This window comes from Nocardia brasiliensis IFM 10847, assembly GCF_000710915.1.
Classification (GTDB): domain Bacteria; phylum Actinomycetota; class Actinomycetes; order Mycobacteriales; family Mycobacteriaceae; genus Nocardia; species Nocardia brasiliensis_A.
Window position 1 is genome coordinate 1 of sequence record NZ_BAUA01000060.1, and the last position, 57521, is coordinate 57521.

The window sequence follows — 57521 nt, forward strand, 5'->3', positions numbered from 1 at the left end:
ACGAGTATCGGCAGCTGCCGAGCTCCTGCAACTACTCCCCCGCCGAAAACCGCGCCGCCCAACGCGGTTCCCGCCGGTCCAGATACGCTCGCATCCCTTCGACGGCATCGGGCGAGCCCATCACCCGGTGGTGCAGTTCGGTTTCCAGTTCTGCCACCTGCTCCGGGCCGAACCCGTGCCGGGCGGTGTCCCAGAGCAGTCTCTTGCACAGGGCCGCGGAGGTCGGGGAGACGTTGGTGGCGATGTCGTGTGCCATCGCGAGCGCGGCGGGTAGCACCTCGGCGGACGGCAGGCATCGACTGGCCAGGCCGAGGCGCGCCATGTCGGCGCCGTCGAGCCTGCGGCCGGTGAGCAGGATTTCGGCGGCGACGGCGGTGCCGGCGATCTGTGGAATCGTCCAGTGCGCCAGGGCATCCGGCACCAGGCCGAAGCGGACCTGCGGCACGGCGTAGCTCGCGTCGGTGGCGGCGATGCGGATATCGGCCTGCATCGCGAGGGTGCAGCCGATGCCGATGGCGTGGCCGTTCATCGCCGCGATCACCGGCTTGCCGAGATCGAACGCGGGCGGCGTCACCGGCGACGCACTGAAACTCGGGTCGGCGCCGACGGCGAACGTGTCCTCACCACCGGACAGGTCCGCCCCGGCACAGAAGGCCGGTGGTGTGCCGGTGAGCACGACGACGCGCACCGCGTCATCGGCGTCGAGGGCACGGTAGTACTCGCCCAACGCGGTTCCCATCTGCTTCGTGAACGCGTTGCGCCGCTCGGGTCGATGCAGCGTGAGGATCGCGACGCCGTCTTCGACCCGTACCAGGACCTCGCTCACGCGACACCGCCCTGTAAAGCCCGAATCAGGTCCGCGACATGCGAATTCGAGACGGGATAACCGGGAAAATAGCAGCACACCCGCTCGGCGACCGCCCCGAATCGGTCCAGGATCGCGGCGGCGCAGTGCTCGGGCGTGCCGTGCACGGCGAGGGTGGTGAGCATCGTGTCATCGATCAGGCTCGCCATGGTGGCCCGATCACCTTGCTTGGACAGAAGATTCAGCTCGGGTTGCAGGTCCGCCCACCCCTCGACCTCCAGCACGGGCCGATAGGCGGGCGTGGAACCATAGAACGCCAGCAGTTCCCGCACGCCCGTCGCCGCGGCGGTCAGTTCCGCGTCGGTGCGGCCGACGCCGACGATGACCTGCGGGTAGATCCGCAGCTGCGCCGACGTCCGTCCGGCGCGCGCCAAACCGTCGGCGACCGCGGGCAGTGTCCGTTGCCGAAAGTGCTCGGCGCTGTTGAACGGCATGACCAGCAGGCCGTCGGCGACCTCCGCCGCGGCCCTGGTCATCCGCGGGCCGAGCGCGCCGAGACAGACTTCGGGCGGGCCGTACGGGTTCGGCCCGGGATCGAACATCGGCGGCATCAGCGTGTGCGTGCTGAACCGCCCACGAAAGCGTAACGCCGAACGCCCTTCCCAGGCGTCGAAGATCGCCTTGATCGCGAGCACGGTCTCGCGCATCCGCGCCACCGGCTCGGACCACTGTGCGCCGTAACGCTTCTCGATATGCGGACGCACCTGCGATCCGAGACCGAGGCGAAATCGCCCGCCGCTCAGGGTTTGCAGGTCGTAGGCGGTGTGCGCGAGATGAAGGGGGCTGCGCGGCAGCGCGATCGCGACATTGGACATCAGGTCGGCTCGCACGGTCGCGGCGGCCAGCGTCAGCGGCACGAAGATGTCGTTGGGACCTTCGAAGGTGAACAAACCGTCCGCACCGAGCCCTACGAGTTCCCGCGCACGGTCCGCGACCTGCGTCAATCCCGCGTCCAACCTCAGGTCGACCTTCACCGCATTTCCTCACCGTCGCGTCCTACGCACAATTACGTTAGAGCATGGCACGTAATTAAGCCCGTCCCGGATTCGGCATCGGACGCAAATGCATTGCGCGGCACCCGCCGGGTGGTCGACCATGCAGCGATGATCAACACGCGACGCCTCGTCGGCGACGACTGGCAGATCTTCCGGGACGTGCAGTTGGCCGGGTTGCTCGAGGCCCCCTACTCCGCGAACCTGACGCACGCACAGGCCGCCCAGCGCACCGAAACAGATTGGCGGCACAAGCTTTCCGAACGAACACTGTTCATCACGACGGTCGACGGCGAACCGGTCGGCCTCGCGGGCGGTGAACTCGGTGAGCATCCGGAAACGTCCATCCTGGTCTCGATGTGGGTCGCCCCGGCGGCGCGGGGCCTCGGCGTGGGCGACGCACTCGTGCGCACCGTGCTCGAGTGGGCCCGCGGCCAGGGGCATCGGCGGTCCCTGCTCTGGGTGCTCGACGGCAACGAACCGGCCGAGCGCCTCTATCTCCGGCACGGTTTCCAGCGGACCGGACGACGTCGGGCAATGCCTCGGGACAAGTCCATGATCGAGGTCGAGATGGCACTCGACCTGGCGCCCGTCCCATTCGCCGCCCGGTAGCCAATCTCACAAAGATCGAGGCAGCGCCGATTGCCGCTATACGGTAATTTACCTTTCCAAATGGCTGCGGGGATCCAAGGAGTCGGTATGCACTTCGGCGGGGTGGCGTTACTGGTGGACGACGTGGACGCGACGGTGGCGTTCTACGAGGCGGCCTTCGGTCTCGGACAGGTGTTCGCCGACGGCGACGGCACCTTCGTGGTGCTCGGCCGGCCCGGCTGGTCCGATGGGCCCTCCGCGCCCTATCTCAGCGTCGAACACCGGCGCAAGATCGAGGACTACGCCGAACCCCGGCCCACCGACGGTTTTCGCGTGCTGCTCGAAACCGACGACGTGGACGACGCTTATCGCCGCGCGGTCGAGGCCGGTGCGCGCAGCGCGTTGGTCCCGACCACGCGACCCTGGGGGCAGCGCGTCGCGGCGGTCATCGATCTGAACGACGCCATCGTGGAGATCAACGGGCCCGTCACGCCGGACTGACGGGCCGGAATCCGCACCCGCGCCTGCCGTTTCGTGACGCCGTCGGCCGTGCCGTCCTACCCTCGAGACAAGGGTTCCTCGACGCGCACGGGAGGACGCCGATGGTCGACACCGCAGTGCTCCTGATCGACTTGCAGAACACCTACATCGCCGACGACGGCGTCCGTGACGCGCTGGGCTGGCCACCCATCTGGCGCCTCGACGCGGTCGTCGGCGCATGCGCCGAGTTGGCCGAACAGGCGCGGCGCCAACATTTCCCGCTCATCTACTCCCGGATGATCGCCGGACAGTCCGGCTTGATCGGCACCGGCCCGCGACCGCGCAGACATCTGCAGCACCGTCGTCATCTGGTCCCGAAAGTGTCTGCCGAGCAACGCGAGTGGAAGACCCGCATCATGGACGACGTCGCACCGCGCCACGGCGACATGGTGCTCACCAAGACCCGGCACAGCTTCTTCGCCTACACCGAACTCGAGCCGCTGCTCCGCAATCTCGGCGCGCACCGCCTCGTCGTCGCCGGATTGCAGACCAATGTCTGCGTCGAGGCCACCGTGCGGGCCGCACTGGAACGCAATTTCGACGTCGCCGTGCCCGATGACGCGGTCAGCACGGACGGCCCCGCCCTGCACTTCGCCTCCCTGGACGCCATGCGGGTGCTGTACGTCGAGGTCGCGCCGTGGCGCGAGCTACTGGCGCCGGACGCGCCGTGGGATCGCGCGTACACCACGCCCGACTACGGCCGCGATCCCGAATATTGGCGCAGCCCAACGGCTTGACGCACCGGACGCACAACGAGGGGCCGCAGCCGACGGCTGAGGCCCCTCGTGGTTGTACCGACCGGTGTCCGAGCCACTTTCCTCTGGGCCCCGGCCTCGATACAAGACACTCTCACATTTCCGGGCGTTCGGCGCACCGAGCGCGAGTGCAACTGTGACCAGCAGCGCATGTGCATCTGTACAGTCGGCCCACACGGCTCTGACCTGGGAAAATAGATGAGAGCTATGCGAATGAATATAACGGAAACATAACGGCCCGGCGTGATCGTTTTCATATCGTGCCCTTCGAAACACGAGATCCGTTCTCTCGCAAACGCACTCGCGAAACGAGGGAGAACCGGCGGCGGTGACGGCGGCCCGCCCGCACTCGGCTAACCTGGCCCGATGTTCTTGGCCCAGATTGTCGCTGCCCGCGTGCCGAGCCGAATGCTGTCGGCGTTCGTGCGCAACGCGGAGCTGCTGAAGTTTCTGACCGTCGGAGCGATCGCCTTCGTCACCACCTCGGTGCTGTTCTTCGGGCTGAAATGGACCGTCCTGCACGGTAAGCCGGTGACCGCCAACATGGTCGCCGTGCTGATCGCGACGGTCGTGTCCTACGTCCTGAACCGCGAGTGGGCGTTCACCGCACGCGGCGGACACGAGCGGCGGCACGAGGCGGCACTGTTCTTCGTGGTGGCGGGCATCGGCATGGTGATCAACCAGCTGCCGCTCGCGGTGTCGAGCTATATCTTCCAGCTCCGCGCGCCGCACGTGTCGGTGGTCACCGAGAACATTGCCGACTTCATCAGCGCGACGATCATCGGCACCCTGCTCGCGACGGTGTTCCGCTGGTGGGCCATGCGCAAGTACGTCTTCCCGCACCAGGTCGAGCCCGACCTGGAACGCGACGGGGCGATTCCCGAGCTGCGTGCCTGACCTGCGCGTGGACCCGCACGCCCTGATCACCGTGCCCGCGGGCACGGTACAGCTGGCGGATCGGCGGACCCGACGCCAGTGGACCGTCGATATCGCAACATTCCGGATCGGCGCGGTCCCGATCACCCAGGGACGTTATGCCCAGGTCACCGGGGAACGGCCGAGCAGTGCGCCGGGCGAGCGCCGACCCGTGGACTGCGTCTCCTGGTGGGACGCGGTGCGCTGCTGCAATGCCCTGTCCGAACAGGAGGGCTTGCGTCCCGCATACCGCATCGCCGACGAAGACATCGAGTGGGACACCGCGGCGGACGGCTACCGGCTGCCGAGCGAGGCCGAATGGGAGTACGCGTGCCGTGCGGGCAGCACCGGCCCGCGTTACGGCCCGCTCGACGACATCGCCTGGTACCGCGGGAATTCCGGCGACCGGATGCACGAGGTCGGCGGTAAGCGGCCCAATGCGTTCGGCCTGTTCGACATGCTCGGCAACACCTGGGACTGGTGCTGGGACATCTACGACGCCGAGGTCTACGGCTCCTACCGGGTGCTGCGGGGCGGGGGCTGGTTCGACGAGCACTGGAGCTGCCGGGCCGGTGTGCGCCGGCGCAGTCACCCCAGTTTGCGCCTCGATGATGTCGGCTTCCGGGTCGCGCGCACCATAACGCCCTGATCGGACATTCCCGACAGGTTCCGCCCTACGCTCCACGAAATCGTCAGGGCCGCACATACTGTCCGGTACAAGCATGGCTATCTCCCAGACAACGCGCCCGTGACACCGCATCCGGTGCCACATCGACCCGAAGCGAGCGTATTCATGGTCATCATCGCTGTGCACGACGCCCTCCTCGCCCAAATCGGTAACCCGACACCGGAAGCGCCGCCGGTCTCGGACAAGATCCTGCAGATGGTCCGCTACCTCACCTGGCTGGTGCTGCTGTCCGGCGTTTGCGGAATCACCTTCGCCGGTGGACGATTCGCCTGGGAGAAGTGGCAGGGCGGCGCGCTGGAGTCGCCGAAGATGATCGCGGGCGCGATGATCGGCGGGGTGGTCGCCACGAGCGCGGGCACGATCATGAACGCGGTGGTCGGCAGCTGATCGCGGAAGGTACTTTTCCGCGATTGCTGCGATGATCGACCGATGTTGGAGACCTCCGCACGATTGCTCCGGCTGTTGTCGCTGCTACAGCTGCATCGGGACTGGACCGGTCCCGCGCTCGCCGCACGCCTCGAGGTGTCCACCCGCACCATCCGCACCGATATCGAGCGACTGCGGACCCTGGGCTATCCGGTGCACGCGACGCCCGGTGTCGCGGGCGGCTACCGGCTCGGCGCGGGCTCCGCGCTGCCGCCGCTGCTGCTCGACGACGACGAGGCCGTCGCGGTCGCGGTCGGGCTGGCCACCGCGGCGAACGGCGCGGTCACCGGGATCGAGGAAACCTCGGTCCGCGCGCTGGTGAAGTTGCAACAGGTGCTGCCCGCACGGCTGCGGCACCGGGTCGCCACGCTCACCTCGGCCACCGTGCACGCACCGGAATTCCAGCGCACCACCGTCGACGCCGCGGTGCTCACCGCCGTGGCGGGGGCGATCCGGGCGAGCGAGCAGTTGCGCTTCGACTACGAGACGCACGCCGGGACGCCGTCGCGGCGCGCGGTCGAACCGCACCGGATGGTGCATTTCCGCGGGCGGTGGTACCTGGTCGCCTGGGATCCGGGCCGCGCCGACTGGCGCACCTTCCGGGTGGACCGGATCGCGCCGAAGACGCCCAACGGTCCGCGGTTCACGCCGCGCGAGATGTCCGAAGCCGAGATCGCCGAACGGGTGCAGCGCGGCGTCGAGGCCGCGACCTGGCGCTACCGTGCGACAGTACGCATGGCCGCACCCGCGCAGGAGATCCGGGCGAAGTTGCCGCCCGCGGTGTCGGTCACCGCGGACGGACCGGATCACTGTGTGGTGCAGGCGGGTTCGGACAACCCGCGGATGCTCGCGCACTATCTCGGTTTGGCCGACGTCGATTTCGAGGTGCTCGACGGCCCGGAACTCGTCGAGCAGTTGCTGGCGACCGCCGAGCGATTCCGGCGCGCGGCCGGTGCCGAATAAAACATCGACGCAGCACAATTCGGTGAAATAGCGAAACCCGGCCGACTCGGCAAGGGCCGATCGCGACCGGGTTCGCTCGTCCCGCGATTACCCGCTAGGGCTGGTTGGCGCCCGCGATACCGCCGATGATGCCACCGATGATGCAGCCGGGGATGGCCCCGATAATCGCGAAGATCAGCCCGATCAGGAAGCCGATCGCGCATCCGATCAACACGCCCGCGACGGTGGTGCCGGCGTCACCGATGAATTGCGGTGCGCCCGGCTCCGGGACCGCGGCCCCGACCGGCTGCAGCGTCAAAGTGGTTGCGGCGGCGTCGACCTGCGGCGCCACCCGAACCTGCTGCCCCGACACCGACTGCATCGTGGTCGGCACGGTGGCGACCAGCGAGCCGTCCGGCGCCACGACGGAGATGCCCTGATCGGGCGTGAGCACGAACTTGCCGGAGGCGAGCGTGACGGTCGCGCTCGAGTGGTCCGGCGCGACGGTGGCGGTGTAGGCCACCCCCTGATCGACGCCGTTGATCGCGTCGGCCACCTGCACCTCACCGTGCGCGGTGGCGGCGGCGATACCGGTCGCGGCAATGGTGAGAGCTGCGGTCGCTACGAATTTCCTGATATTCATAAGGCTTTCCAATCATCTAGCCGATTCGATTGGTGTTTCCTCGGCAAACAGCCGTGGAAACACCATCGATCATGCGCTCTCGGCAATGATGTTGTCGAGCGGATTCGGCAGATCGAATTGCCCTGCAAGATCAGCGATTTCGAAATTCCCCCGATAATTGGGGGGTTGCTTTTCCGGACTACTCCAATTCGCCCTCGGTCTCCAAATAGACCTGCCGCAACCGGTCCAGTGTCGCCTGCTCCGGGCGCTCCCACAAGTCCCGCTCGGCCGCCTCCAGCAGCCGCTCGGCAATGCCGTGCAGGGCCCACGGGTTGGACTGCTCCATGAACTTGCGGTTCACGTCGTCGAAAACGTAACTCTCCGCGAGCTTCTCGTACATCCAGTCGGCGACCACATTGGTGGTGGCGTCGTAGCCGAACAGGTAGTCGACGGTGGCGGCCATCTCGAACGCACCCTTGTAGCCGTGCCTGCGCATCGCCTCCAACCAGCGCGGGTTGACCACCCGGGCGCGGAACACCCGCGAGGTCTCCTCGGACAGCGTCCGGGTGCGCACCGCGTCGGGGCGGGTGCTGTCGCCGATGTAGGCCTCGGGGTTCTTACCGGTCAGCGCGCGAACCGTGGCGACCATGCCGCCGTGGAACTGGAAATAGTCGTCGGAGTCGGCGATATCGTGCTCGCGGGTGTCGGTGTTCTTGGCCGCCACCGCGATTCGGCGATACGCGGTGCGCATGTCGTCGGCCGCGGGCGCGCCGTCGAGATCACGGCCGTAGGCGTAGCCGCCCCAGGTGGTGTAGACCTGCGCGAGATCGTCGTCGGTGCGCCAGCTCTTGGCATCGATCAGCTGCAGCAGGCCCGCGCCGTAGGTGCCCGGCTTGGAACCGAAGATGCGGGTGGTGGCGCGGCGGGCGTCGCCGTGCTCGGCCAGATCCGCGGCGGCATGGGCGCGCACGTAATTGGACTCGGCGGGCTCGTCGAGCTCTGCGACCAACCGGACCGCGTCGTCCAGCAGCGCCAGCACGTGCGGGAACGCGTCGCGGAAGAAGCCGCTGATACGCACCGTGACATCGACACGGGGACGGGCCAATTCGTCGAGGGAGATCACCTCGAGCGTGGTGACCCGGCGGCTCGCCTCGTCCCAGACCGGCCGGACGCCCAGCAGGGCAAGGACTTCGGCGATATCGTCGCCGGAGGTGCGCATCGCCGAGGTGCCCCACACCGACAGTCCCACCGAGCGCGGGTACTCGCCGTGATCGGCGAGGTAGCGGGCCAGCAGCGAATCCGCCATGGCCTGACCGGTTTCCCAGGCCAGCCGCGAGGGGACGGCCTTCGGGTCGACCGAGTAGAAATTGCGGCCCGTGGGCAGCACATTGATCAGGCCGCGCAGCGGCGAGCCGCTGGGACCCGCGGGAATGAACCCGCCGTTCAACGCGTGCAGGACGCGCTCCACCTCGACCCCGGTCTGCCGCAGGCGCGGCACGACTTCGGCGGCGGCGAAACGCAATACCGCGCGCACCGCCGTCAGCTCGCGGTCGGCGGTCGCGCCCACCGCCGCGAACTCGTCGACGATCCGGTCGACCGCGTCCACGGACCAGTCGGCGGCCTGCAACGCGGCGACCAGGCCGCGGGCCTGCTCCTCCACCACATCGACCCGGCCACGGGCTTCGGTACCGGACTCGTCCAGCCCCAACGCTTCCCGCAGACCGGGCACGTTGCGTTCACCGCCCCACAGCTGGCGGGCGCGCAGCATGGCCAGCACCAGGTCCAGCTCGCTCTCCCCCGCCGGCGCCTGGCCGAGGATGTGCAGTCCGTCGCGGATCTGCACGTCCTTGATCTCACACAGCCAGCCGTCGACGTGCAGCAGCATGTCGTCGAAGACGTCTTCGTCCGGGCGTTCGGCCAGGCCCAGATCGTGGTCCATCTTCGCCGCACGCATCAACGTCCAGATCTGCTGCCGGATGGCGGGCAGCTTGGCCGGATCGAGGGTGGAGATGTTGGCGTGCTCGTCGAGCAGCTGCTCCAAACGCGAGATATCGCCGTAGCTTTCGGCTCGCGCCATCGGCGGGATCAGGTGGTCGACCAGCGTCGCGTGCGCCCGGCGCTTGGCCTGGGTGCCCTCGCCGGGATCATTCACCAGGAACGGGTAGATCAGCGGCAGGTCGCCGAGCGCGGCGTCGGTGCCACAGGACGCGGACATGCCGAGCGTCTTACCGGGCAGCCACTCCAGGTTGCCGTGCTTGCCGAGGTGCACCATCGCATCGGCGGCGAAACCCTCAGTCGCGCGCAACCATTGGTATGCAGCGAGATAGTGGTGGCTCGGCGGCAGGTCGGGGTCGTGATAGATGGCGACGGGATTCTCGCCGAAACCGCGCGGCGGCTGCACCATCAGCGCCACGTTGCCGAAGCGCAGTGCGGCGATGACGATCTCACCGTTCGGATCGGCCGAACGGTCCACGTACAGCTCGCCCGGCGGCGGGCCCCACGCCTCGATCACGGCCTCGCGCAGGTCGTCCGGCAGGGTGTCGAACCAGGCCGCGTAGGTGGCGGCGCCGATCCGGATCGGGTTACCCTCCAGCTGTTCCGCCGTCAGCCAGTCCGGATCCTGGCCGCCCGCCGCGATCAACGCGTGGATCAGCGCGTCGCCGTCCTGCTCGTCGAGGCCGGGGATCTCGCCGGGCGCGCCGAGATCGTAACCGGCCTTGCGCATTTCGGTGAGCAGACGGATCGCGCTGGCCGGCGTGTCCAAGCCGACCGCGTTGCCGATGCGGGCATGTTTGGTCGGGTACGCGGACAGCATCAGGGCGATGCGCTTACGCGCGGCCGGGATGTGGCGCAACCGCGCGTAACGCACCGCGATACCGGCGACGCGCGCCGCGCGCTCGGCATCGGGGACGTAGGTCGACAGTCCGTCGGCGTCGAACTCCTTGAACGAGAACGGAACAGTGATGATCCGACCGTCGAACTCGGGCACCGCGACCTGGGTGGCCACATCCAGCGGAGACAGCCCGTCGTCGTTGGCCGCCCACTGTTCGCGTCCGCTGGTGAGGCACAGGCCTTGGAGGATGGGCACATCCAGGTCGGCGAGCGCGCCCACGTCCCACGCCTCGTCCTCGCCGCCGGCCGAGGCGGTGGCGGGCTTGGTGCCGCCCGCCGCCAGCACCGTCACCACCAGCGCGTCGGCCTGCCGCAGGGTCGCGAGCAGCTCCGGTTCGGCGGTGCGCAGCGACGCGCAGTACAGCGGGAGCGGGCGGGCTCCGGTGTTCTCGATCGCCTGGCAGAGGGCGTCGATGTAGCCGGTGTTACCGGCCAGATGCTGTGCGCGGTAATAGATCACCGCGACCTTCGGCGCGTCCGCCGGTACCGCCACCCCCGGAGTCCGTTCCAGCACACCCCAACTCGGCAACTGCACCGGCGGCTCGAAGCCGTGGCCGGTCAGCAGCACCGTATCAGACAGGAAGTTGTGCAACTGGCGCAGATTCGCGGCGCCGCCGGCCGCGAGGTAGTTGTGCGCGTCCGCGGCGACACCGCCGGGCACCGTCGAACATTCCATCAGCTCCGCGTCCGGCGCGATCTCACCGCCGAGCGCCACCAGCGGCACCCCGCTGTCGCGGAGCGTCGCGAGCCCGTCCTCCCACGCACGCTTGCCGCCGAGGATGCGCACGATCACCAGATCGGCGCCGTCGAGCAGCGCCGGCAGATCGTCCACCAGCAGCCGGGCGGGGTTACCCCACCGATAGTCGGCGCCGCTGGCACGGGCGCTGAGCAAATCGGTATCGGACGTGGACAGCAGCAGGATCACAGGTGGCAGCCTTCCTCGGGTGACGCGCCCATCGGGTGTTCGCTGCTCGCTGCCGGGGGTCGGCAGCCAGCGGAGCCGGCGGAGTGGGCAAGCCCAGAGGGTCTGGCTTTCACAGTGGCGCGACCGCACCGGATTTACACCGGTTTCCTCGTCACCCGCCGAGCCTTGGGATGCTACCCCGCGCGTCGCGGTGCGACGCACCGAGGTTGGCCGTGTTCACCGAGCGAATAGTTCGAAGCCGCGCCCGTCAGCACCCGATTGCGAATCCGCAGATTTGTGAGCTGTCACCCAGAAATGTGCAACCGCTATGAATCAGCTACGAGCCGACCGCGCCGGCCGGTGCCGCCGCGCCGCGCCGGGGCGGTTTCGTAGGCTGGGGAGACTATGACGCGACGGGTTCCGGATTCTTGCCCTGGGGTGCTGCGGCTGCACGAGGCGGCGGATGGGCCGCTGGCCCGCATCCGGGTGCCCGGCGGGCGGATCGAACCGGCGCAGCTGCAAGTGCTGGCGGAAGCGGCACGCGACCTCGGAGACGGGAATCTCGAACTCACCTCGCGCGGGAATCTGCAGGTGCGGCAGGTGCGGGACGCGGCCGCGCTGACCGAGCGGCTCGACGCGGCCGGACTGCTGCCGAGCCGGACGCACGAGCGGGTACGCAATATCGTCGCCTCCCCGCTGTCGGGCCGCATCGGCGGAACCTCCGACGTGCACCGGTTCGTGCCGGTGCTCGACGCGGGACTGCGCGCGGCACCCCGCCTCGCCGAACTCCCGGGGCGGGTGCTGTTCACGCTCGACGACGGGCGCGGCGACGTCAGCGGGTTGAGCGGCGATATCGGCGTACACGCCACGGGCCCAGACGAATTCGCGCTGGTACTGGCCGGAGCGGACACCGGCATCCGGGTCTGCGCGGCCGACGCGGTGCACGTCGTGCTCGCCGCGGCACACGGCTTCCTGGACCTGCGCGACGACGAGGGCGGCCAGTGGCGGCTGCACGACATCGCCGACGGCGCCGAGCGGGTGGCCGAGCGCCTGGGGCTCGACCGCAGCGCCGATCGGCTGGAATTCGTTGCTGACCAAGATATTCCGATCGGCTGGCTCGATCAGGACAACGGATCGGTCAGCCTCGGCGCCGGCGTGCGGTTGGGTTCACTGCCCGCGCGCACCGCCGAATTCATCGCCGCGACAGAACGTCCCGTGTTCCTCACCCCGTGGCGCAGCCTCGTCATCGCCGACCTCGACGAATGGGCGGCCGAACAGGTCGTCCGAGTACTCGCCCCCATGGGCCTCATCTTCGACGCCAACTCCCCCTGGCTCCAGGTCAGCGCCTGCGCCGGCCGCCCCGGTTGCGCCAAGGCACTGACCGACGTCCGCGCCGACGTCACCGACGCAGTCGAATCCGGCCGAGTACTCCCACCCGCGAACGCCCCTTCGGCCCAAGCCGATTCCCCCGCGCACCAGCCCCCTGCCCTGAACGCCGCCGACGTGACCGTCGCAGGCCGCCAACACTGGTCCGGCTGCGAACGCCGCTGCGGCCGCCCCCGCGGCGAAGTCACCGACATCATCGCCACGGAACCCGGCTACCGCATCGACTGAACCACCGCCCGCGAAGCGCCTCCCGGCACGGCGACGGCCCGAGGGCTGCGGTGGCGGCGGCAGCCCTCGGGCCGTGCTATTCCGGTGGTGCTAGTGGATTTCGAGGGTGCAGCATTTGACGCTGCCGCCGGCTTTGAGCAGTTCGGACATGTCGATGCCGATCGGGTTGAAGCCGCGCTCGCGCAGGGATTCGCTGAGGGTGACGGCCTTGTCGCTGAGGAAGACGTTGAAACCGTCGGAGACACCGTTCAATCCGAGCACTTCGGCGTCGGCGTCGATGGCGACGATGGCGTCGGGGAAGAGCTCGGCGAGCACCGCCTGGCTCGCGGCGCTGAAGGCGGGCGGGAAGTAGGCGATGGTGGTGGCGTCGAGCGGCAGCAGCACGGTGTCGAGGTGGTAGAAGCGTGGGTCGACCAGTTCGAGCGAGATCACCTCGCGGGAAAAGTGCTGCGCCACTTCCTGATGCGCCGCCGGCGAGCTGCGGAAGCCCATCCCGGCGAGCAACCGCTCGCCGACCAGGAGGAAATCGCCCTCGCCCTCGTTCACCTCTTGGGCGTCGATCAGCCCGGCCAGACCGTGCTGGGCGAACCAGCGGTGGTAGGCGGGACCTTCGGCGGCCCGCTCGGCGTGGGTGAACTTGGCCGACATCGCGCGGTCGCCGATCACCAGGCCGCCGTTGGCGGCGAACACCATGTCGGGCAGGCCGGGCACGCCGGGCACGACATCGACCTTGTGCCCGTGCTCCTGGTAGGTGGCGCGCAGCCGCTCCCACTGGTCCAGGGCGAGCGCACGGTCGACGGGCGCGTCCGGATCCATCCACGGATTGATGCAGTAGGTGACCTCGAAGTGGTCCGGGCGGCACATGACGAACCGTTTCGGCAACGGCTGACGTGCGGTGGACTCGGCGCGGAGGGTGGCTACAGAAGTCAACGTGTCTCCCGGTAAGTCGGCGCGATCTTGCGGCTTACACGACAGTAATTCGCTTACTATTGCGTCAGAAACAGCGATTCGTTGCGCATATCTGCCCTAGAACATCGAATTATTGTGCGACGAGGAAAGGGTTGTGACGTGGACGACATCGACCGGCGGATCCTCGAGCACCTGCTCAGACAGGCCCGCGCCTCGTTCCAGGAGATCGGCAGCGCGGTGGGGCTGACCGCGCCCGCGGTGAAGCGTCGCGTCGACAAGATGGTGGCGAGCAAACAGATCATCGGCTTCACCGCCCTGGTGAACCCCGCCGCGCTCGGCTGGAAAACCGAGGCCTACGTCGAGGTCTACTACCGCGACAACATCTCCCCAGCCGAACTGCGCCGCAGCCTGGAACCGATTCCACAGGTGGTCGGCGTGTGGACGATCGCGGGCGAAGCCGACGCACTGGTGCACGTGATGGCCACGGACATGGCCGAAATCGAGGTCACCGTCGAACGCATCCGGGAGAACGCGCGGGTCGGGCGGACCCGCAGTTCCATCGTCATGTCCCGCATCCTCGAACGTCCCCGCACCTGACCTCCGGCTACCCGCGCCGAACTGGGCGGGCGCGCACGTCCTAGGGTGATGCGCATGTCCGACGTGCGTGCCAGCTACCTCACCGACGGGGCCGAGATCTATCGGCGCTCGTTCGCGATGATCCGCGACGAGGCGGACCTGCGCGGGTTCCCGCCGGACGTGGCGCAGGTGGTGGTGCGGATGATCCACGGCTGCGGACAGGTGGATCTGGCCGCGGACGTGGCGTTTTCGCCGGGCGTGGTGGCCGCGGCGCGCACGGCGCTGCGGGCCGGCGCGCCGATTCTGTGCGACGCGAACATGGTCGCCTCGGGCGTGACGCGCAAGCGACTGCCCGCGGACAACGAGGTGATCTGCACCTTGACCGACCCGCGGGTGCCGGAACTGGCTGCCGCCATGGGCAATACGCGCTCGGCCGCCGCCCTGGAACTGTGGCGGGACCGGCTCGACGGCGCGGTGGTCGCCATCGGGAACGCGCCGACGGCGCTGTTCCATCTGCTGGACATGCTGGACGCGGGTGCGCCGCGGCCCGCCGCCGTCCTCGGCATCCCGGTCGGCTTCATCGGCGCCGCCGAATCCAAGGACGCCCTGGCCGCTTTCGGCGAGGTCGAGTTCCTCACCGTCCGGGGCAGGCGCGGCGGCAGCGCCATCACCGCTTCGGCGTTGAATGCGATTGCGAGCGAACAGGAATGACCGAGACGACGACTACGCCCGGCAAACTGTGGGGTGTCGGACTCGGTCCCGGCGATCCGGAACTGGTCACGGTGAAGGCGGCGCGGGTGATCACCGCCGCCGACGTGATCGCGTTCCACAGCGCGCGGCACGGGCGCAGCATCTCACGCGCCATCGCCGCGCCCTATATGCGCGCCGACCAGCTCGAGGAGCATCTCGTCTACCCGGTGACGACCGAGACCACCGACCATCCCGGCGGTTATCAGGGCGCCATCGACGAGTTCTACGAGCAGGCCGCGCAACGCTTGGCCACCCACCTGGCGGCGGGCCGGTCGGTGGCGTTGCTCGCCGCGGGCGATCCGCTCTTCTACAGCTCCTACATGCATATGCACCGGCGGCTGGCCGATCGCTTCGAAGCCGAGATCGTTCCGGGCATCACCTCGGTGAGCGCGGCGTCGGCCGCGCTCGGCACCCCGCTGGTCGAGGGCGAGCAGGTGCTGACCGTGCTGCCCGGGACCATGGGAGTGGACGAACTCACCCGGCGGTTGCGCGATACCGAGGCCGCCGCCATCATGAAACTCGGCCGCACCTACCCCGGTGTGCGCCAAGCGCTTTCCGACTCCGGGCGACTCGCCGACGCGTACTACGTCGAGCGGGCGAGCAGCACCCGGCAACGGGTACTGCGCGCGGCCGACGTCGACGACGCGGACGTACCGTACTTCGCGATCACCGTGGTCCCCGGCCCCGCCCCGACCACCACCCCCGCTCTGACGGCGAATCCCGCTGCCGCTCAACAGATATCCCGGGATACCCGGAGTCGCCCTACTGACACCGGCCATACGGAGAACAGCTCCCCGACAACGCCGTCCGGCGCGCCAGAGCCCAGACCTGTTGCCGCGCAACTCGAGGAGCAGGACACCGCCCAGCCGATCTCTGCGGCGCGGGCCGCTCACGCCACATTCAGCGACCACGAACCGAGCCTCCGAGCCAGTGCCGCCGAGGAGTCCGCCGTCGGCACAGCGGATGCGGCCGCGGGCGGGCACGTCACCGTCGTCGGCCTCGGCCCCGGCGCGGCGGCCTGGACGACCAGTGAGGTGCTCGAAGCACTCTCGGATGCAACGGATCTCGTCGGTTACACCACCTACCTGAACCGGGTGCCCGTCCGCCCGGGACAGCGACGGCACGCCAGCGACAACCGGGTCGAATCCGAACGCGCCGCGATGGCACTGGATCTGGCGCGGCGCGGCGCGCGGGTCGTGGTGGTGTCGTCGGGTGATCCGGGAGTGTTCGCGATGGCGGCGGCCGTGCTGGAGGAGGCGGACGATCCCCAGTGGGCCGGCGTGCCGGTGCGCGTGCTGCCCGGCCTCACCGCGGCGAACGCGGTCGCCAGCCGGGTCGGCGCGCCGCTCGGGCACGACTACGCGATGATCTCGCTCTCCGACCGGCTCAAGCCGTGGGAGGTTGTCGCGCAACGACTTTCCGCGGTGGCCGCCGCCGATATGGCGATCGCCGTCTACAACCCCGCCTCGTCGCAGCGCACCTGGCAGGTCGGCGCCATGCGTGAGCTGCTGCTGGAGCATCGCAAGCCGGACACGCCGGTGGTGCTCGGCCGCGATGTCGGCGGCCCGACCGAGTCGGTGCGGGTGGTCGCGCTCGGCGAGCTCGACCCGGCGGACGTCGACATGCGCACCCTGTTGATCATCGGCGCGTCGACCACCGTGGCCACCGAAACCGACCATGGGGTCCGCGTCTACACCTCCCGCCGCTACGCCGGGGCGGGCGACGCGAGGTCGTCGAACGCGTAGGATCTCCTGACGCACCGACGATTGGAGGGATCTTGGCCGCGACACTGTCGGAGCTGACGCTGCGCGCCCGAGCCCTGGAGGCCCGAGCCACCGCGAGCGAACAGGCACTCGACGAACAGGGGGACGTTCTCAACGAACTCGCGGCACTCACCAGGAAGGCGCTCGACGGCATCCACCGGATCGACGAGCGCGCCGAACGGATCGAGGAAGATCTCGTCGAATTGCGCCGCAGCCAGATCCGTTTAGAGGCGGGCATGGCCCAGGTGCTGGCCCGGCTCGAGCTGCTGACCGGCGACAACTAGTGCACTGCCGAAGAACCTGACACGCGTTTCGTATAACATTCCACTATGGAATGTTGAGAGCGAAGGGAGCAGTCGGTTGACGAACACCGCGACCAGCCGCAAGCCGTTGAACTCCACGGCGGCGTCGCTGCTCGGATTTCTGCACGAGGGCCCGATGTCGGGCTGGGATCTGGTGGCCAAGGCCCAGGACCGGATCGGCGACTTCTGGACGATCACCCAGAGCCAGGTCTACCGGGAACTCGCCACGATGGACGCGGCGGGACTGGTGGAGAAAGGCGTCCCAGGGGCGCGCGAGCGCACGCCTTATCTGATCACCGACGCTGGGCGAGAAGCGTTCTCGGAGTGGATCGCCCGCGATCCGGGCGGCGAGAACATCCGCTTCCCGCTGTTGCTCACGCTCTCCTTCGGGGACCATCTCGATCGCGCCCACCTCGATCGCATCATCGCCGCCAACCGGGAGATCCATCAGGGCAGGCTGAGCAGGTATCTGGACGAGGACCCCACCGACCTACCGCCCTACGCCCGCGCCACGCTGGATTTCGGCATCGGCTACGAACGCGCCGTGCTCGACTGGTTCGATCGCCTACCCGAACTGCTCGGCCGCTGATCGCCGCGCCCGCAGCCATTCCCACACCTGCGCAACGGTTTCCATCGGCACGGCCCCGTCCGGCAGCGGCGGGCGCTCGATCACGACCACCGGTACTCCCGCCGCCCGGGCCGCGGCCAGCTTGGCCTCGGTCCGCTCGCCGCCGCTGTCCTTGGTGACCAGCAGATCGATGCGCCGGTCCGCGAGCAGGCGAGCTTCCTCGGCGAGCGTGAAAGGCCCACGTGCCAGCAGCAATTCGTGCCGCGGCGGCAGTGCGTCGGCGGGCGGGTCGATGGCGCGGATCAGGAACCACGGCCGGGTCAAGCCGGCGAACGCGGCGACGCCCTGTCGGCCGATGGTCAGGAAGACGCGTTCGCCTTGCTCGGCAACGGTTTTCGCGGCCGCGACCAGATCGGGTACGCGAATCCACCGATCGCCGGGGCCGGCGGTCCAGCCCGGCCGCCGCAGCTGCACCAGGGGCAGGCCGAGCGATTTCGTGGCGGCGGCCGCATGGACGCTGATCACCCCCGCGAACGGATGGGTGGCGTCGACCACGGCCTCGATCCCGTTGGCCGCCAACCATTCCGACAAACCCGCGACCCCGCCGAAACCGCCGACGCGCACCGCGCCGACCGGCAGCACCGGGTCGCGAACACGACCGGCGAGCGAGGAGACGATGTCGAATCCCGGCTCGCCGGTCGCGATGCGGGCGAGTTCCCGGGCTTCCCCGGTGCCGCCCAGAATCAGGGTTTTCAGGGCTGGCCGCTGAAGTAGGCGATACCCGCGTTCAGCAGCGACGGACCGCCCGCGACCGCGAGGCCGATGAGCGCGCCGAGCACGGCGCCGGGCACGATGCCGACCGCGAAGAACAGGAACCCGACCGCGGCCCCGATCAAGCCGCCCACCAGCGCACCGAGCGAAGCCCGCTGCAATTCCGCGAAGAACCACTCCTGCGCACCGATGAACTCGGCGGCGACCGGCGCGTTCGCGGACGGCTGCACCTTCGGGGTGAGCGTCAGCTGCCTGGCGTCGTCGGCGATGGCCGCGGCGATCTCCACCTGCTGCCCCTTGGCCGTCGCGGTGAGCGGGATGCTGGTGACGGTCTCCCCCGCCGCGTTCTGCAGCGTGACCGACTGCTTGTCGGCGGCCAGGGTGAACGCGCCGCCGGTGACGGTGGTGACGAGGGACTTGCCCGCGTCGGCCAGGGTCAGGGCGTAGTCGACGCCCTGGTCCTTACCGGTGACGGTGGGTGCGGTGGTTGCTTGGTCCTGCGTCGCAGGCGGAACGGGCGAGGGTGCGGCGTACCCGGTGCCCCCGCTGACGCCGGTAGCGGTGATGGCCAGAAATGCGGTTGCGGCGAACTTTTTGTATTTCATCTATCTCCCCATCAGGAACCGGATTTCCGATCATGATCGGATCTCGGCCACCGACCCTACCCGCCGCGGGTGCACGATTTTTATTCGCGGACCTCATTTCGCGGCCCCGCACTGTGCACTTTCACTACCGACCATTGCGTGACCGGCAACTGCGGACGCCAGGTCGTGAACGATCCCAACGGCTCCGCGCGATAGATCTGGAACTTACCCAACGCCCCGCCGTGCGCCGCCGCCCAGCTGAGCAGCAACGATTCGGATTCGGCCGTCACCGCGTTCGCGACGAGCCGACCGCCCTGGCGCAGCTGCGCCCAGCATGTCTCGAACAGGCCAGGCTGGGTGAGCCCGCCGCCGAGGAAAACCGCATCCGGCGCACCGGATTCGTGCATCAGCTCTGCGGGGGCGGCACCGCGCACCGCCACCTGTGGGACCCCGAGCGCCGCCGCGTTGTCGGCGATCTGCTGCCTGCGCTCGGCCGAACGTTCGAAAGAGACTGCGCGACAGCCGGGATGCGTGCGGCACCATTCGATCGCGATACTGCCCGAGCCGCCGCCGACATCCCAGAGCAGCTCGCCGGGCGCGGGGGCGAGCGCGGCGAGGGTGAGGGCGCGCACCTCGTGTTTGGTCAACTGACCGTCGCCGCCGAACAACTCGTCCGGCAGGCCCGGCACCCGCGTCGTCCGCGGCCTTGCCGGATCGGCCACACAGTCGATCGCCACGATGTTCAACGGATCGCCCGGCGGATACCGCCAGCGCTTCGCCGTATCGGTCACCAGCCGCTCGCCCGGGCCGCCGAGCTGTTCGAGCACGGTCAGCCCGGAATCACCGAAACCGTTGCGGGCCAGGAGTTCCGCGAGTGCGGCCGGAGTGTCGTGGTCGGCACTCAACACCAGGACGCGCCTGCCGTGCACCAGGTCCGGGAGTACGGTCGCCAGCGCTCGCCCGACCACGCTCACCACGGATATCTCGGCCAGCGGCCAGCCCAGGCGCGCGCAGGCCAGCGATGCCGAGGACGGCTGCGGCAGTACGCGCAACGCCGCCGGGCCCAGCAGTCGAGCCAAGGTCACGCCGATCCCGTAGAACATCGGATCTCCGCTGGCGAGTACGCACACCCGTGCCCCGTTGTGGCGCTCGAACAGCTCCGGCAAGGCGGGCACCAGGGGCGAGGGCCACGGCACCCGTTGCGAATCCCCTTCCGGCACAAGCGAAAGCTGACGCGCCGACCCGAAGACTACCTCCGCGCCCAGTACCGCGTCCCGTGCCGCGGCACTCAACCCGACCCATCCGTCGGCGCCGATACCGACGACCGCCACCGGCGGTCCCGCCCACGCCTGGGTCATCGCGCCCTTCCCGGCAGCGGATCGAAGACCACCGGCCGCGCGGCTCCTGCCCGCGGCGCACCGATCCACAAATCCATCACTCGCGACGACTCCTCCGGAAGAGCGAGGTGCCGTACCGCGTCCGCCCCGCCGCGGCAGCCGGGCCGGACAGCGGCCGCGTCCCTGCGGCGATCCGCGATCTCCGCTCCGCTCACCGGGGCATCCGACGCCAGATCGATTGGGGCAGTAGGCGCATGGCGAAGAAGATCGGTTGCAGGATGCGGGGGTACCAGACCAGCCTGGTGCGCTTGTGCAGACCCTTGACCACGGCGTCGGCCACCCGGGACGGCGTGCTGGAGAAGGGCGCCGGCTCCATGCCCTCGGTCATCCGGCCGATCACGAAGCCGGTGCGCACGAGGAGCAGGTGAACTCCCGTGTCGTGCAACGCATCCGAGAGACCGCTGGCGAAACCGTCCAGCCCCGCTTTCGCCGAGCCGTACACGTAGTTGGCCCGCCGGACCCGCATGCCCGCCACCGAACTGAACACGACGAGCTGCCCGTCCCCCTGTGCGCGCAGCATATTCGCGAGCGTGGTGAGCGCGCTGACCTGGGCGACGTAGTCGGTGTGCACCACGGCGAGCGCGTGCGCCGGATCCTGTTCGGCCCTGGCCTGATCGCCGAGCACACCGAACGCGAGGATGGCGACGCCGATCTGGCCGTGCTCGGCCGCCAGCTTCTCGAAAAGCGCGGGGTGCGCGGCCGTGTCGTCCGCGTCGAACTCCACGCAGTGCACGACTTCCGCACCGGCGGCCATGATCTCGGCGACCTGTTCGGACAGCTCACCGCTGCGGCGCGCCGCGAGGATCACCGTCTGTCCCGGTGCCAGCCGCCGCGCCACCTCCAGTCCGATCTCACTGCGCCCACCGAGCAACAACACCGTCCCGTCCGCAATCCCACGCGATCCCATGCGCCCAGTCTTACAGCACCATCGCGCGCGACCCGACATCGCCGAGCCATTTGGCGCGTACTGCCCCGCGCGCCCCGTGCTCGACGCGTGTCCGCACGTCCCGCCCGGTGTCGGCCAGCGGAAACCAGACGGTTCACAGCGCCCGTGCGCCGGGGATCTGAGCACGACCGCTACCGTCATGGCATGCCGACCCCCAGCACCGAGCTGTCCCCCGCCGCGCTCGAGTTCGTCACCGAACGGCACCTCGCGACCCTCAGCACGGTGCGGGCGAACGGGACACCACACGTCACCGCGGTCGGCTTCACCTGGGATCCCGAGGCAGGGCTCGTCCGGGTGATCACCGACGGCGGGTCGGCCAAGGTGCGCAACGTCCGGCGTGGCGGTTACGCGGCGGTGAGCCAGGTCGAAGGGCCGCGGTGGCTCACGCTGGAGGGTCCGGCGACGGTCCTCGACGCACCCGAGGACGTCGCCGAAGCCGAACGGCGCTATGCCGGGCGCTACCGCGTCCCCCGCGAGAACCCCACCCGCGTGGTCATCGCCATCGATGTCCGCCGCGTCCTGTCCAGTCGCACCCTGCTCGCCCCGGCCCTGGAGCCGTAGGCATCGTTGCTCGGCAGAAGTTCTCCCCGACGGCGGCCGTGCGGCGTCGAATGTGCTTGCCGCCGAGCCACTTCGGTATGCGCACCGGCCCCGTCCCTGAAGCGGGTGCGCATCCGTCGACTACAGGATGGTCAGGCCGTGGGGGCGCTGGTTCATCGACTCGCAGCCGTCCTCGGTGACCACGACGATGTCTTCGATGCGGGCGCCCCATGCGCCCCGGAAGTAGATGCCGGGTTCGATGCTGAACGCCATGCCCGTCTGCAGGATGAGATCGTTGCCCTCGATGATGTAGGGCTCCTCGTGCACCGAGAGGCCGATGCCGTGACCGGTACGGTGCACGAAGTTCGGACCGAAACCGGCTTCCACCAACAGATCTCGGCCCGCGGCGTCGACGGAGGCGGCGGTGACGCCGGGCCGGACGGCGGCGACGGACGCGGCTTGGGCGCGCTCGAGGACGGCGATCCGGGCGGCGATCTCGGGATTGGGTGCACCCATCGCGTAGGTGCGGGTGGAGTCGGAGTAGTAGCCGGGCTCGACGGGGCCGCCGATATCGATGACCACCACGTCACCGGCTTCGATGCGGCGCTCGGAGACGCCGTGGTGCGGGTCGGCGCCGTGCGGTCCGCTGCCGACGATGACGAACGCGGCGGCGGTATGGCCCTCCTCGCGGATGGCGGCCGAGATATCGGCGCCGACCTCCGCTTCGGTGCGGCCGATCTGGAGGAACTCGCCCATTCGCGCGTGCACCCGGTCGATCGCTGCGCCGGCCCGGCACAGCGCGTCGATCTCCGCGGCATCCTTGATCATGCGCATCTCCCGCAGCACCGGCGTGGCCGAGGAGGGCAGGCCGGTGAACGACTGGGCCAGCGGGATGAGGTGCAGCGCGGGCATCGCCTCGGCGACCGCGACCCGGGAGCCGACGTGCAGCGCGGACTTCACCAGTCCATACGGATCGACGCCGTCGACCCAATCGAGCACCTGCAGGTTGAGCTCGGCCGCCGCGGAACCTTCCAGCGCGGCCAGTTCCATCTTCGGGATCACCACCGACGGCGTCGCCCCGTCGGCGGGGATGACCAAGCAGGTCAGCCGCTCGAACGAATCTGCCGCCGAACCGATCAGGTACCGCAGATCCGGCCCCGGGGTGATCAACAAAGCGTCCAGGTGAGCGGCGCGCATCAGCGCCACCGCCCGCTCCAACCGTTCACCGTAGACATCCGCCGCGAACCTGGCATCCGTATGCGAGCTCATTCGTCCGACGTTACCCGCCCGGCCCGTCCCGGCGAACCCGAACTCCCGCCCCCGGAGATCAGTTTGCGGGCGGTGAATCGGACCGTTTCGTCCCAGTCGTGCGGGTGCAGGTAACGACGCACGCTGGTGAAGTGGTCGGCCAGGCCGGTGATGACCGACCACAGGACCGTCACGGTCATGCCCGGGTCGTCCCCGAGGTCCAGCCGCTCGACGGTGTGCAGGATCAGATCGTAGGCGCGGGCGGCCGCGGTGATCAGCTGTGCACCGGACTCGTCGCTCAGGTCGACCTCGCCGGCCAGCACGGCCCAGATATTGAGTTCGCGCCCGTACACCCGGTACATCTCCAGGTATTCGGTCGCGACGAGGACGAACAACTCCTCGAGATCTTCGGTCGCCGCGCAGCTCGGCTCGACCTTGCCGACGAATTCCTCGAGCCGTTCGGCGTACAGGGTCGCGTAGAGCGCCTCTTTGGTCGCGAAGTAGGTGTAGACCGTGCCCGGGCTGATGCCCGCGCCCCGGGCGACATCGCGCATCTGCAATGCCGCGTAACCCTTTTCGGTCAGCAGTCGCCGCCCCGCGACGAGGATGTCTCGTCGCCGGGTCTCGCGGTCGCCCCATTTGGTGGCCATGCACCTGCCGTTCCGAACCGGGTTCAATTTGCCTGACCCGAGGGTGGTGCACCGCGGGCGCGGGTGTCAAGCAGGGCCGACCGCTTCGGCGAGCCGGGTTCAGGCGATGCGTTGCGTGATCGCATGGATCTTCTTGCTGCCGCGACAGGTGCTCAGCCGGGCGGCTGGAGCAGCAGCGAGCGCAGCGCAGGACGGTCGACCTTGCCGGACGGATTGCGCGGTATCTCGGCGACGAGCCGGATATCGCGCGGCTGCTGGAACCGGGACACGTTGTGCCGGAGGTATTCCCGGATGTCGTCGACGCTCGGCGCACAACCGGGCTCGGGCACCGCGAAAGCCGCGAGCCGCTGGCCGAATTCGTCGTCGTCCACCCCGATCACCGCGACATCACACAGTTCCGGATGCGCGGCGACGACATCCTCCACCTCCTGGGGATAGACGTTCTCGCCGCCGGACACGATCATGTCGTCCTCGCGGCCCGCGAGGAACAGGCGTCCGTGCGCATCGAGCGAACCGAGGTCACCGCTGTTGATCAGGCCGTCGACCCGGCTCTTGTCCCCGCCGCCGGTGTAACCGGTGAAACCCAGTGCGCTGCCGACGAATACATGCCCGACCACGCCCGGCGGCAAGCGCCGGCCCGCGTCGTCGAGAATGCGCACCTCGGTGCCGAGTACGGGCCGGCCGACCGTCCCCGGGGCGCCGCGCAGGTCCGCCGGCGTGGCCAGCGAACCGATTCCTACCTCGGACGAGCCGTATCCGTTGTACAGCACCTCGCCGAACGCCTCGATGAATTCCGTTGCCAGCGCGGGACGCAACGGCGCGGCACCACACAGCACCACCGACAGCGACGATCGATCGAAACGAGCGCGATCCGCCACCGGGACCGCGAGGATCCGTTGCAACATGACCGGGACCACGGCCAGCATCCGCACCCGATGCTCGGACACCGCGGCCAAAGTGGCGGCCGCGTCGAAGTGGCGCCGCAGGATCAGCTTGCCGCCCAGCGCGATCCCCAACAGCAGCACACCGAGACCGAACCCGTGGAACAGCGGGATCTCCACGGCGACAGCCGCCCCGGTGCGCAACCCGGTGCGGCGCAACAGACTCGTGGCCGTCCCGACGACCGCCGACGCCGCCGGATCGCGGGGTACCCCCTTGGGTGTCCCGGTCGTGCCGGAAGTCAGAATCACCATGCGCCCGGCCCGAACTTGCACCGGCGCGCGCAGACCACGGCGCACCATGGCCGCCACCGAGTCCCCCGCCGCCTCTCGCTCCGCGTAGCAGATCACCACGGGTCCTTCGTATCCCGCGGCGCGCACGACCGGCACGAACTCCGCGTCGCAGAGCACTGCGGCGACAGGTTGCCCCGTCAGCGAGCGGGCGAGCGTCTCCGCGGCGAAACCGGTGTTGAGCAGTACGACGTCCGCGCCGGTGGCCAGCACGCCGAAGAGCCCCGCCGCGTAGTAGCGACTGTTGCGGCACAGCACGGCCACCGCGGCACCCGGGCCGATGCCGTAGTCGGTGCGCAGTCCGCCCGCGATCGCGTCGGCCAGTGCGGACAGCTCGGCGTAGGTGAGCGTGCCCCGCTCGTCGACGACCGCCGTGCGGTCCGGCCAGCGGGCGGCCGAGACCGACAGCAACACAGCGGGATTCGATCCGTTGCGCAGGACCGCGACACCCATCCGGGCAGCGGCCGCCGGGCCGACCGGCCAGACCACCCGCGCCCGCACGAACGCCGCGGCCGCCGCCGGACCGGAGCGCAGCAGGCTCATCACTGCCCACCTCCGAGCGCGGCGTCGGTATCGCGGGTACAGCGCGCCCACACCCGCATGAACAGTGCGGTCGAGCCGGGTAGTACCGCGGAGCCGACCTCGGCGGGGCGTACCCACCACGGCTGGATCGCGCGCGGCCGCCGCACGATCGCCCGCGCCACGATGCCCGCCGCCTCGGCCGGATACAGGCCGGGCAGCATGCGCATGATCGGCGTGGGCGCGCTCATCCGCGTGTAGATCAGCGCCATGTACACGGTGCTCACCGTCACTCCGTCGGCCGCCAATTCCGGTGCGACACTGCGCAACCAGACATCGAAGGCGCCTTTCGACGCCTGATACGCGCCCCAGCGCGGACCCGGCGCGATCCGCACGCCGATCGTGGAGATGTTGACGATCTGACCGCTGCCGCGCTCGCGCATCAGCGGCAGCAGGCCGAGCAGCAGCCGCACCGGACCCAGATAGTTCACCCCGATGGTGCGCTCGAAATCGTGGAACCGGTCGTACTGCAGGTGCAGCGACCGGCGCATCGACTTGCCCGCATTGCTGACGATCACGTCCGGCGCCCCGTGCCGTTCGACGATGGTCTTGATCAACGCCGCGACCGCCGCCTCGTCCGACAGATCCGCCGCGAACGCGAACGCCTGACCACCCGCCGCCTCGATCTCCGCGACGACCTCGTCCAGTCGCTCGGCCGTCCGCGCCACCAGCAGCACGCGGGCACCCGCCGCGGCCAAGCCGCGTGCGGTGGCCGCACCCAACCCGAACGAGGCGCCGGTGACGAGCACCGTCTTGCCGGCGACCGCGGCGCGCAGTTGCCGTTGATCGGACAGCCGGGCGGGATTCACCACGCGGTCGAGGGCCACCCGGGTGACCCGGGCCACCGGATGCAGGTCGCTCACCGGCCCGCCTCCCACGCTCGCCACCGGCTCGAACTCTTTGTCGCCATCGACTCACCCATTCTGAACACGGTTCGAATTGAACTGTGTTCAGAATGGTTGTCACAGATAGATGCTGTCAACCCCTTGCGTGCGGTCTGTCTGGGCCAGCCGATGGCCGGATTTCGGCGCACGACGAGTGCGCCCGAGCGTGACGCACTCCTCCGTCCCGGCCTACCGGAAGGGCTTCGGCGCGGCACATCTCTATGCCGTGTAGCGGGCGGCTGACGGCGAACATCGCGGCGGGGCAGTCCAGCCGACCGGAGTCTGATCGGCAGCGGCCAAGGCCGATACGCACCACGGGCACGAACCCGTCTGGGTCGGTGTTACGCGCTGATTTGTCGGCGTGGGCAGGTAGCGTGACCCGCGTGACTTCTGCTGCGCACTCCGGTGGACCGTTGCTGCTCCTGGACGGAGCGAGCCTGTGGTTCCGTGCTTTTCACGCGATCCCCGAGAAGATCACGGCGGCCGACGGCCGATCCGTGAACGCTTTGCGCGGATTCACCGACATGGTCGCCTCGCTGATCACCAAGCACGCGCCGAGCCGGCTGGTCGTGTGCCTGGACCTGAATTGGCGTCCAGCCTTCCGGGTCGAACTGGTGCCCTCGTACAAGGCGCATCGGCTCGACACCTCCGCCGACGCGGGACCAGGCGCGGAACAGGTCCCCGACACGCTCACCCCGCAGGTCGAGATGATCCTCGAGGTCCTCGCCGCGGCGGGCATCGCGACCGGCGGCGCGGACGGTCTGGAAGCAGACGACGTGCTCGGCACGCTGGCCACCCGCGAACGCACCGACCCGGTGGTCGTCGTCAGCGGTGACCGCGACCTGCTCCAACTCGTGCGTGACACCCCGCAGCCACCCGTGCGCGTGCTCTACGCAGGACGCGGGCTGGCCAAGGCGGAACTGTTCGGTCCCGCTGAGGTCGCCGCGAAATACGGTGTGCCACTGGCGAATGCGGGCCGCGCGTACGCCGACCTCGCGACGCTGCGCGGTGACGCCTCCGACGGCCTGCCCGGCGTGGCGGGCATCGGCGAGAAATCCGCATCCATGCTGATCTCCCGCTTCGGCTCCCTGGAAGCCCTCGTCGCCGCGGTCGAAGACCCCGAAGCCGACCTCGCTCAGGGTGTGCGCGCCAAACTCCGTGCCGCGCAAGAGTATCTGAAGGCCGCCGCCCCGGTCGTCCGCGTCGTCTGCGATGCCGACGTGGAACTCTCTCGCCCCGACACCCTCCCCGCCACCCCCGCCGACCCCGACCGCCTGCACGAACTCGCCAAGACCTACAACGCGGAAAGCCCGATCACCCGCCTCATCACCGCCCTCACCCGCCCCGCCTGAGCCCAGCTTCCCGCACCCCTTCTGCCTCCGCACCCCCTGTGCCATGCCATAGCGGAGTGCGAGAACGCAGAAGGGGTGCGCAAACCGCAGGCGAGCGGCCGGACACAGATATCGGGCTCGGCGGCCGACGGCTCGAGATAGGTTGGGGCGCATGCGAATTGTGTGGGGCTTCGTCATGGCCTCGGCGATGACGGTCGCGGCGGTGCTCGCGGTGGGGATGCTGTGGTTCCTCGCCGAGATCCTGAGCCCGCACCCCGAGTGCGCCACGATTCCCGAGGACGTCGGGCCGTGCGGCCTGTGGGGCCGGATCACCTTCCTGGGTCCCGTGGTGATGACGATCGTCGTCTGCCTCGCGGCGCTCGCCGTGTCGATGCTCGCCGTCGTCGGCGCCGGCGTCGCCGCCGTGGTCCGCAAGCGCCACACCGCCGCCTGAGGCAGTCCTCCTGCGTTCCCGCACCACTTCCGTCTTCCCGCACCCCCTGTGCCATGCCATAGCGCGGCGGATTCACGGGGTGGGTGCGGGAAACGCAGCGGGCCGAACGAGGGCGGAGACTTCGTCCGGCGCTCGGCGCGGAAGGGGCGACCGGGCCCCGGATACGGCTCGGCCGCACGCTCGGCGGAGAGAGCGTGCGGCCGGGCGGGGAGAACTAGTTGGGGCGGCCGACCTCGTAGGTGCCGTCCTCCTTGGTGATCTTGATGGTCACCTTCTTGGCTTCGCCGCTGACCTTGACGTCGCAGGCGAAGGTGGCGTCGACCTTGACCGCCTGACCGGAGGGGCAGCTGACGTCGCTGACGTCCTGGATGCCGTAGGAATCGGAGAGCACCTTCTTGACGCCGTCCTGCACCGCGGCCTGGTCCAGTTTGTCCTGGGCGGTGAGCACCAGGACGAGGGCGACGACGGCGCCGATGACGACCACACCGAGCACCACCAAGCCGATGATCAGGCCCTTGCCCTTACCGCCCTGCGGCGGCTGCTGCCCGGGTTGCTGACCCCACTGCGGCTGACCGGGCTGCTGGCCCCACTGCGGTTGCTGTCCCTGCTGCCAATCCTGCGGCTGCTGCCCCCACTGCTGGCCGGGCTGCGGCTGGCCGGGCTGGCTCCACGGCTGCGCGGGCTGCTGACCCCACTGCGGCTGGCTGGGCTGCTGGCCCCACTGCTGTTGCGGCTGCTGGTCACCCCAGTGCTGGGTCGGCTGCGCCGACGCGGGCGTCTGCGGCTGACCACCCCACTGTTGTCCGGGTGGCTGCTGGCCGCCCCACTGCTGGGTGGGATCGTTGCGCCCCTCCCCGGGTTCGCTGGGTCCAAACGGGCCGCTCATCTGGTTGCCTCCACTCGCATCGTTGTACACACGGTAGCCCCCCGCGTGGGAACCGTCGTATAACTCGACTCCTCCGCCACGGTCGGTACGCGAAAGAAATCAAATCACAATCGAATCCGGTACGCGTAGCTCCCGCCGCCGCCTCGGCTGCGCGCGGGCTGTCGCTTCGCTCTGCGCAGTCTAGGGACCGACTTGCCCGTTATGCGGCATCCACCGCGACGACACCCCGCCGGATCGCTCGCACCGCCTTGGCGGCGGTCGCGGCGACCTCCGGATCGTCGGCGTTGCCGTGGATCTGGTCGAGCAGATCGATGACCTGCCTGCACCAGCGCACGAAATCGCCCGCGGACAGCGGCGCGGCCTGGTCGCCGCTGGCGAGCAACGACTCGGCCAACCCGTCGCCGCGCGCCCACTTGTGCACCCCGGTGACGAAGCCCAGATCGGGCTCTCGGGTAGGCGGCAGTTTGTGCCGGGCCTCGTCGGAACGCAGCTCGCTCCAGACCCGGATGGTCTCGGCGACGGCCCGGCGGATCGGCGCCGTGGGCCCGCTCGCGCCGAGATAGCCGCCGTCCTGGCGCGATTCGAACACCAGAATGGATACGACACCGGCCAGTTCGGCGGGGCCGAGCCCCCGCCACAGCCCTTGCCGCAGGCATTCGGCGACCAGCAGATCGCTCTCGGAGTAGATGCGGGCGAGCCTGCGCCCGTCCGCGGTGACCTCGGAGTCGTGCACGAACCCGCGCTCCTGCAGCAGGCCGAGGATCCGGTCGAAAGTGCGGGCCAGCGAGTTCGTCGTCGCGGCAACCTTCTGGCGCATGGTCTCGGTTTCCCGGAGCAGCCGGTTGTAGCGCTCGCCGATGCGGGCCATCTGCTCCCGGTCCGGACGGGTGTGCGCGGGATGGGAGCGCAGGCTGCGGCGCAGCGTCGCCAGTTCCCGGTCGTCGGCGGCGCCGGACCGCTTGCCGCGACGCGGGCGGCCCGGCGCGGAGATGCCGGTGCTGCGCAGGGCCGAGGCCAGGTCGCGGCGGGCCTGCGCGGTCCGGTGATCGACTCGGCGCGGCAGGCGCATATGGCCCAGCGGTTCGGCCGGCACCGGGAAGTCGGCCACCGAGATCCGGCCCGCCCACTTGTCCGCGGTGAGCACGAGCGGTCGCGGATCGCCCGGCGTCGCATCGGGTTCCAGGATCACCGCGAGCCCGGCGCGCCGTCCGGACGGGATCGCGACCACGTCCCCGCGGCGCAGCGCGACCAGCGCCTCCACGGCGGCGCCGCGCCGGTCGGACCGGCCCTGCTGTTCCAGCTGGCGTTCCCGCTGCTTGATCCGCTCGCGCAACGAAATGTATTCCAGGAAGCCGCCTTCCGTGCCGCCGAGCTGATCGCGCAGCTTGCGCAGCGCGGCCTCGTTGCGTTCGATGCCGCGCACCAGCCCGACCACCGACCGGTCGGCCTGGAACTGGGCGAAGGAACGTTCCAGCAGCGCCCGCGATTCGGCGGCGCCCATCCGGTCGATCAGGTTGATGGACATGTTGTAGCCGGGACGGAACGAACTGCGCAGCGGGTAGGTCCGGGTGGAGGCCAGGCCGGCGACCGCGCTGGTGTCCACCTCGGGCTGCCACAGCACCACCGCGTGCCCCTCGACGTCGATGCCGCGCCGGCCGGCGCGACCGGTCAGCTGGGTATATTCCCCAGGCGTGAGTTCGGCGTGCGACTCGCCGTTGAACTTGACCAGTCGCTCCAGCACCACCGTGCGGGCGGGCATGTTGATGCCGAGAGCCAGTGTCTCCGTGGCGAATACCGCCCGCACCAGCCCGTTGACGAACAGTTCCTCGACGGTGTGCCGGAACGCGGGCAGCATGCCGGCGTGGTGCGCGGCCAGCCCGCGGTGCAGCGCCTCGCGCCACTCCCAATAGCCGAGCACCTCGAGATCGGCCTTGGGCAGATCGCCGGTGTGCTTCTCGATGATGGCGTCGACCTCGGCGCGGTCCTCGTCCCGGCCCAGGTCCAACCGCGACCGCAGGCACTGGGCCAGCGCGCCGTCGCACCCCGCACGGCTGAAGATGAAGGTGATCGCGGGCAGCAGGCCCTCTTCGTCCAGCTTGGCCAGCACCTCGGGGCGCGGCAGCGGCCGGAAGTCGCGCCGCGGCCCGCCACGACCATTGCGCGGACCGCCCCAGCTGTTCGCCCGGTCGGCGAGTTCGCGCTGTTTGATGAACCGCACCAGGTCCTCGTCGACGAGCACCTTCTGATCGGTGGAATCGGTGTCGAACAGGTCGAACATCCGCCGCCCGACCATGACGTGCTGCCACAGCGGCACCGGCCTGGTCTCGTCCACCACCACGGCGGTGTCGCCGCGCACGGTCTCCATCCACGCGCCGAACTCCTCGGCGTTGCTGACCGTCGCGGACAGGCTGACCAGCCGCACGTCCGGCGGCAGGTGCAGGATCACTTCCTCCCACACCGCGCCGCGGAAACGGTCGGCCAGATAGTGCACCTCGTCCATCACCACGTACGACAGGCCGCGCAGCGCGTCCGAGGACGCGTACAGCATGTTGCGCAGCACCTCGGTGGTCATCACGACCACCGGCGCGTCGGAGTTGATCGACTGGTCACCGGTGAGCAGGCCGACGCTTTCGCGGCCGTAGCGCTCGGTGAGGTCGGCGAACTTCTGGTTCGACAGCGCCTTGATCGGCGTGGTGTAGAAGCATTTACCGCCCGCCGCGAGCGCCAGGTGTACCGCGAATTCGCCGACGACCGTCTTGCCGGCGCCGGTGGGCGCGCAGACCAGGACGCTGTGGCCTTCTTCGAGTGCCGCACAGGCGGTGCGCTGGAAGGGATCGAGACTGAATTTCAGCTCGGTGGAGAACTTCGCTAGCTCGCCCGTGTGCGACCGGTGATGTGTCACCGTCAGAGGGTATCGGAGTAGTCCGACATCGAGCGCGCAGTTTTCTCCGGGGGTGTCACGATCGATTCGGCCGGTGCGATCGGCTCCGGGCCACTCACCGCGGACGCCTCCTCGTCGGAGAGCGCGGCCAGACTCTCGGCTTCCTTGCGCGCCTTGCGGATGTCGTTGATCCGGGAGAACTGGATCGCGAACTCGAACAGCACCGTCAGCGCGAACGCCAGCGCGAGCATGGAGAACGGATCCTGCGGCGTCACGATGGCCGCGAACACGAAGAGCCCGAACGTGATTCCGCGCCGCCACGCCTTCAGCCGCTGATAGGTGAGCACCCCGATGAGGTTCAATCCGATGATCAGCAACGGAGTTTCGAAGCTCACGCCGAAGATCACCAGCAGCTGGATGATGAAGCTGAAGTACTGCGAACCGCTGAGCGCGGTGATCTGGACGTTGTTGCCGATCGAGAGCAGGAAGCTCAACGCGTGCGCCACGACCACGTAGGCCAGCACCGCACCGGTGAGGAACAGCACCGTGCCGGTCGAGACGAAACCGACCGCGTACTTGCGTTCCTTGGCGTACAGGCCGGGCGTGATGAACGCCCACAGCTGATACAGCCAGATCGGCGCGGCCAGCACGATGCCCGCCGTCATGCCGACCTTCAAACGCAGGGTGAACTGCTCGAACGGCGCGGTGGCCAGCAGCTTGCAGGAGCCGTCGGGGCTGAGCGCGGCACGCGCCGAATCCGGCAGCGAGCAGTAGGGCCCGCGCAGGATATCGCCCAGACTGGAGACCCCCAGGAAGCCGTATTCGTACCAGATGAATCCCAGCACCGTGGTGACGATGACCGCGGCGATCGAGACCAGCAGCCGGTACCGCAGTTCCTGCAGATGCTCGACCAACGACATGGTGCCGTCGGGGTTGGTCCTGCGCTTGCTGCGCCGGGGATCGAACGGGATTCGCATGGTTGGTGATTGCCCCTGGGTAGGAGTGCCCCGCTCGGCGACGGCGCACTAGGCCCGGAGTGAGTTTCCGCACTCCGCCATGAGCAGGCCGCGCGACCCGGGCCCGCTCCGCATGACTTCGGTCTGACTCAGAGCGACTTCGGCTCGGCGTGGGGCTGCTGCGTGGCCGTCGGCGTCACCGCCTGCGCGGGCGGCAGCTGCTGCGGCTGCGCGGGCTGCGCCGGAGCGGGCGCGTCGGCGTCCTTGGCGTCCTTGCCCTCGTGCTGCATCTGGCTGACCTCGCTCTTGAAGATGCGCAGCGACCGACCCAGGCTGCGGGCCGCGTCGGGCATCCGCTTGGCACCGAAGAACATCACGAAAACGACCGCAATGATCAGCCAGTGCCAGATGCTCAGACTGCCCATGATTAATACCTCCCAAGACTGGTGATGGTTCTGATGCTACCGGAGGGTGACGTGCGCGAACGCCACCGTCCGCCTCGTTTGTCCGGTGTTCAGCCGGGCCCGCGGGGCCGGGTCACCGGATCGCCGCCCGCGCGGCGCGCAGCTGCGCGAGCAGCTCCGGCCCGGTCCACGTGCGACGATCCCCCTGCTCCGCCGCGACGACCAGTTCGATCAGCCGCTGATTGACCGGTGTCGGAAGATCGACCATGGCCCCCAGTCCCACGATTTCCCCACACAGCCAAGAGATTTCGGTCCTGCGCCCCAGAGCCAGATCATCCGCCATGGACGAGCGCGCCATCGGGTCCACGGCGAGCACCTGTCCGAACACCCGCCGGAAGATCGCGTCGGGCACGGTCAGCAGCGCGGCCATGACGCGCGGCGGCACCGGGGTCAGCCGCGCGGGCGCAATTCGCGCTTTGTTCATCACAGTGAGCGCCTCGCGCTGGGTGAGCGCCAGGCAGCGGCGATAGTCCCGGTCGGCGAGCTGTTCGCGCAGCGGGCGCCCGGACAGCGCGTTGATCGGATTGTTCAGATTCAGCAGCAGCTTGGCCCACTGCACCGGGCGCAGGTCCGGGTAGCGGCGCAGCGCCAGCCCGGCCTGCTCGAAGACGCCGAGGAACGGCGCGAGCTCCGGATCGTCCTGCACTGCCAGGCCGCCCTCGGTGCCGCGATGGAATCGGCCGCCCGCGTGCTGCACCACGTTGAACATGACCATGCCCGCCAGCACCACGCAGTGCGGCAGGATCTCCCGGATCACGGTGTCGTTGCCGATCCCGTTCTGCAGACTCAGCACCACGGTGCCCGGGCGGATCTTGCCTGCCAGCTCGCGCACGGCGTCGGCGGTCGCCGCCGACTTCACCGTGACGAGCACCAACTCGGCCGACCCGATATCGTCCGGCTCGGTGGCCACCCGGAACCGGTCGGCCGCCAGCGCGTCGTCACCGCCGTCGAGGTCGGTGAGCCGGATACCGGACGCGGTGATCTCGTCGAGCACCCCGCGGCCGGCCGACGAAGGTGACGTCCGCGCCCGCGACGGCCAGTTTGCCGCCGACGAAGATGCCGATGCTGCCCGCACCGATCACCATGACCCGGCTGGTCACGTCGGCTCGAATCCCGCTGCGGCATAGGCGGCCAGGGCGGCGTTGGAACGTTCGCGCACCGCGGCGACCAGTTCCGGCGGCCCGAGCGCGGTCACCCCGGAGCCGAACCCGAGCAGCAACCGCGCCATCCAGTCCAGGGTGGCGAACCGCATCGTCGCCTCCAGGCTGCCGTCGGCGTGCACCGCGATCCGGTTCATCGGATACTGATCGAGCACCCAGGCGTAGTCGGGGTGAATGCGCAAGCGCGCCAAGGGAACCGCGGGATCGTCCTGGAAGAGGTCGAGCGCGGCGGACTCCTCGGTGGCGTGACTCGGCGGACGCGCCGGCTCGTCGAGCTCGGTGGCGTCCTCGATCCGGTCGAACCGGAACAGGCGCACGCCCTCGGCCTGCCTGCACCAGGCTTGCAGATAACTGTTGTTGTCCACCAGGACGATGCGGATCGGGTCGACCACCCGCTCGGACACCACGTCCCGGCTGGCGGAGTAGTAGACCAGGCGCAAGGCGTGCTGCCGGGCCAGCGCCGAACGCACCGTGGCGACGGCGGGCGCCTCCAGCGGCGGCGTGCGGGTCTGCTCCGGTTCGGCGCCCGAGCCGCCCGCGATCGCCGACTCGATCTTCGCGATGGCGGCGTGCGCCGCGGTCGGATCGACCATGCCCGGCATCTCCACGATCGAACGCAGCGCCACCAGCAGCGCGGTCGCCTCGGTCGAGGTCAGCCGCAGCGGCCGGTCGATGCCCGCGGAGAAGGTGACCTCGATGCTCTCCTCGGAGAACGAGAGATCGATCAGATCACCGGGGCCGTAGCCGGGCAACCCGCACATCCACAGCTGGTTGAGATCGCTCATCAGCTGCTTGGAGGTGACGCCCAGGTCGGCGGCGGCCTCCGCGGCGCTGATGCCGGGATGCGCGATGAAGTACGGGATCATGTTGAGCAGCCGCGAAAGCCGCACGGAAAGCCGGGAATTCACGCGGTGACCTCCGTGCGATCGAACACCGAGCGCAGCCGGTTGACCACGTCGGTGCGCAACTCCTCGGGCGCGAGCACCACCGCGTCCGGGCCCAGGCCGGTGATCAGGCGGGCGATCCAGTCGCGCGAGCGCACCGGCAACTCGACCACCGCGCCGGCCCGGCCGCCGATCGTGCGTTCGCCGGTGATCTGACCGATCCGGCGCAGCTCGCGGCCCCGGCCGTCGGCCACCCACACCGTCGCGGTGCCGCTGACCGGCGCCGAACTGGTCACCTGCGAGACGATCGCGCGCAAGTCGACGCCGTCCGGTTTGCGCACCGTGTTCGCCGGACCGTAGGGCGTGACGTCGTCCCCGATCCGGGACAGGCGGAAGCTGCGCACCGCGTCCCGGTCCCGGTCGTGCCCGACCAGATACCAGCGGCCGTGATGGGTGACCACACCCCACGGTTCCACGTCGCGCATCAAATAGGGGGCGTTGATCGCGCCGCGATGCTCGAACCGCACCGCCTGGCCCGCGTCGATGGCGGCAAGGAGTTTGCCGAGCACCGGTTCGGAGCCGCGGGTGCGGGCCGGGACGGCGGGCACGGCGGCCACCGTGGCGTCGGTCTCCACGTGCACGCCCGCGGCGCGGAGCTTGAGCAGCGCGCCGTCCGCGGCGGCGGCCAGTTCCGGCGACTCCCACATCTGCACGGCCACCGCGACCGCGGCCGCCTCCTCGTCGGACAGATCGATCTCGGGCAGTTCGTAGGCGTCGCGGTTGATCCGGTAGCCCTCCACCGACGAGTACCGGCTCACCGGTCCGATCTCGAGAGGTATGCCCAGGTCACGCAGTTCGTTCTTGTCCCGCTCGAACATTCGGCTGAACGCCTCGTCGCTGACGGAATCCTCGTACCCCGCGACGCTGTCCCGAATCCGCTCCGCGGTCAGGAACTGCCGGGTCGACAGCAGCGCGATGACCAGATTCATCAGCCGCTCGACCTTGGATATCGCCACCCGATAGAGGGTAATGGGCGGCATGCCGACCGTGCGCGGCGGCGCGCGATTCCTCGCTCACAGAAACCCCCGGGCACTATGGAGGACATGATCATCGCGTTTTCTGTGACGCCGCTCGGGACCGGCGTCGACGTGGGCCGGGCGGTCGCGGAGGCGGTCCGCGTGGTGCGCGCCAGCGGCCTGCCCAACCGCACCGATGCCATGTTCACCACCGTCGAGGGCGAATGGGACGAGGTGATGGCCGTGGTCAAAGCGGCCACCGACGCCGTCATCGCCGTCGCCCCCCGCTGCAGCCTGGTCCTCAAAGCCGATATCCGCCCCGGCGTCACCGACGCCATGACCGCCAAGATCGCCACCGTAGAGCGCTACTTGGCCGAAGACGAGCTCAGCCGCTGATCAGCGAACGCTCGAGGACCACTGGCCTTCGCGAAAGACAATGGCCGCATCGGCCCCCGACCGATGCGGCGGGCGGACCCAGCCTCCACTCAGGACGAGATCAGCTGAACCCGGCATGGCAGGCCCGGCGCATTGCTGAGCCTCGCGTCGGAGGTGAGCAACGGTATGCCGAGCGTTGCAGCCAGCGCGACATACAGTCCGTCGTAGTACGAGACGGTGTGCCGACATTGCCAAGCCTGCGCTGCGAGCGGCCCGTGATGCGCATAGCGCTCATCGATCAGTATCTTCGCCAGCCGAATTCCGGTCAGGGCCTCATCCGAGGTGATCTTCGCCTGCCGTTCGGCCTTGCGGAAAACACTTCCGACTTCCGCGTCGATGAGATGCGGCGCATGGCAGATCGATCCCGAAATACGTTTGGCGAGTGCGACCCCCACCGCATCGGTCCGCAACAGCGCATCCGCCATCGCGGACGCGTCAACGACGAATTCTTCACTCACCCCGCAGCTCCCGAAGTGTTTCGACCACGAAATCACCTTCGACGCCGGGGGACGGGTCCCGTGCCATCACCTCGCGGAATTCGGCTAACGCCTGCTGTTTGACACGTCGCCGAGCGAGCGAACTGACCTCTCGACGCATGTATGCCTGCAGTGACATCCCCGCCTCGGCCGCAGCGGCACGAAGCGCTTCCGCGTCCTCTTCGGAGATATCACGAACCTGAATAGTCGCCATAGTGGCATGGTAGCGTCAAATCGGCGCAACTTCAGTTGTATTACCGCGCCGAAGACGAGCTCAGCCGGTGATCTCGGTTTGCTGGTAGAGGGCCAGTTTCCATTCGCCGCCGGCGCGGAGGTAGACGCTGGACATGAGGCCGGTGAAGGCGGGGGTGTCGGCGTCGCGGTAGGCGAGGCCGGTGTAGACGAGGATTTTGCTGTGCACGCCGACGTCGACCAGGCGCGGGTCGCGGATCTCGTAGGTGCGCCAGGGCGGTGAATCCCGCAGGGCGGCAACGACTCCGGGGCGGTCCAGGATCATGCCGTTGGCGAGCACCATGACGGCGTCGCCGGTCATCAGGGCACCGTAGAAGTCGGCGCCGGTGCTGTCGCAGAGCGAGTCCCAGCCCTTCCGCTCGACGGCGAGCAGCTCGTTCAAGAGTTCGGTATCTGCCATGCCTCCACGGTAGGCACGATCGGCGCGCGCGACATCACCGCTCGTCAGCGCCGAGGTCCGACGGCGACCGAGACCCGACGGATCGGGTTCGGTCGCCCCGTTCTACATGGAGGCGATCAGCCGGTCCACGCGTTCGTCGACCGAGCGGAACGGATCCTTGCACAGGACCGTGCGCTGCGCCTGGTCGTTCAACTTGAGGTGCACCCAGTCGACGGTGAAGTCGCGCCCCGCCTCCTGTGCCGCGGTGATGAAATCGCCGCGCAGCTTGGCCCGGGTGGTCTGCGGCGGGGTGTCGACCGCGGCGTCCACGGCCTCGTCCTCGGTGATCCGCTTGGCCAGCCCCTTGCGCTGCAGCAGGTCGAACACGCCGCGGCCGCGCTTGATGTCGTGGTAGGCCAGGTCCAGCTGGGCGATCTTCGGATCGGACAGCTCCATGCTGTAGCGATCCTGGTAGCGCTGGAACAGTTTGCGCTTGATCACCCAGTCGATCTCGGTGTCCACCTTGGCGAAGTCCTGCGCCTCGACCGCGTCCAGCGTGCGGCCCCACAGGTCGACGACCTGGTCGATCTGCGGATCCCGGTCCCGGTTGCGCAGATGCTCGACCGCGCGGGCGTAGTACTCGCGCTGGATGTCGAGGGCACTGGCCTGCCGGCCGCCCGCCAGGCGCACTGGACGGCGACCGGTCAGGTCGTGACTGACCTCACGGATCGCGCGAATCGGGTTGTCCAGGGCGAAGTCACGGAACGAGACGCCCGCCTCGATCATCTCCAGCACCAGGGCCGCGGTGCCGACCTTGAGCATGGTGGTGGTCTCGGCCATGTTCGAATCGCCCACGATGACGTGCAGGCGGCGGTACTTCTCCGCGTCCGCGTGCGGCTCGTCGCGGGTGTTGATGATCGGCCGCGAGCGGGTGGTCGCCGAGGAGACGCCCTCCCAGATGTGCTCGGCCCGCTGCGACAGGCAGAACGTGGCCGCCTTCGGCGTCTGCAGGATCTTGCCCGCGCCGCAGATCAACTGGCGGGTGACCAGGAACGGCAGCAACACGTCGGAGATCCTGGAGAACTCGCCCGCACGCACCACGCAGAAGTTCTCGTGGCAGCCGTAGGAGTTGCCCGCGGAGTCGGTGTTGTTCTTGAAAAGGTAGATGTCGCCGCCGATGCCTTCTTCGGCGAGCCGCTGCTCGGCGTCGATCAACAACTCTTCGAGGACCCGCTCGCCTGCTCGGTCGTGGGTCACCAATTGGTGCAGGCTGTCGCATTCGGCAGTCGCGTACTCCGGATGGGACCCGACATCCAAGTAGAGCCGAGCACCGTTGCGGAGGAACACGTTCGAGCTACGGCCCCAGGACACCACCCGGCGGAAAAGATACCGGGCCACCTCGTCGGGGGACAGCCGACGGTGACCGTGGAAGGTGCATGTCACACCGAACTCGGTCTCGATCCCCATGATTCGTCGCTGCACACTATCGACATTACAGCCATGTCATGCACTCGCGTGGGGCTGCGGACAACACGAACGCATACGGGTTCACAACGATTCGGCCCGTTATGCCCGGTTCGCTCCGAGCTCGGACCCGACTCGGGCCCGTAGCGGCGCTTGTCCGCTACGGGCCCGATACCGGCTTTCCGGCTACTCCGCGGCCGGGGTCTCCGCGGCCGGCGGCTCCTGCGCCTTCCCGGCTTTCTTCGGCGGCTCGAGCAGCTGCTCGAGCGTGGAGTTGGTGACGCGGCGGAACGCCCGCCGCGGCCGCGCCTGCTCCAGCGTGGCGACCTCGAGGGAGCTCACGCCGAGCACGCGCTTCTCCTTCTCCGCGCCCTCGGGCACCCCGGCCTGCAGGGCCTGCACCGCGATCTTGATCGCGGCGGCCAGGTCCAGACCGGGCTGGTAGGACGCCTTCAGCGCCGTGACGATGGGCTCGGTCGTGCCGCCCATCACCACGTATTCGCGCTCGTCCACGATGGACCCGTCGAAGGTGATCCGATACAGCACCGAGGTCGGCTGCTGCTCCGGATAGCCCACCTCCGCGACACAGATCTCCACCTCGTACGGCTTGAGCTGGTCGGTGAAGATCGTGCCGAGCAGCTGCGCGTACCCGTTGGCCAACGCCCGCCCGGTCACATCCCGGCGGTCGTAGGAGTATCCGCGCAGGTCGGCCCGGAGAATGCCGTCCCGGCGCAGGTTCTCGAACTCGTTGTACTTGCCGACCGCGGCGAACCCGACCCGGTCGTAGAGCTCACTCACCTTGTGCAGCGTCGCGGACGGGTTCTCCGCGACGAACACGACACCCTTGTCGTACACCAGGACCACGACGCTGCGACCCCGAGCGATGCCCTTGCGGGCGAGCTCGGTCTTGTCGCGCATGATCTGCTCGGCCGACGCGTAGTACGGCAGTGTCATGCGCGAGCGCTCCCTTCTTCCGCAGCCTCACGGTCGGTGACGATCGCCCGCGCGATCTCGGCCAGACGATTCTCGGTCACCTCGACCGCGCCGTCGTCGTCGATCACGATCGCTGTCGGGTAGATCCCGCGCAGCAGATCAGGGCCACCGGTCGCGGTGTCGTCGTCGGCCGCGTCGAACAGCGCCTCGACAGCGACACGCAACGCCCGCTCCTGATCAATTCCCTTGGTGTACAGCTTCTTCAGCGATCCCTTGGCGAAGACCGAACCCGATCCCACCGCCGCGTAACCGAACCGCTCTTCACTGCGTCCCCCCACCACATCGAAGGACACGATGCGGCCCGAGCGGTCCGGGTCGGTGGCGTTGTGGTCGTAGCCGACCAGCATCGGTACCACCGCCAGGCCCTGCAGGGCCGCAGGCAGATTCTCACGCACCATCTTCGACAGCTTGTTCGCCTTGCCGTCGAAAGTCAGTGGCACGCCCTCGAGCTTCTCGTAGTGCTCCAGCTCCACCGCGAAGATCCGCACCATCTCGACAGCCATGCCCGCGGTACCCGCGATACCGGCCGCGGAGAAGCTGTCGGTGATGTAGACCTTCTCGATGTCCCTGCTGGCCAACAGGTTTCCCTGGGTGGCCCGCCGGTCACCCGCGATGAGCACGCCACCGCGGTAGCTGATCGCGACGATGGTGGTTCCATGCGGCGCGAAATCCTTCGCGGCGGCACCGAGCCCGGCACCGTCCATCGCGGCGAACTTGTTGGCGGGCAACAGGTCCGGCGCGTGCATGCGAAGGTATTCGGAGAAGGACGAGAGGGCGTACCCCAGGTGGAGACGCGAGGGGTCACCTACTGTCACTGGCCGCCTTTCTGAACGTACGCGCGGACGAAGTCTTCGGCGTTCTCCTCGAGCACATCATCGATCTCGTCGAGTAGGTCGTCGGTCTCCTCCGCGAGCTTTTCGCGGCGCTCCTGACCGGCGGCGTCCACACCGTCCGGGCCCTCATCCTCGTCGCCGCCCCCGGCGCGCTTGGTCTGCTCTTGTGCCATGGCAGCCGACCTCCTCTGTCCTCATCATGACCGGAGCTCACTTGCGAGCACGGCCCCGATCATGAGCAATGTCCGTGCCCGTTCTTCAACACTACCCAGCGGAACCGACGCGATGTCGTATTCCGTACCGATGTGGAACTGTGTTGATACCTAGGTTGTGAGCTGTTCCACAAGGTCGGCGGCCGAACTCACGCCGTCGAGCAACTTGCCGACATGGGCTTTCGTGCCCCGGCGCGGTTCCAGGGTGGGGATGCGGACCAGCGAGTCGCCGCCCAGGTCGAAGATCACCGAATCCCAGCTCGCCGCGGCGATGTCGGCGCCGAAGCGGCGCAGGCATTCACCGCGGAAGTAGGCCCGGGTGTCGGTGGGCGGATTGGTCATCGCGTCGAGCACCTGCTGCTCGGTGACGAGTCGTTTCATCGAGCCACGCGCCACCAGGCGGTTGTAGAGCCCCTTGTCCAGCCGGACGTCGGAGTACTGCAGGTCCATCAGGTGCAGCTTGGGCGCGGCCCAGCTGAGGCCCTCGCGCTGGCGCATGCCCTCGAGCAGGCGCAGCTTGGCCGGCCAGTCGAGCAGGCTCGCGCATTCCATCGGGTCGCGCTCGAGCAGGTCGAGCACCATCGCCCAGTTCTCGATGATGTCCTGGACGCGCTTGTCGTCGTTGCCGGTGCGATCCACGAACTTGATCACCCGATCCAGGTACATCCGCTGCAGCGCGAGGCCGGTGAGCTCGCGGCCGTCGGTGAGCGCGACGGTGGCGCGCAGGGTCGGGTCGTGGCTGATCGTGTGCACGGCGGTGACCGGGCGGGCCAGTTGCAGATCGGACAGGTCCTCGCCCGCCTCGATCAGGTCCAGCACCAGCGCGGTGGTGCCGACCTTGAGGTATGTCGACATCTCGGCCAGGTTGGCGTCGCCGATGATGACGTGCAGCCTGCGGTACTTGTCGGCGTCGGCGTGCGGCTCGTCGCGGGTGTTGATGATGCCGCGCTTGAGCGTGGTCTCCAAGCCGACCTCGACCTCGATGTAGTCGGCGCGCTGGGAGAGCTGGAAACCGGCGTGATCACCGGACTGGCCGATGCCGACCCGCCCGGATCCGGTGACCACCTGGCGGGACACGAAGAACGGGGTGAGGCCGAGGATGATCTGGTTGAACGGGGTGTCGCGGCTCATCAGATAGTTCTCGTGGGTGCCGTAGGAGGCGCCCTTGCCGTCGACGTTGTTCTTGTACAACTGCAGGCGCGGTGCGCCGGGCACGCTGGACGCGTGCCGCGCGGCGGCCTCCATCACCCGCTCCCCCGCCTTGTCCCAGATCACCGCGTCCAGCGGATCGGTGACCTCGGGTGCGGAGTATTCGGGGTGCGCGTGGTCGACGTAGAGCCGCGCACCGTTGGTGAGGATCATGTTGGCCGCGCCGACCTCGTCGGCGTCGATCACCGGGGCCGGGCCGTTCATCCGGCTCAGGTCGAAGCCGCGCGCGTCGCGCAGCGGCGACTCCACCTCGTAGTCCCACCTGGTGCGTTTCGCCCGCGGCACACCCTCGGCGGCGGCGTAGGCGAGGACGGCCTGGGTGGAGGTGAGGATCGGGTTGGCCGACGGCTCGGTTGGGGTCGAAATCCCGTACTCGACCTCGATTCCGATGATGCGCTGCATGGGTCGAGCCTAGTAGGCGTCACCGACCGCGGTCCGTGCACGGCCCTCCCCGGACACTGCGCAGCGCGTCGGAGCGCCCCCTGATCGGCCGCGCTCCGGTGCCGGGTCACGCCGAAGGATGGGCCGGACGACCCGCGAATTCATCCTTTGCGTGGTACTTCCGAAGGATCTGCACGCACGGCCCGAGGGCCGATTCTCGATACATGACCGATTCTCTCGCCCATCCGCGCGCCGCCGCCCCCGGCGCTCAAGGCACTGTCGTGCCCGCACGCCCGCGGCTGGTCGCGCTGGATGTGTTGCGCGGCATCGCGATCCTCGGCACCCTCGGCACCAATATCTGGATCATGACCAACAGCCGGGGCATTCTCGGCTATCTCACCGAGCTCAAAGGCCAGGCCGAAGGCTGGCTCTGGACCGAACGAGTGCTCCAGCAGCTGGCGCAGGGCAAGTTCCTCGGCCTGCTCACCATCATGTTCGGCATCGGCCTGGCGATCCAGCAGGCATCCGCGCAGCGCGGCGGCCGCAAGTGGCCGGGCACCTACCCGGTGCGCGCCGGACTGCTGCTGCTCGACGGTGTGCTGAACTATCTGTTCGTCGCGGAATTCGACGTGCTGATGGGTTACGCCGTCACCGGCTTGGTCGTCGCCTATCTGCTCGTGACAAGTGAACGCGCACAACGCCGTTGGTTGATCGTCACGGCGGGCATCCATGTCGCGATGCTCACGCTCATCGCGCTCGCGACGATCTTCGCGCCGGAAGACAGCGGGCCCGAGATACCGCAGCAGCGCGCGAATCCCTATGCGGACGGGTCGTTCTGGGATCTCGTGGTGTTCCGCGTGCAGGAGGTGGGCCCGTTCCGGGTGGAGACGCTGTTCGTCTTCGCGATGTCGATCGCGCTGTTCCTGCTCGGTGCCCGGCTGTTCCGGGCCGGGGTCTTCCGTCCGGAGGGCGCGGTGCTGCGCAAACGGCTGATGATCATCGGTTTCGGCATCGCCGCACCGCTCGACCTGCTCGCGGGCATCTTCGGCGGCGGGCACCTGTTCCTCTACACCCGTTACGGCACCGCGCCTTTCGTCGCGCTGGGTATTCTCGCGCTGGTCGCGCAGTTCTACCTGCACCGCACGCGGGCCGGGTTCGTCGGCCGCCGCCTCACCGAGGTCGGACGGACCGCGCTCAGCTGCTACATCCTGCAGAATCTCGTCGCGTCGATCCTGTGCTACGGCTGGGGTTTCGGCCTCGCGGCACGGGTCGAACCGGACCTGTACGTGCCGTTCACGGTCGGCATGTATCTGCTGGTGTCGGCGATCATCGTGACGAGCGCGCACCTGTGGCTGCGCCGGTTCGAGCGCGGGCCGGTGGAGTGGGCCTGGCACCGCGGCTACCAGTTGCTGACCGGCACGAAAGGCTGACCGCCTGCGGCTCAGCACATCTCGATGTTCGCCGCACGCGTGACGGGTGCGGGCGGCAGTTCGATGCGGTCGATCGCCACGCCGACCTCGAGGTTCACCACGTGACCGCCCGCATCGAATTCGATGGTGCCCGTGATACCGGCACCGCTGAATTCGAGCAGGCGCTGGCGCTCCACGAACTCGGTGACCATGCCCCGCCTGCTGAGGTAGCTCTGCATGGCGCGGCGGTAGTCGACCAGCGGCAGGGCGTTCACGCCGTGCGCGAGCACCCGGGCAAGCCCGGCCGCGGTGGGCGGCGGCAGCCGGAAGTCCGGATGCTCGACCAGAAACGCGACGCACGTGCCGTCGGTGACACCACAGTAGGAACTCCAGTGTCCCGACACCACTTTCGACGCGTCGGCCAGCAGATTCGCGACCTGGTGCGGTTCGGGATTCGCCCGGCCGAGCGCGACCGGCATTTCCGCGGCACACAATTCGGCGACGCCGTAGCGAATCCCGAACTCGCGCACCATCCGCGCGACCGCGATCAGCGACTTCTCGAAACCCCACGGATTGGCCCAGGCCCACAGCCACGTCTCGGTGTCCGCGGTCCCGAGCAGGTGGAACTTCGTGCAGACCAGCGTGCGTTCGGCGCCGATGAATTCGAGCCGCCCCGCCTCCATGTCGGCCTGCCACCGATGCGCACCCAGCACCTCCTCGACGTGCAGGCGATGTTCGAGCGACAGCAATCCCGCGTCGTCGAGCAGCCTCGTCAATGGCACAGGTTCGGACACCGGCCTCAGCGTAGTCAACGTGGTCCCCCTCCTCCGTACCCTCTCGCCCCGCTAGTTTCGTGTCGTGACCTTCGCCGATCGATATCCGTTGCTGCACACCTCGACCCACTGGGCGTGGGGCGAGATGGACGTGCAGTTCCGCACCGCCGCACCCCCCGACGAGCTGGTCACCAACGTCCACGTCGTCGGCTTCGTCGGCGACACCGTCGTGCTGTGCCGCGACGAACGCGACGTCTGGATGCTGCCCGGCGGCACCCGCGAAAAGGACGAGTCCATCGACGCATGCCTGCGCCGCGAACTTCGGGAAGAGGCGGGCGCCTACCTTACCGGTCCGGTGCGGTGGCTCGGCGCACACTACGCCACCAGCAATCTCGCTGCGCCGTTTCGGGATTGGCAACCGCATCCGCACAAGGCCTGGCTGTGGTGCGCGGCCGACGTGGTGCTGGACGGCGCGCCGACGAACCCGGACGACGCCGAACAGATCGTCGAGGTGCGGGCCTTTCCGATCGACGAGGCGCTGCGACACGCGCGCTCCGACGGCGATCACCTGCCCGAATTGATCCGCCTCGCAGTGGAACTACACCGGCCGTGAACGCGCCGTGGCGTACCTACCTGGCGCTCAGCGCTTCCGGAGCCACCAGCAGATCCCGCACCACCAGATCGCGCTCCAGCGGCACGCCGAGACTGCGCGCGTTGCCCTCGAAGAGCGCCAGCACCGATTCGGTGAGAATTCCTTCCACCTGGTCGGAGGTGAGCGTGGTGCCGGCATCGGCGCGCCAGCTGTTCACCACGCCGTCGACGAAACCGATGATGCCGAAGGCCATCGGCCGCGCGCGGGCCTGGTCGATGCCGAAGCCGGACAGCCAGAGCGCGAACATATCGGCCAGGCGGCCGCCGATCCGGTCCCTGGCCCCGGCCAGCGAGGTTTCGCCCTGCGGCGCGGCGCCGCCGATGAAGCGGTGCAGGTTCGGGTGCCGCTCGACCCAGCGGACGTAGGTGCCGATCGCGCCGCGCACGGCGTCGCGCACGGTGCCGTCGGGGTGCAGCGTCGGCATGATCTGTGCCAGTAGGGATTCCAGGATCTGACGACGGATCTGCTCGTCCAGATCGGTGCGGCCGTCGAAGTGGCGGTAGACCACCGGGCGGGGCAGCTTCAATCGGTCGGCGATCTGCTGGACGGACACGTCGACGCCGTTTTCCTCGATGACGGTGATCGCCGCGTCGATCACGTCGGCCCGCCGCCGGGCCTTGTGCCCGTTCCAGCGAGTCGCGCGGCCGTCCGCGGCGGGCGGCTCGGACTGGGCACTCGTCGTGGTCACGTCATCACGATACCCGCAGCACGATTGACTGCGACAGATTGTCTCACTAACCTGCATGTAACAGTTTGTATCGGTTAAATCGACAATGTTGGAGCAGTCATGGGCAACGACGCCGCACTGATCCCCCAGGAGTCCTTCGCGCAGCGCTTGCTGACCGGATCGGTCAAGAAGTCCTACGACCCGGTGATCGACATGGACTGGGACGCGCCCCTGGATCCGGACAAACTCTTCCTGCCCGCCGAGGTGGTCTCGCTGTACGGCACCGCGCTGTGGGACTCGATGACCCCGCAGCAGCGCCGCGAGCTGTCCCGTCAGGAACTCGCGAACGTGCTCTCCGTGGGCATCTGGTTCGAGAATCTGCTCAACCGGCTGCTGTTGCGCGAGCTGATGGCCGACGACCCGACCACCAGGCACTCGCACTACACACTCGTCGAAATGGGCGACGAGTGCCGGCACATGATGATGTTCGGCAAGCTGATCGATCGCATCGAGGCCCGGCCGTACTGGCCGCGCCGGGCGGGCCGGATGGTCATCGGGGTGCTGCCGCTCTTCTTGCGCGGCTCCATGACCTGGGTCGGCGCGCTCGTCGGCGAGGAGATCTTCGACGCCATCCAGCGGCGCACGCTCGACGATCCGGAGTTGCAGCCCTTGGTGTCTCGCGCGATGCGCATCCACGTCACCGAGGAGGCGCGCCATATCGGCTTCGCCAGGGACGCGCTGGCCAGGCGGGTGCCGACCATGTCGCGGGCCGAACTCGCCTACACCCGGCTGTGTGTCGCGGTCGCGGCCCCGCTGTTCGTCTATCTGCTGACCAACCGGCACATGTACGACCGCGCCGGCCTCGACGGCCGGGCGGCCCGCCGGATCGCGGCGAGTAACCCCGAGGCCAAACGGGCCCTCGGCATCGGCGCCGCGAATCTCGGTGCGTTCCTGCAGAAACAGGGACTCATCGGCCCGATCGGCGAGTGGATCTGGCGGCAGCGGGGGTTGCTCGGATGAACCCCGAACCCGATATCGTCATCGTCGGCGCGGGTTTCGGCGGCCTCGGCATGGCCATCGAATTGCGCCGGGCGGGCATCGACGATTTCGTCGTGCTGGAGAAGGCCGGCGACATCGGCGGGACCTGGCGGGAGAACACGTATCCGGGTGCGGGCTGCGATGTCATGTCGCTGATGTACTCGTACTCTTTCGAGCAGAATCAGCGCTGGACGCGCATGTTCGCGCGGCAGCCGGAGATCCTCGACTATCTGCGCGACACCGTGGACAAGTACGACCTGCGCACCCATCTGCGATTCCACGCGGAGGTGGTGACACTCGATTTCGACGATGCCGAGGACCGCTGGACCGTCGGACTCGCCGACGGACGGCGATTGCGTCCACGCCTGGTCGTGATGGCGCCGGGTCCGCTGCACGAGCCCTCGATCCCGGCCTTTCCCGGGCAGGAAGAGTTCCGCGGCAAGAGCTTTCACTCGGCACAGTGGGATCACGATTTCGACGTGCGTGGTAAACGAATCGCGGTGATCGGCACCGGCGCGAGCGCTGTGCAGTTCGTGCCGCAGATCGCCAAGGATGCCGCGCAGGTGACGGTCTTCCAGCGCACCCCGCACTGGATCGTGCCGAAGCCCGACCGGCCACTGTCCGCGCTGGAGCACGGCGCGTTCCGGTATCTGCCGGGCGCGCAACGGCTCTACCGATGGGCGATCTACTGGGGCTACGAGTCGATGATCCCCGCGTTCATGAATCCGGAGCTGATGCGCCGGGTGGAGTCGGTCGCGCGCGGCCACCTGCGCAGGCAGGTGCGCGATCGCGAACTGCGACTCCGGCTCACCCCGGACTACCGCCTCGGCTGCAAACGAATCCTGGTGTCCAACAACTACTACCCCGCGTTGCAACGGGAAAACGTCACGCTGCAGACCACGCCGATCGCCCGGCTCACCGAGACCGGCATCGGCACCGTCGACGGTGCCGAGGAATCGTTCGACGCCATCGTCTACGGCACCGGTTTCAAGATTTCCGACCGATTCGCCGACCAGCACATCGTCGGTGCGAACGGACTCACGTTGCCGGACGCGTGGCGCAACGGCATGGAAGGTTTCCTCGGCGTCGCGGTGCACGGGTTCCCGAACCTGTTCCTGATCGTCGGCCCCAATTCCGGTGGCGGGCATCAATCGATCATCTTCATGATCGAGGCACAGGCGCGCTACATCCGCCAGTGCGTCGAACTGCTGCGCAAGACCGGCAACACCCGGATCGAGGTGCGTTCGGCGACCCAGCACGAGTTCAACCGCCGAACCCAAGCGAAACTCGCGGGGACAGTGTGGAATTCGGGCGGCTGCCAGAGCTGGTATCTGGACGAGCACGGGGTCAACCGGGCCGCGTGGCCCGGCTCCAGCGTGTCCTACTGGCGGGCCATGCGGCATCCGGATCCCGGCCACTACGACCTCACCGTGGCCGCGGATCGGGAACCGGCATACGAGTATTCGGGTCCGGCGATGCTCGACGCGCCCGGCGCACTGCTACCGGTGACGGTCGCGCTCAGCGGGCACACCGACCCGATCGACGGCCGGTATCACTGGTACGGCCGGATCACCGCGACGGCGGGCGACGAACTCCCCGATCCCGGACGCGCCGAGGTGTTCCTCGCGCTCCCCGGTCGCTACCCCACCGCTGGCCGGTTACAGGAGCGCGACCCCTGGGGCAACCTGCGCATCGTCGGCATCGGCGATCCGCCGTATCAGTTGGAGGCCACGGCCGTGCACTGATCGGACCGGGCACAGGCACAAAGAAGCGCCGTCAGGTTCGGCATTCTGCCGATACCCTGCGCGCCGGACATCGGGTGGGCTGGATCAACCAGATCGATCCGGAAGGCCCCATGAAACTCACCTCGCCGCAGCTCGCCTCGATCGGCACCCTCTGCTGCCTGCTCACTTTCGCCGCGGTGCCCGCGCAGGCGGCCGCCGACCAGGGCCGGACCTGGTATGTGAGCGCGACCGCCGCGGCCGGCGGAAGCGGTACCGAGACAGCGCCTTTCAACAGTTTAGCGGCGGTGCAGCAGGCGTCCGGCGAGGGCGACAGCATCGTCGTGCTGCCCGCACCGCTCGGGGCGGCGCCGCTCGACGGCGGTCTCGCGCTCAAACGCGGCCAGCATCTGATCGGCGGTCGAGCGCCGGGAAGCGTTGCCGCGGTGGCCAATACGACCGGCGCGCTGGACGGCGACGCGATCCGGCTGGCCCCGGACACCGAGGTCCGCGATCTCACGGTCACCGCCGCCCAGCGCGGCGGGATCTACGGCCGCAACGTCGGAAACACCACGCTGCGCGGCAACACCGTCACCGCGACCAATCGGGCCTGCCACGACGGTTTCCTGGTGCAGCCGTTCCCGCCGATGCTCGGCGTTCCGTTCGGCACGTCGCTGCCGGTCGCACCGAATGTGGTGGCGCTCAACAACGGCTGGGCCGCCATCATGGTCGACTCCGACGCGGGCGCGAGCACGCTCGCCATCGAGGACAACACCGTGCACGACACTCCGTGCGGCGACGGCATCGACGTCCGCACCACCGGCACGGCGCAGGTGTCGGCCACCCTCACCGGCAATCTGACCGAGCGGATCAATCAGGGCCTCGCGAAGCTGTCGGTCCTGGCCGTCGGCCTGCAGAGCACCGGAACCTCCTCGCTCACCGCCGCATTGCGCGGCAACACCCAGCGCGATATCGCGGTGCCCGAGCACGACCCGCTCAACGCCGCCGCCGACAGCGAGGGTCTGTTCGTCAACGCCGCCGACCGCGCCCGCATGCGAATCACCATCGACCGCAACAGTTATCGCCACGGCGGCGGCCACTTCTCGGCCAACGGCCTCGAATTCGTCACCAGCAACGGCACGCCGGACAGCGAGGTGACCCTCACCAACAGCGAATTCATCGACGTGCCAGGCGATATCGTCGAGAATCTCAATCTGAGCGCCGAAGGCGCGCGCCACGTGATGACCATCGACGGGCTCACCGCCGCCCGCTCCAGCTTCCTGGCCGCGGCGCTGAATCCGGTGGTGCCGGGCAATCTCGGCAGTTGCCTGTTCTCGGCCAGTTTCGGCCGGGACAACACCACCGCGCTCACGCTGCGCAACGCACAGCTCAGCCAGTGCAGCGCCGACGGCATCGGCGTCTACGCCTACTCCCCCAGCGGTCCCGCGCCGGCCCGGGCGAGCATGAAGTTCGAGATCGCCGACACCACGGTGACCGACGCGGCCGTCGCCGACCTGCACGTGCACACCGTCGGCGACCTGGCCGAGCTCACCGGGAAGGTCGAGCGCTCGCGTTTCAGCGGCGACGTGGTGCTGACCCAGAGCACCGGCGCCCTCGGCACCGGATCGGTCATCGATTTCGGCGGCGGACGCCTCGGCAGCGCCGGGGCGAACTGCTTCTCCCCCGCTACCGAGACAGACCTGGCCGCGCCGAGTCTGCCGGTCGACCATCCCGGCTCGTGGCCGCTCTGCCAGTAAGGACAGAAACTTGGTCAAGTGCACAAGGCTGCGCGTCACACTCTGCGCGTTTGCCGCTAGCGAAGACGCTCACTCATGCGTTGTGCTTAATAGTGACGATGAGGTCATCTCCGTCTCCCCGAACGAGCGGCGCGGGCCTCAGCCCTTCGGTAGCAGAGGTTAGGTCTTGGTTTCAACGACAGTCCCGGCGGTCACCGGCCGCCCGGACACGCTGTGTGCGGCATTCCAGGCGAATGTCGCCAAATACTCCGACGCGGTCGCGCTGCGCACCTTCGGCGGCGCCGTCTCGATCACGTGGCGGGAATACGGCGAGCGGGTCCGCGCCATCGCCACCGGGCTCGCGGCGCTGGGCGTCGCGCCCGGCGACACGGTCGCGATCATGCTGACCAACCGCCCGGAGTTCCACCTCTGCGACACCGCTGTGCTGCACACCGGCGCGACCCCGTTCTCGGTCTACAACACCAACCCGGTCGACCTGCTGACCTACCAGTTCGACAACTCGGGCGCCAAGGTCGTCATCTGCGAGCAGCAGTTCGCCCCGAAGATCCTGGAGGCGGTCGCCAAGGCCGCAGAGCAGGGCATCCACGTCCAGCACGTGATCAGCGTGGACGAGGCGCCCGCGGGCACCCTCTCGCTCGCCGAGGTCGAGCAGCGCACGGCCGACGGCTTCGATTTCGACGACACCTGGCGCAAGGTGCGGCCCGAGGATCTGCTCACCATCGTCTACACCTCCGGCACCACGGGACCGCCGAAGGGCGTGGAGCTCACCCACACCAACTTCATCGAGAACGCCAGGGTGCTCGACCAATTCGGTGGCGGCACCGCCGACGACCGGGTGATCTCCTACCTGCCCGACGCGCATGCCGCCAACCGCTGGTTCGCGCACTACCTCACCATGCTCACCGGCGCGCAGATCACCACCGTGCCCGATTTCAAGCAGGTCGCCGCCGCGCTCGGCGAGGTGCACCCGAGCGTGTTCCTCGGCGTGCCCCGGGTCTGGGTGAAAGTCAAAGGCGCACTGGAGGAAAGGTTCGCCGCGGAGTCTCCGGTCAAGCGCAGGCTGGTGCGCTGGGCGATCGACATCGGCCGCAAGCAGGCCCGCGCCGTGTCCGACGGCCGCACCCTGGGCGCGCTCGACCGGGTACAGCTCGGTCTCGCGGATCGTCTTGTGCTCGCGCCGATTCGGGAACGGCTCGGCCTGGACAAGGTGCGCGTCGCGGTCACCGGTTCGGTCGCGATCCCGCCGGAGGTGCACGAGTTCTTCCTCGGCCTGGGCCTGCCGCTGTGCGAGGGCTACGGCATGAGCGAGTACACGGCCGGCGCCACGCTGAACCCGCCGGAGCGAATCAAGATCGGCACCGTGGGCACCGTGCTGCCCGGCGCGGAGATCATGCTCGCCGAGGACGGCGAGGTGCTGATCCGCGGCAAGATGGTGATGCGCGGCTACCGCAACGACCCGGCCAAGACCGCGGAGACGATCGACGCCGACGGCTGGCTGCACACCGGCGATATCGGCACCATCGACAGCGACGGCTATCTGTCGATCATCGACCGCAAGAAAGAACTCATCATCAACGCCGCGGGCAAGAACATGTCCCCGGCCAATATCGAGAACACCGTCACCGACAACTGTTCGCTGGTGTCCACCGTCGTCGTGATCGGCGAGCAGCGCCCGTTCAACACCGCGCTGCTGCTGCTCGACCCCGACCTGGCCGCCGCCTACGCCCAGCGGCACAACCTGACCGGGACCACGGTCGCGGAGCTGGCCAAGGACCCGGTGATCCTCACCGCGATCGAGGAGGGCATCGCGGCGGCGAACAGCAAACTCTCCCGGGTGGAACAGATCAAGAAGTACATCGTGCTCCCCGAGGTGTGGGAGAACGGCAGTGACTATCTGACGGCCACCGGCAAACTCAAGCGCAAGCCGATTTCCAGCGGTTACACAGATACGATCGAGGCACTGTACTCGACCTAGTCCGGGAAGAAGACCAGCATGATGCCATCGCGGACACGGGTGTTCGACGACCTCCATCGACGGACCGCGTCGATGCTCGACGGGTTCTACGCGTCGATCCCGCCCTATGAGCGGTTGCCCCAGTCGCTGGTCGAAACGGACTTCGCCCGGGGCACCAAGCTCAACGTCGACCTGTTCTTCGAATACCTGCGCCGCGGCGAAGAACCCACCGACGAGGACACCCGGGAACTCGTCGAGCTCGCGATGGACCGGTTGCGCGACGGCACCCCACTGCCCGAGGTGCTGGAGCGCTACCGGCTCGGCGCGGCGTTCATCTGGGAACGGTTACGCGCCTCGGCGAGCCCGCCGGAGCGCGAGCTGCTGCTGGACGCGTCGCTGGTGCTGTTGAAGTACGTCACGCTGGTCACCTCGCGGATCGCCGGCGCGGCCACCCAGCGGGTGCACGACCCCCGCTGGGAACTGATGGAACGCCGCCGCGGCATCGCCGACGCGCTGCTCACCGGCCGTGATCCGGTGGAATGGGCCAACGATCCGGTGATCCCGGTGGCCGACGCGTTCCTCGTCGCGGTGTTCCGCCTGTGCGGTACCCGCGGCGGGCCCGCGTCGGCGCTGCGGCACCGGGTCGAGGCGATCCCTGGCGTGTTCCTGCGCCTGGACGCCGGCGGCTGGACCGCGCTGATCCCCCTGCAACCGGGTGACGACGGTTCGGCCACCCTCGGCGGACTCACCGCACGACTGCCCGTGCAGGAGCCCACCGAGCCGCCGCCGTACTGGGTCGGCGTCGGCGCCGCCCGCAGCAAGGACGCCATCCCCGCGATGTACGCCGAGGCCAGGGTGCTCGCGGAACTGGGCCGCTGCCTGACGAAGCGCGAAATCCTTTGCCGCAGACAGAATTTGCAGTTCGAATACACCGTCGCGGTGAGCGATGCCGCGCGTCCCGGCCTGGCCGCGGTGCTCGCGCCGCTGGACGCGCAGCCGATGCTGGCCGAGACGCTGGAGGTGTTCGTCGACAGCGGGTTCAACCAGCTGGCGACGGCCCGCCAGCTCAATGTGCACCGGAATACGGTGACCTACCGGCTTTCCCGGGTGCACGAGCTCACCGGGCTCGACCCGCACCGTCCCGCCGACGCGATGACGCTGTCCGCCGCCCGGCTGGCCCGGCGACTGGAGTCCGCGGCCTTCGCTCCGTAACCCGCACGCACCCAACCTTTTAGGCACTTTTCCAAAGACTGTTCGCCCGCTCTTGCGAATTGCCAGTGTCGCGGGACCCCGCCTATGCGTTGTGCTGGGTACCGACGATGAGGTCAGGCGTGGCGCCGACTCGCCCGGACACAATCCGGGACGCGGCCGCCACTGTTCTCCGCACTCGATCCGCGCACCAGCCGATGGACGGGTAGCAGGCCGTTTGACCTCGACCACCGCCCAGCAAAGGTTCAGGTAGTTGAGAATTGCTTCCCGGACGCGGGTTTCCCGCCGCACCGTGACGGTCGCCGCCGCGTGCACCGCCGTCGGACTGATCATCCAGTTCACCCCCGCCGCGCACGCGGTCCCCACCTCGGGCCCGGTCCCGAACGCGCCCGCCGACTTCGGCCTGCCGGCCGGCTACCGGCCATCGCCCGAACGCTACGGCGTCGCTTATGAATTGGGACATATCGTGCCGCTCGCCGACGGCACCCAATTGCAGACCGAGGTGCGCTATCCGACCGACCCCGCGACCGGGCAGCGCGCCGCGGGCGAGTTCCCGGTCGTCGTCAACTTCACTACCTACGGCGCGGTGACGAGCGCGCTCACCGCGGCGGTCACCAGCGTGATCGACACCTTCCAGATTCCGCTGCCCGATCAGCTGAAGGACGCCCGGCGCATCATCAACCAGGGCACCAGCGCCCAGGACATGCTGGTGCGCCGCGGTTACATCGAGGTCATCGCGGATGTGCGCGGTACCGGCGGGTCGACCGGCGCGTGGAATCCGGCCTCGCGGCAGGACGGTGTGGACGGCGCGCAATTGGTCGACTGGGCCGCGAAGCTGCCGGGCTCCAACGGCAAGGTCGGCATGTACGGCTACTCGTTCCCCGCGCTCTCGGCACTGCGGACCGCCGAATCCGTTTCGCCCGGTTCGCCGTTGAAGGCGATCGTGCCGATGGCCATGCCCAACAACATCTTCAACGAGGTGCTCGGCCACGACGGCATGATGAGCCCGATCCTCCTGACCGCGATCTCGGTGCTGGTGCCCTATCTCAGCTTGATCGGGCCGTTCATGACCGCGGTGGTGTCGCCGCAGCAGTTCATCCGAGCGTTGGTCGATCATCTACAGGCGGTGGTCTCCTCGGACAGCACCATCAAACTGCTGCTCGAAGCGTATGCGGGCGGCCCGCTCGCCTACGACGGCACGTGGTGGCAGGACCGGCGCTTCGAAACCGACCTGCGCCGGGTGGTCGACAACGACATCGCGATGTACCAGGTCGGCGGCCTCTGGGATCTGTACCAGGAAGGGCCGTGGCGCAACTACTCCCAGCTGCAGAACATCGCCGCTGGCAAGGATCAGTTCGCACCCATGGCGCCGGGCCAGGCGACCGACGGCAGATATCAGCTGTTGATGGGTCCGTGGTACCACGTCGGTTTGGGCTTCGGCCCTGGCTCCCGGCTGGATACCGACATGATCACCGTCGCGTGGTTCGACCGGTGGCTCAAGGACATTCCGAACGGAATAGACAAAACCGACACGCCATTGCATGTGATCGACCCGAACAATATGGCGGTGGCCACCGCGCGTTATCCGTTCGAACAGGCCGCGATTCAGCGGCGCTACTTCGACGGCAACCGCCTGGTGGCGCAGCCGCCCGCGGCCGCGGATGCCTCGGATCGGCTGGACTACACCGGCATCGACACCCTCTGCAACCGGCAGAGCCTCGGCCAGTACAGCGCCGGCCTGTTCGACTTCCTGTTCCGGCTGTTCAACGCCTACAACCCCTGTACAGAGTGGGTGCAGGAGCCGACCGCGGGCCTGCGCTACACGATGGATCCGGTGACCGAACCGACCGTGCTGGCCGGACCGAGCAGCGTCGAGCTCTACGCGTCCTCGACGAGCAACGACGCCGCCTTCCAGGTCTGGCTCGACGATGTCGCCCCCGACGGCACGGCGGTGAACATCACCGGCGGCTCCCAGCTGGCCAGCCAGCGCACCCTGAACGATGAAAAGACTTGGCGCGCAAAGGATGGCACGATCTACGCACCGGAACACGTGGTACGCAAGGATGCCGAGCAATTGCTCACGCCGGGCGAGGTGACCGAACTGGCGATCAAGATCCGCCCGACCTTCTATCGCCTGGAACCCGGGCACGCGCTGCGCGTGCGCATCACCAGCGGCACATTCCCGTCCACCATGCCGATCCCCACCGACCTGCCCCGCCTGCTCGGCTCGTCGCAGCAGATCCACCGGGACGCCGTACGACCGTCCAGCCTCATAGTTCCGCTGGCGCCGGCGTCCGCGTTCACCGGCTGACCGCCCGGCATACCTGGGTCGATCGGACGGCCCAGGTATGCCGCAGGTCACGTTTAGCCCACCTTCAGACCCTCGACCTGTAAAGATCGCGAAAACCTAGGATGAATTCCAGGTGGTTTGAGACACATTGTCACGCTATCTCTCAGCTATCTGAACATTAAGTATTTCATATATCCGCAGGCTGCGGCGCTGCCGCTCGCGGTTGCACGGCCCGCAACACCGTTGTCCGGCAACCTCCGGCAAATACCGGTGACTCACCTCACCGACACATTCGCCGGGAATTTCTTCTACAGTTTGTCTCGTCCCGGTCCGACGATGACGTCCCGGGACCGTTCGGACAAAGTTCTCGGATGCAGGCCGAAATTCTTGTCACTATTCGGATCGGTAATTCCCTACTGCGCACGGGGATTGCCGATGGGCAGCTGAAGGTGTGTCATGGAATTCATCGAACTGGCCGACTATCCGTTGCCGAGCGGCCGGGTGATCGAGTGGCTCCCGACGGCCACTTCGCACTGGGCCGACTGGCCACGAGATACGCGGGCCGTCTCCTATAACCACGAGCACCACCTCCGGGACGCGGTGGAGCACAGTCGAATACGAGATCGCCGACATTACTGGCTCGGGCACGCGTTCCGGATCGACGGACCGCTCGACCCGCAGGCCTGGCGCACGGCCTTCGACGCCTGGATCGACCGGCACGAAGGGCTGCGTTCGCACGTCACCATCGAGGGCGGCCGGCCTGCCCGATACACGTTGGCGCCCGGCGGAATCCGGGTGCAGCCGGTCGACGCGGGCGCGCCTGCCTCGACGATGGCCACCTATCGGCTGGTCAACGGGCTGCTCGACGACGGAACCTCGCCGCTGCGCTGGCCCGCCTACGTCTGCGTGACGATCGCGAACCGGGACGGCTTCACCGTCGTGT

Annotated in this window: 55 protein-coding genes and 1 pseudogene (1 of these 56 running past the window's edge); 26 read left to right on the top strand and 30 right to left on the bottom strand. The window is 68.6% G+C overall.

The genetic code is table 11. From position 1 onward, the window contains the following. Positions 1 to 31: 31 nt before the first annotated feature. Together NBRGI_RS12225 and NBRGI_RS12230 are read right to left on the bottom strand one after the other, a co-directional pair. Positions 32 to 826, bottom strand: a complete 795-nt coding sequence (locus tag NBRGI_RS12225) for an enoyl-CoA hydratase/isomerase family protein (protein WP_029895625.1) — start codon at positions 824 to 826, stop codon at positions 32 to 34. Beyond that, entirely contained in the window at positions 823 to 1839 is a 1017-nt protein-coding gene (locus NBRGI_RS12230; RefSeq protein ID WP_029895627.1) for a TIGR03617 family F420-dependent LLM class oxidoreductase, read from the bottom strand. The genes NBRGI_RS12225 and NBRGI_RS12230 overlap by 4 nt, the downstream gene beginning before the upstream one ends. Positions 1840 to 1968: 129 nt before the next feature. On the opposite strand from NBRGI_RS12230, the gene NBRGI_RS12235 reads away from it, so the two are divergent. The 7 genes from NBRGI_RS12235 (at position 1969) to NBRGI_RS12265 (ending at position 6735) form a co-directional block, all read left to right on the top strand. After that, positions 1969 to 2469 carry a GNAT family N-acetyltransferase gene (locus tag NBRGI_RS12235; RefSeq protein ID WP_063726257.1) on the top strand — a complete coding sequence of 167 codons (501 nt, stop codon included), beginning with the start codon at positions 1969 to 1971 and terminating at the stop codon, positions 2467 to 2469. Between the two features lie 87 nt (positions 2470 to 2556). Continuing rightward, entirely contained in the window at positions 2557 to 2949 is a 393-nt protein-coding gene (locus tag NBRGI_RS12240) for a VOC family protein (protein ID WP_029895631.1), read from the top strand. 101 nt (positions 2950 to 3050) lie between these two features. Further along, a complete protein-coding gene (locus tag NBRGI_RS12245; RefSeq protein ID WP_029895633.1) occupies positions 3051 to 3725 on the top strand; it encodes a cysteine hydrolase family protein in 675 nt (224 codons plus the stop codon). Between the two features lie 384 nt (positions 3726 to 4109). Beyond that, entirely contained in the window at positions 4110 to 4640 is a 531-nt protein-coding gene (locus NBRGI_RS12250; RefSeq protein ID WP_029895635.1) for a GtrA family protein, read from the top strand. 22 nt (positions 4641 to 4662) lie between these two features. After that, positions 4663 to 5307, top strand: a complete 645-nt coding sequence (locus NBRGI_RS12255) for a formylglycine-generating enzyme family protein (RefSeq protein WP_200882159.1) — start codon at positions 4663 to 4665, stop codon at positions 5305 to 5307. A gap of 144 nt (positions 5308 to 5451) precedes the next feature. Continuing rightward, complete coding sequence (locus tag NBRGI_RS12260; RefSeq protein WP_029895639.1) at positions 5452 to 5733, top strand: hypothetical protein; 282 nt, start codon at positions 5452 to 5454, stop codon at positions 5731 to 5733. A 42-nt stretch (positions 5734 to 5775) separates the two neighbouring features. Further along, the gene (locus tag NBRGI_RS12265) at positions 5776 to 6735 is read left to right on the top strand and encodes a helix-turn-helix transcriptional regulator (protein ID WP_029895641.1); all 960 of its coding nucleotides are present in this window, start codon (positions 5776 to 5778) and stop codon (positions 6733 to 6735) included. A 94-nt stretch (positions 6736 to 6829) separates the two neighbouring features. Here NBRGI_RS12265 and NBRGI_RS12270 read toward each other — a convergent pair whose 3' ends face one another. Both NBRGI_RS12270 and cobN read right to left on the bottom strand, forming a co-directional pair. Next, positions 6830 to 7357, bottom strand: coding sequence for a hypothetical protein (locus NBRGI_RS12270; RefSeq protein ID WP_029895643.1), 528 nt, complete (start codon positions 7355 to 7357; stop codon positions 6830 to 6832). Positions 7358 to 7535: 178 nt separating this feature from the next. Beyond that, a complete protein-coding gene (gene cobN, locus NBRGI_RS12275) occupies positions 7536 to 11153 on the bottom strand; it encodes a cobaltochelatase subunit CobN (RefSeq protein ID WP_029895645.1) in 3618 nt (1205 codons plus the stop codon). Positions 11154 to 11537: 384 nt separating this feature from the next. On the opposite strand from cobN, the gene NBRGI_RS12280 reads away from it, so the two are divergent. Further along, positions 11538 to 12746 (top strand): nitrite/sulfite reductase, encoded by a 1209-nt coding sequence (locus NBRGI_RS12280; RefSeq protein ID WP_029895647.1) that lies wholly within the window; start codon positions 11538 to 11540, stop codon positions 12744 to 12746. 90 nt (positions 12747 to 12836) lie between these two features. Here NBRGI_RS12280 and ddaH read toward each other — a convergent pair whose 3' ends face one another. Then, positions 12837 to 13676, bottom strand: coding sequence for a dimethylargininase (ddaH, locus tag NBRGI_RS12285; RefSeq protein WP_235210927.1), 840 nt, complete (start codon positions 13674 to 13676; stop codon positions 12837 to 12839). Between the two features lie 138 nt (positions 13677 to 13814). Here ddaH and NBRGI_RS12290 point away from each other — a divergent pair, with 138 nt between their 5' ends. From NBRGI_RS12290 to NBRGI_RS12310, 5 genes are all read left to right on the top strand, one after another. Continuing rightward, a complete protein-coding gene (locus NBRGI_RS12290; RefSeq protein WP_029895651.1) occupies positions 13815 to 14252 on the top strand; it encodes an Lrp/AsnC family transcriptional regulator in 438 nt (145 codons plus the stop codon). Between the two features lie 54 nt (positions 14253 to 14306). Further along, positions 14307 to 14942 carry a precorrin-8X methylmutase gene (locus tag NBRGI_RS12295; RefSeq protein ID WP_029895653.1) on the top strand — a complete coding sequence of 212 codons (636 nt, stop codon included), beginning with the start codon at positions 14307 to 14309 and terminating at the stop codon, positions 14940 to 14942. Beyond that, on the top strand, positions 14939 to 16726 hold the full coding sequence (locus NBRGI_RS12300) for a precorrin-2 C(20)-methyltransferase (RefSeq protein WP_029895654.1): 1788 nt from the start codon (positions 14939 to 14941) through the stop codon (positions 16724 to 16726). Before NBRGI_RS12295 ends, NBRGI_RS12300 begins: the two co-directional genes overlap by 4 nt. 32 nt (positions 16727 to 16758) lie before the next feature. Next, positions 16759 to 17028 carry a hypothetical protein gene (locus tag NBRGI_RS12305; RefSeq protein WP_014986140.1) on the top strand — a complete coding sequence of 90 codons (270 nt, stop codon included), beginning with the start codon at positions 16759 to 16761 and terminating at the stop codon, positions 17026 to 17028. 76 nt (positions 17029 to 17104) lie between these two features. Continuing rightward, positions 17105 to 17635: a PadR family transcriptional regulator gene (locus NBRGI_RS12310; protein ID WP_029895658.1), complete on the top strand. Its 531-nt coding sequence runs from the start codon at positions 17105 to 17107 to the stop codon at positions 17633 to 17635. On the opposite strand, the gene NBRGI_RS12315 is transcribed toward NBRGI_RS12310, so the two are convergent. The 4 genes from NBRGI_RS12315 to NBRGI_RS12335 all read right to left on the bottom strand — a co-directional run bounded on the left by NBRGI_RS12315 (position 17612) and on the right by NBRGI_RS12335 (position 21273). Next, on the bottom strand, positions 17612 to 18370 hold the full coding sequence (locus tag NBRGI_RS12315; protein WP_029895660.1) for a cobalt-precorrin-6A reductase: 759 nt from the start codon (positions 18368 to 18370) through the stop codon (positions 17612 to 17614). The two genes, NBRGI_RS12310 and NBRGI_RS12315, sit on opposite strands and share 24 nt — an antisense overlap. After that, the gene (locus NBRGI_RS12320; RefSeq protein ID WP_029895662.1) at positions 18367 to 18990 is read right to left on the bottom strand and encodes a hypothetical protein; all 624 of its coding nucleotides are present in this window, start codon (positions 18988 to 18990) and stop codon (positions 18367 to 18369) included. Before NBRGI_RS12320 ends, NBRGI_RS12315 begins: the two co-directional genes overlap by 4 nt. Before the next feature lie 80 nt (positions 18991 to 19070). Next, on the bottom strand, positions 19071 to 20327 hold the full coding sequence (locus NBRGI_RS12325) for a bifunctional cobalt-precorrin-7 (C(5))-methyltransferase/cobalt-precorrin-6B (C(15))-methyltransferase (RefSeq protein WP_029895664.1): 1257 nt from the start codon (positions 20325 to 20327) through the stop codon (positions 19071 to 19073). 190 nt (positions 20328 to 20517) lie between these two features. Continuing rightward, positions 20518 to 21273 carry an SDR family NAD(P)-dependent oxidoreductase gene (locus tag NBRGI_RS12335; protein WP_029895669.1) on the bottom strand — a complete coding sequence of 252 codons (756 nt, stop codon included), beginning with the start codon at positions 21271 to 21273 and terminating at the stop codon, positions 20518 to 20520. Positions 21274 to 21456: 183 nt separating this feature from the next. Here NBRGI_RS12335 and NBRGI_RS12340 point away from each other — a divergent pair, with 183 nt between their 5' ends. Continuing rightward, positions 21457 to 21873, top strand: coding sequence for a pyridoxamine 5'-phosphate oxidase family protein (locus tag NBRGI_RS12340; RefSeq protein WP_029895671.1), 417 nt, complete (start codon positions 21457 to 21459; stop codon positions 21871 to 21873). Between the two features lie 120 nt (positions 21874 to 21993). On the opposite strand, the gene NBRGI_RS12345 is transcribed toward NBRGI_RS12340, so the two are convergent. The 4 genes from NBRGI_RS12345 to NBRGI_RS12360 form a co-directional block, all read right to left on the bottom strand. Further along, on the bottom strand, positions 21994 to 23121 hold the full coding sequence (locus NBRGI_RS12345; protein WP_029895673.1) for a M24 family metallopeptidase: 1128 nt from the start codon (positions 23119 to 23121) through the stop codon (positions 21994 to 21996). Then, positions 23118 to 23750: a TetR/AcrR family transcriptional regulator gene (locus NBRGI_RS45120; RefSeq protein WP_051727689.1), complete on the bottom strand. Its 633-nt coding sequence runs from the start codon at positions 23748 to 23750 to the stop codon at positions 23118 to 23120. Before NBRGI_RS45120 ends, NBRGI_RS12345 begins: the two co-directional genes overlap by 4 nt. Before the next feature lie 152 nt (positions 23751 to 23902). Then, a complete protein-coding gene (locus NBRGI_RS12355; RefSeq protein WP_036558711.1) occupies positions 23903 to 25522 on the bottom strand; it encodes an AMP-binding protein in 1620 nt (539 codons plus the stop codon). Beyond that, a complete protein-coding gene (locus NBRGI_RS12360; protein WP_029895678.1) occupies positions 25522 to 26421 on the bottom strand; it encodes an SDR family NAD(P)-dependent oxidoreductase in 900 nt (299 codons plus the stop codon). The genes NBRGI_RS12355 and NBRGI_RS12360 overlap by 1 nt, the downstream gene beginning before the upstream one ends. Positions 26422 to 26825: 404 nt before the next feature. Here NBRGI_RS12360 and NBRGI_RS12365 point away from each other — a divergent pair, with 404 nt between their 5' ends. Next, positions 26826 to 27794 (top strand): 5'-3' exonuclease, encoded by a 969-nt coding sequence (locus tag NBRGI_RS12365; protein ID WP_029895680.1) that lies wholly within the window; start codon positions 26826 to 26828, stop codon positions 27792 to 27794. Positions 27795 to 27945: 151 nt separating this feature from the next. Beyond that, complete coding sequence (locus NBRGI_RS12370) at positions 27946 to 28227, top strand: hypothetical protein (RefSeq protein WP_148310791.1); 282 nt, start codon at positions 27946 to 27948, stop codon at positions 28225 to 28227. A gap of 214 nt (positions 28228 to 28441) precedes the next feature. Here NBRGI_RS12370 and NBRGI_RS46340 read toward each other — a convergent pair whose 3' ends face one another. From NBRGI_RS46340 to NBRGI_RS12405, 7 genes and pseudogenes are all read right to left on the bottom strand, one after another. Next, entirely contained in the window at positions 28442 to 29113 is a 672-nt protein-coding gene (locus NBRGI_RS46340) for a DUF4333 domain-containing protein (RefSeq protein WP_029895684.1), read from the bottom strand. A 199-nt stretch (positions 29114 to 29312) separates the two neighbouring features. Further along, positions 29313 to 32015: a DEAD/DEAH box helicase gene (locus NBRGI_RS12380; RefSeq protein WP_029895686.1), complete on the bottom strand. Its 2703-nt coding sequence runs from the start codon at positions 32013 to 32015 to the stop codon at positions 29313 to 29315. Positions 32016 to 32017: 2 nt separating this feature from the next. Next, positions 32018 to 32971 carry a twin-arginine translocase subunit TatC gene (tatC, locus tag NBRGI_RS12385; protein ID WP_029895688.1) on the bottom strand — a complete coding sequence of 318 codons (954 nt, stop codon included), beginning with the start codon at positions 32969 to 32971 and terminating at the stop codon, positions 32018 to 32020. A 128-nt stretch (positions 32972 to 33099) separates the two neighbouring features. After that, a complete protein-coding gene (gene tatA, locus NBRGI_RS12390; RefSeq protein WP_029895690.1) occupies positions 33100 to 33375 on the bottom strand; it encodes a Sec-independent protein translocase subunit TatA in 276 nt (91 codons plus the stop codon). Positions 33376 to 33487: 112 nt separating this feature from the next. Continuing rightward, a pseudogene (locus tag NBRGI_RS43700) lies at positions 33488 to 34499 on the bottom strand (2-dehydropantoate 2-reductase). 11 nt (positions 34500 to 34510) lie between these two features. Continuing rightward, positions 34511 to 35482, bottom strand: a complete 972-nt coding sequence (locus NBRGI_RS12400) for a helix-turn-helix transcriptional regulator (protein WP_029895692.1) — start codon at positions 35480 to 35482, stop codon at positions 34511 to 34513. Beyond that, entirely contained in the window at positions 35479 to 36474 is a 996-nt protein-coding gene (locus NBRGI_RS12405) for a helix-turn-helix transcriptional regulator (protein WP_029895694.1), read from the bottom strand. Before NBRGI_RS12405 ends, NBRGI_RS12400 begins: the two co-directional genes overlap by 4 nt. An 87-nt stretch (positions 36475 to 36561) precedes the next feature. Here NBRGI_RS12405 and NBRGI_RS12410 point away from each other — a divergent pair, with 87 nt between their 5' ends. Further along, on the top strand, positions 36562 to 36870 hold the full coding sequence (locus NBRGI_RS12410; RefSeq protein ID WP_029895696.1) for an MTH1187 family thiamine-binding protein: 309 nt from the start codon (positions 36562 to 36564) through the stop codon (positions 36868 to 36870). An 89-nt stretch (positions 36871 to 36959) separates the two neighbouring features. Here NBRGI_RS12410 and NBRGI_RS12415 read toward each other — a convergent pair whose 3' ends face one another. From NBRGI_RS12415 to dop, 8 genes are all read right to left on the bottom strand, one after another. Next, positions 36960 to 37367 carry a type II toxin-antitoxin system VapC family toxin gene (locus tag NBRGI_RS12415; protein WP_235210928.1) on the bottom strand — a complete coding sequence of 136 codons (408 nt, stop codon included), beginning with the start codon at positions 37365 to 37367 and terminating at the stop codon, positions 36960 to 36962. Beyond that, the gene (locus tag NBRGI_RS12420) at positions 37360 to 37599 is read right to left on the bottom strand and encodes a FitA-like ribbon-helix-helix domain-containing protein (RefSeq protein WP_029895700.1); all 240 of its coding nucleotides are present in this window, start codon (positions 37597 to 37599) and stop codon (positions 37360 to 37362) included. The genes NBRGI_RS12415 and NBRGI_RS12420 overlap by 8 nt, the downstream gene beginning before the upstream one ends. A gap of 60 nt (positions 37600 to 37659) precedes the next feature. After that, a complete protein-coding gene (locus tag NBRGI_RS12425) occupies positions 37660 to 38037 on the bottom strand; it encodes a nuclear transport factor 2 family protein (RefSeq protein WP_029895702.1) in 378 nt (125 codons plus the stop codon). Positions 38038 to 38139: 102 nt separating this feature from the next. Next, a complete protein-coding gene (gene pafA / locus NBRGI_RS12430; protein WP_029895704.1) occupies positions 38140 to 39498 on the bottom strand; it encodes a Pup--protein ligase in 1359 nt (452 codons plus the stop codon). A gap of 168 nt (positions 39499 to 39666) precedes the next feature. Further along, positions 39667 to 40434: a proteasome subunit alpha gene (gene prcA, locus NBRGI_RS12435; protein WP_029895705.1), complete on the bottom strand. Its 768-nt coding sequence runs from the start codon at positions 40432 to 40434 to the stop codon at positions 39667 to 39669. Continuing rightward, complete coding sequence (prcB, locus tag NBRGI_RS12440) at positions 40431 to 41288, bottom strand: proteasome subunit beta (RefSeq protein WP_029895707.1); 858 nt, start codon at positions 41286 to 41288, stop codon at positions 40431 to 40433. Before prcB ends, prcA begins: the two co-directional genes overlap by 4 nt. Further along, the gene (locus NBRGI_RS12445) at positions 41285 to 41479 is read right to left on the bottom strand and encodes a ubiquitin-like protein Pup (protein ID WP_014986166.1); all 195 of its coding nucleotides are present in this window, start codon (positions 41477 to 41479) and stop codon (positions 41285 to 41287) included. Before NBRGI_RS12445 ends, prcB begins: the two co-directional genes overlap by 4 nt. A gap of 150 nt (positions 41480 to 41629) precedes the next feature. Then, a complete protein-coding gene (gene dop / locus NBRGI_RS12450) occupies positions 41630 to 43129 on the bottom strand; it encodes a depupylase/deamidase Dop (RefSeq protein WP_029895709.1) in 1500 nt (499 codons plus the stop codon). Between the two features lie 203 nt (positions 43130 to 43332). Here dop and NBRGI_RS12455 point away from each other — a divergent pair, with 203 nt between their 5' ends. After that, the gene (locus NBRGI_RS12455) at positions 43333 to 44538 is read left to right on the top strand and encodes a DUF418 domain-containing protein (RefSeq protein WP_148310792.1); all 1206 of its coding nucleotides are present in this window, start codon (positions 43333 to 43335) and stop codon (positions 44536 to 44538) included. 11 nt (positions 44539 to 44549) lie between these two features. On the opposite strand, the gene NBRGI_RS12460 is transcribed toward NBRGI_RS12455, so the two are convergent. Beyond that, positions 44550 to 45311, bottom strand: a complete 762-nt coding sequence (locus NBRGI_RS12460) for a DUF6882 domain-containing protein (protein ID WP_148310793.1) — start codon at positions 45309 to 45311, stop codon at positions 44550 to 44552. 64 nt (positions 45312 to 45375) lie between these two features. Here NBRGI_RS12460 and NBRGI_RS12465 point away from each other — a divergent pair, with 64 nt between their 5' ends. After that, complete coding sequence (locus NBRGI_RS12465) at positions 45376 to 45903, top strand: NUDIX hydrolase (protein WP_029895715.1); 528 nt, start codon at positions 45376 to 45378, stop codon at positions 45901 to 45903. Positions 45904 to 45919: 16 nt separating this feature from the next. On the opposite strand, the gene NBRGI_RS12470 is transcribed toward NBRGI_RS12465, so the two are convergent. Further along, a complete protein-coding gene (locus NBRGI_RS12470; protein WP_029895718.1) occupies positions 45920 to 46630 on the bottom strand; it encodes a TetR/AcrR family transcriptional regulator in 711 nt (236 codons plus the stop codon). 99 nt (positions 46631 to 46729) lie between these two features. Here NBRGI_RS12470 and NBRGI_RS12475 point away from each other — a divergent pair, with 99 nt between their 5' ends. From NBRGI_RS12475 to NBRGI_RS12505, 7 genes are all read left to right on the top strand, one after another. Further along, positions 46730 to 47629, top strand: coding sequence for an AurF N-oxygenase family protein (locus NBRGI_RS12475; RefSeq protein WP_029895720.1), 900 nt, complete (start codon positions 46730 to 46732; stop codon positions 47627 to 47629). Beyond that, a complete protein-coding gene (locus NBRGI_RS12480; RefSeq protein WP_029895723.1) occupies positions 47626 to 49392 on the top strand; it encodes a DUF4873 domain-containing protein in 1767 nt (588 codons plus the stop codon). The genes NBRGI_RS12475 and NBRGI_RS12480 overlap by 4 nt, the downstream gene beginning before the upstream one ends. 74 nt (positions 49393 to 49466) lie before the next feature. Further along, positions 49467 to 51125 carry a hypothetical protein gene (locus NBRGI_RS12485; protein WP_029895725.1) on the top strand — a complete coding sequence of 553 codons (1659 nt, stop codon included), beginning with the start codon at positions 49467 to 49469 and terminating at the stop codon, positions 51123 to 51125. A 166-nt stretch (positions 51126 to 51291) separates the two neighbouring features. After that, positions 51292 to 53100 (top strand): AMP-dependent synthetase/ligase, encoded by a 1809-nt coding sequence (locus NBRGI_RS12490; RefSeq protein WP_029895727.1) that lies wholly within the window; start codon positions 51292 to 51294, stop codon positions 53098 to 53100. A gap of 18 nt (positions 53101 to 53118) precedes the next feature. Further along, complete coding sequence (locus NBRGI_RS12495) at positions 53119 to 54291, top strand: PucR family transcriptional regulator (RefSeq protein WP_014986175.1); 1173 nt, start codon at positions 53119 to 53121, stop codon at positions 54289 to 54291. A 250-nt stretch (positions 54292 to 54541) separates the two neighbouring features. After that, the gene (locus tag NBRGI_RS12500; protein WP_081878018.1) at positions 54542 to 56599 is read left to right on the top strand and encodes a CocE/NonD family hydrolase; all 2058 of its coding nucleotides are present in this window, start codon (positions 54542 to 54544) and stop codon (positions 56597 to 56599) included. A gap of 435 nt (positions 56600 to 57034) precedes the next feature. Beyond that, positions 57035 to 57521, top strand: the 5' portion of a protein-coding gene (locus tag NBRGI_RS12505) for a condensation domain-containing protein (RefSeq protein WP_051727691.1). 965 nt of this gene lie beyond the right edge of the window; only the first 487 of its 1452 coding nucleotides appear in the window; its start codon is at positions 57035 to 57037; the stop codon falls past the right edge of the window.

Excerpts from the sequence above, each read along its gene's own strand:
- NBRGI_RS12235 (WP_063726257.1), top strand. The coding sequence starts at position 1,969 with ATGATCAACACGCGACGCCTCGTCGGCGACGACTGGCAGATCTTCCGG.
- NBRGI_RS12240 (WP_029895631.1), top strand. The coding sequence starts at position 2,557 with ATGCACTTCGGCGGGGTGGCGTTACTGGTGGACGACGTGGACGCGACG.
- NBRGI_RS12245 (WP_029895633.1), top strand. The coding sequence starts at position 3,051 with ATGGTCGACACCGCAGTGCTCCTGATCGACTTGCAGAACACCTACATC.
- NBRGI_RS12250 (WP_029895635.1), top strand. The coding sequence starts at position 4,110 with ATGTTCTTGGCCCAGATTGTCGCTGCCCGCGTGCCGAGCCGAATGCTG.
- NBRGI_RS12260 (WP_029895639.1), top strand. The coding sequence starts at position 5,452 with ATGGTCATCATCGCTGTGCACGACGCCCTCCTCGCCCAAATCGGTAAC.
- NBRGI_RS12265 (WP_029895641.1), top strand. The coding sequence starts at position 5,776 with ATGTTGGAGACCTCCGCACGATTGCTCCGGCTGTTGTCGCTGCTACAG.
- NBRGI_RS12270 (WP_029895643.1), bottom strand. The coding sequence starts at position 7,357 with ATGAATATCAGGAAATTCGTAGCGACCGCAGCTCTCACCATTGCCGCG.
- NBRGI_RS12280 (WP_029895647.1), top strand. The coding sequence starts at position 11,538 with ATGACGCGACGGGTTCCGGATTCTTGCCCTGGGGTGCTGCGGCTGCAC.
- NBRGI_RS12295 (WP_029895653.1), top strand. The coding sequence starts at position 14,307 with ATGTCCGACGTGCGTGCCAGCTACCTCACCGACGGGGCCGAGATCTAT.
- NBRGI_RS12300 (WP_029895654.1), top strand. The coding sequence starts at position 14,939 with ATGACCGAGACGACGACTACGCCCGGCAAACTGTGGGGTGTCGGACTC.
- NBRGI_RS12320 (WP_029895662.1), bottom strand. The coding sequence starts at position 18,990 with ATGAAATACAAAAAGTTCGCCGCAACCGCATTTCTGGCCATCACCGCT.
- NBRGI_RS12325 (WP_029895664.1), bottom strand. The coding sequence starts at position 20,327 with ATGACCCAGGCGTGGGCGGGACCGCCGGTGGCGGTCGTCGGTATCGGC.
- NBRGI_RS12335 (WP_029895669.1), bottom strand. The coding sequence starts at position 21,273 with ATGGGATCGCGTGGGATTGCGGACGGGACGGTGTTGTTGCTCGGTGGG.
- NBRGI_RS12340 (WP_029895671.1), top strand. The coding sequence starts at position 21,457 with ATGCCGACCCCCAGCACCGAGCTGTCCCCCGCCGCGCTCGAGTTCGTC.
- NBRGI_RS12345 (WP_029895673.1), bottom strand. The coding sequence starts at position 23,121 with ATGAGCTCGCATACGGATGCCAGGTTCGCGGCGGATGTCTACGGTGAA.
- NBRGI_RS45120 (WP_051727689.1), bottom strand. The coding sequence starts at position 23,750 with ATGGCCACCAAATGGGGCGACCGCGAGACCCGGCGACGAGACATCCTC.
- NBRGI_RS12355 (WP_036558711.1), bottom strand. The coding sequence starts at position 25,522 with ATGAGCCTGCTGCGCTCCGGTCCGGCGGCGGCCGCGGCGTTCGTGCGG.
- NBRGI_RS12370 (WP_148310791.1), top strand. The coding sequence starts at position 27,946 with ATGCGAATTGTGTGGGGCTTCGTCATGGCCTCGGCGATGACGGTCGCG.
- NBRGI_RS46340 (WP_029895684.1), bottom strand. The coding sequence starts at position 29,113 with ATGAGCGGCCCGTTTGGACCCAGCGAACCCGGGGAGGGGCGCAACGAT.
- tatC (WP_029895688.1), bottom strand. The coding sequence starts at position 32,971 with ATGCGAATCCCGTTCGATCCCCGGCGCAGCAAGCGCAGGACCAACCCC.
- tatA (WP_029895690.1), bottom strand. The coding sequence starts at position 33,375 with ATGGGCAGTCTGAGCATCTGGCACTGGCTGATCATTGCGGTCGTTTTC.
- NBRGI_RS12410 (WP_029895696.1), top strand. The coding sequence starts at position 36,562 with ATGATCATCGCGTTTTCTGTGACGCCGCTCGGGACCGGCGTCGACGTG.
- NBRGI_RS12420 (WP_029895700.1), bottom strand. The coding sequence starts at position 37,599 with ATGGCGACTATTCAGGTTCGTGATATCTCCGAAGAGGACGCGGAAGCG.
- NBRGI_RS12425 (WP_029895702.1), bottom strand. The coding sequence starts at position 38,037 with ATGGCAGATACCGAACTCTTGAACGAGCTGCTCGCCGTCGAGCGGAAG.
- prcA (WP_029895705.1), bottom strand. The coding sequence starts at position 40,434 with ATGACACTGCCGTACTACGCGTCGGCCGAGCAGATCATGCGCGACAAG.
- NBRGI_RS12445 (WP_014986166.1), bottom strand. The coding sequence starts at position 41,479 with ATGGCACAAGAGCAGACCAAGCGCGCCGGGGGCGGCGACGAGGATGAG.
- dop (WP_029895709.1), bottom strand. The coding sequence starts at position 43,129 with ATGCAGCGCATCATCGGAATCGAGGTCGAGTACGGGATTTCGACCCCA.
- NBRGI_RS12455 (WP_148310792.1), top strand. The coding sequence starts at position 43,333 with ATGACCGATTCTCTCGCCCATCCGCGCGCCGCCGCCCCCGGCGCTCAA.
- NBRGI_RS12475 (WP_029895720.1), top strand. The coding sequence starts at position 46,730 with ATGGGCAACGACGCCGCACTGATCCCCCAGGAGTCCTTCGCGCAGCGC.
- NBRGI_RS12480 (WP_029895723.1), top strand. The coding sequence starts at position 47,626 with ATGAACCCCGAACCCGATATCGTCATCGTCGGCGCGGGTTTCGGCGGC.
- NBRGI_RS12495 (WP_014986175.1), top strand. The coding sequence starts at position 53,119 with ATGATGCCATCGCGGACACGGGTGTTCGACGACCTCCATCGACGGACC.